This window comes from Paeniglutamicibacter psychrophenolicus, from assembly GCF_030812255.1.
Taxonomy (GTDB): Bacteria; Actinomycetota; Actinomycetes; order Actinomycetales; family Micrococcaceae; genus Paeniglutamicibacter; species Paeniglutamicibacter psychrophenolicus_A.
Genome location: NZ_JAUSSH010000005.1, coordinates 171,334 through 227,120, shown reverse-complemented (window position 1 = coordinate 227,120; position 55,787 = coordinate 171,334). Strand labels below are relative to the sequence as shown.

The 55,787-nt window shown below is 67.5% G+C and carries 56 protein-coding genes and 3 tRNA genes (2 of these 59 only partly in view); 34 read left to right on the top strand and 25 right to left on the bottom strand.

All coding sequences use genetic code 11. The annotated features are described in order from the left end of the window. From J2T21_RS09760 to secG, 7 genes are all read left to right on the top strand, one after another. Positions 1–1,033 carry the 3' portion of a gluconeogenesis factor YvcK family protein gene (locus J2T21_RS09760; protein WP_307580869.1) on the top strand. It extends 8 nt beyond the left edge of the window, so 1,033 of the gene's 1,041 nt are visible here — the last part of the coding sequence; the start codon falls outside the window, past its left edge; its stop codon occupies positions 1,031–1,033. Positions 1,034–1,043: 10 nt separating this feature from the next. Next, the gene (whiA, locus tag J2T21_RS09755; RefSeq protein ID WP_113761088.1) at positions 1,044–2,024 is read left to right on the top strand and encodes a DNA-binding protein WhiA; all 981 of its coding nucleotides are present in this window, start codon (positions 1,044–1,046) and stop codon (positions 2,022–2,024) included. 92 nt (positions 2,025–2,116) lie between these two features. After that, entirely contained in the window at positions 2,117–2,746 is a 630-nt protein-coding gene (locus J2T21_RS09750; RefSeq protein WP_307580812.1) for a superoxide dismutase, read from the top strand. Positions 2,747–2,985: 239 nt separating this feature from the next. Then, a complete protein-coding gene (gap, locus tag J2T21_RS09745; RefSeq protein WP_307580867.1) occupies positions 2,986–3,999 on the top strand; it encodes a type I glyceraldehyde-3-phosphate dehydrogenase in 1,014 nt (337 codons plus the stop codon). 27 nt (positions 4,000–4,026) lie between these two features. Then, on the top strand, positions 4,027–5,259 hold the full coding sequence (locus tag J2T21_RS09740) for a phosphoglycerate kinase (RefSeq protein WP_307580865.1): 1,233 nt from the start codon (positions 4,027–4,029) through the stop codon (positions 5,257–5,259). Next, entirely contained in the window at positions 5,256–6,071 is an 816-nt protein-coding gene (gene tpiA / locus J2T21_RS09735) for a triose-phosphate isomerase (protein WP_307580863.1), read from the top strand. The genes J2T21_RS09740 and tpiA overlap by 4 nt, the downstream gene beginning before the upstream one ends. 28 nt (positions 6,072–6,099) lie before the next feature. Then, positions 6,100–6,351 (top strand): preprotein translocase subunit SecG, encoded by a 252-nt coding sequence (gene secG / locus J2T21_RS09730; protein ID WP_307580861.1) that lies wholly within the window; start codon positions 6,100–6,102, stop codon positions 6,349–6,351. 95 nt (positions 6,352–6,446) lie between these two features. Here the strand turns inward: secG and pgl are convergent, their stop codons facing one another. The 6 genes from pgl to tkt form a co-directional block, all read right to left on the bottom strand. Further along, on the bottom strand, positions 6,447–7,211 hold the full coding sequence (gene pgl / locus J2T21_RS09725) for a 6-phosphogluconolactonase (RefSeq protein ID WP_373457913.1): 765 nt from the start codon (positions 7,209–7,211) through the stop codon (positions 6,447–6,449). Next, positions 7,201–8,142, bottom strand: a complete 942-nt coding sequence (locus tag J2T21_RS09720) for a glucose-6-phosphate dehydrogenase assembly protein OpcA (RefSeq protein WP_307580858.1) — start codon at positions 8,140–8,142, stop codon at positions 7,201–7,203. The genes pgl and J2T21_RS09720 overlap by 11 nt, the downstream gene beginning before the upstream one ends. Beyond that, on the bottom strand, positions 8,139–9,698 hold the full coding sequence (gene zwf, locus J2T21_RS09715; RefSeq protein WP_307580856.1) for a glucose-6-phosphate dehydrogenase: 1,560 nt from the start codon (positions 9,696–9,698) through the stop codon (positions 8,139–8,141). The genes J2T21_RS09720 and zwf overlap by 4 nt, the downstream gene beginning before the upstream one ends. Positions 9,699–9,801: 103 nt before the next feature. Further along, positions 9,802–11,427 (bottom strand): glucose-6-phosphate isomerase, encoded by a 1,626-nt coding sequence (locus tag J2T21_RS09710; RefSeq protein ID WP_307580854.1) that lies wholly within the window; start codon positions 11,425–11,427, stop codon positions 9,802–9,804. Then, entirely contained in the window at positions 11,427–12,539 is a 1,113-nt protein-coding gene (gene tal / locus J2T21_RS09705; RefSeq protein WP_307580852.1) for a transaldolase, read from the bottom strand. Before tal ends, J2T21_RS09710 begins: the two co-directional genes overlap by 1 nt. 27 nt (positions 12,540–12,566) lie before the next feature. Next, positions 12,567–14,678, bottom strand: a complete 2,112-nt coding sequence (gene tkt / locus J2T21_RS09700; RefSeq protein ID WP_307580850.1) for a transketolase — start codon at positions 14,676–14,678, stop codon at positions 12,567–12,569. A 315-nt stretch (positions 14,679–14,993) separates the two neighbouring features. Between tkt and J2T21_RS09695 the strand changes: the two genes are divergently transcribed. Further along, the gene (locus J2T21_RS09695) at positions 14,994–15,977 is read left to right on the top strand and encodes a heme o synthase (protein WP_071216760.1); all 984 of its coding nucleotides are present in this window, start codon (positions 14,994–14,996) and stop codon (positions 15,975–15,977) included. 642 nt (positions 15,978–16,619) lie between these two features. Then, complete coding sequence (locus J2T21_RS09690) at positions 16,620–17,333, top strand: phosphotransferase (protein ID WP_307580848.1); 714 nt, start codon at positions 16,620–16,622, stop codon at positions 17,331–17,333. A gap of 65 nt (positions 17,334–17,398) precedes the next feature. Here the strand turns inward: J2T21_RS09690 and J2T21_RS09685 are convergent, their stop codons facing one another. From J2T21_RS09685 to J2T21_RS09675, 3 genes are read right to left on the bottom strand one after another with little or no spacing between them, the layout of a single operon-like run. Further along, complete coding sequence (locus tag J2T21_RS09685) at positions 17,399–18,331, bottom strand: COX15/CtaA family protein (protein ID WP_307580846.1); 933 nt, start codon at positions 18,329–18,331, stop codon at positions 17,399–17,401. Positions 18,332–18,350: 19 nt separating this feature from the next. Further along, positions 18,351–19,121 carry an ABC transporter permease gene (locus J2T21_RS09680; protein ID WP_307580844.1) on the bottom strand — a complete coding sequence of 257 codons (771 nt, stop codon included), beginning with the start codon at positions 19,119–19,121 and terminating at the stop codon, positions 18,351–18,353. Beyond that, entirely contained in the window at positions 19,111–20,058 is a 948-nt protein-coding gene (locus J2T21_RS09675) for an ABC transporter ATP-binding protein (protein ID WP_307580962.1), read from the bottom strand. The genes J2T21_RS09680 and J2T21_RS09675 overlap by 11 nt, the downstream gene beginning before the upstream one ends. Positions 20,059–20,217: 159 nt before the next feature. Here J2T21_RS09675 and J2T21_RS09670 point away from each other — a divergent pair, with 159 nt between their 5' ends. The 5 genes from J2T21_RS09670 (at position 20,218) to J2T21_RS09650 (ending at position 24,927) form a co-directional block, all read left to right on the top strand. Then, positions 20,218–21,006 carry a helix-turn-helix transcriptional regulator gene (locus tag J2T21_RS09670; RefSeq protein ID WP_373457912.1) on the top strand — a complete coding sequence of 263 codons (789 nt, stop codon included), beginning with the start codon at positions 20,218–20,220 and terminating at the stop codon, positions 21,004–21,006. After that, the gene (sufB, locus tag J2T21_RS09665; protein WP_307580842.1) at positions 21,003–22,463 is read left to right on the top strand and encodes a Fe-S cluster assembly protein SufB; all 1,461 of its coding nucleotides are present in this window, start codon (positions 21,003–21,005) and stop codon (positions 22,461–22,463) included. The genes J2T21_RS09670 and sufB overlap by 4 nt, the downstream gene beginning before the upstream one ends. A gap of 2 nt (positions 22,464–22,465) precedes the next feature. After that, positions 22,466–23,743 carry a Fe-S cluster assembly protein SufD gene (gene sufD, locus J2T21_RS09660; RefSeq protein WP_307580840.1) on the top strand — a complete coding sequence of 426 codons (1,278 nt, stop codon included), beginning with the start codon at positions 22,466–22,468 and terminating at the stop codon, positions 23,741–23,743. A 78-nt stretch (positions 23,744–23,821) separates the two neighbouring features. Then, a complete protein-coding gene (gene sufC / locus J2T21_RS09655; RefSeq protein WP_307580838.1) occupies positions 23,822–24,580 on the top strand; it encodes a Fe-S cluster assembly ATPase SufC in 759 nt (252 codons plus the stop codon). A 2-nt stretch (positions 24,581–24,582) separates the two neighbouring features. Continuing rightward, positions 24,583–24,927: a metal-sulfur cluster assembly factor gene (locus J2T21_RS09650; protein WP_071216770.1), complete on the top strand. Its 345-nt coding sequence runs from the start codon at positions 24,583–24,585 to the stop codon at positions 24,925–24,927. Positions 24,928–25,019: 92 nt separating this feature from the next. Here J2T21_RS09650 and ypfJ read toward each other — a convergent pair whose 3' ends face one another. Both ypfJ and J2T21_RS09640 read right to left on the bottom strand, forming a co-directional pair. Next, entirely contained in the window at positions 25,020–25,934 is a 915-nt protein-coding gene (ypfJ, locus tag J2T21_RS09645; RefSeq protein ID WP_307580835.1) for a KPN_02809 family neutral zinc metallopeptidase, read from the bottom strand. A gap of 83 nt (positions 25,935–26,017) precedes the next feature. Then, positions 26,018–26,674 carry a TetR/AcrR family transcriptional regulator gene (locus tag J2T21_RS09640; RefSeq protein ID WP_307580833.1) on the bottom strand — a complete coding sequence of 219 codons (657 nt, stop codon included), beginning with the start codon at positions 26,672–26,674 and terminating at the stop codon, positions 26,018–26,020. A 55-nt stretch (positions 26,675–26,729) separates the two neighbouring features. Here J2T21_RS09640 and J2T21_RS09635 point away from each other — a divergent pair, with 55 nt between their 5' ends. Both J2T21_RS09635 and J2T21_RS09630 read left to right on the top strand, forming a co-directional pair. After that, positions 26,730–27,182 carry a nuclear transport factor 2 family protein gene (locus J2T21_RS09635; RefSeq protein WP_307580831.1) on the top strand — a complete coding sequence of 151 codons (453 nt, stop codon included), beginning with the start codon at positions 26,730–26,732 and terminating at the stop codon, positions 27,180–27,182. Next, on the top strand, positions 27,179–28,072 hold the full coding sequence (locus tag J2T21_RS09630) for an SDR family oxidoreductase (RefSeq protein ID WP_307580829.1): 894 nt from the start codon (positions 27,179–27,181) through the stop codon (positions 28,070–28,072). The genes J2T21_RS09635 and J2T21_RS09630 overlap by 4 nt, the downstream gene beginning before the upstream one ends. Positions 28,073–28,113: 41 nt before the next feature. On the opposite strand, the gene J2T21_RS09625 is transcribed toward J2T21_RS09630, so the two are convergent. The 5 genes from J2T21_RS09625 to J2T21_RS09605 form a co-directional block, all read right to left on the bottom strand. Beyond that, entirely contained in the window at positions 28,114–28,740 is a 627-nt protein-coding gene (locus J2T21_RS09625) for an energy-coupling factor transporter transmembrane component T family protein (protein ID WP_307580826.1), read from the bottom strand. After that, positions 28,737–29,450: an energy-coupling factor ABC transporter ATP-binding protein gene (locus J2T21_RS09620; protein WP_307580824.1), complete on the bottom strand. Its 714-nt coding sequence runs from the start codon at positions 29,448–29,450 to the stop codon at positions 28,737–28,739. The genes J2T21_RS09625 and J2T21_RS09620 overlap by 4 nt, the downstream gene beginning before the upstream one ends. 57 nt (positions 29,451–29,507) lie before the next feature. Beyond that, positions 29,508–30,122 (bottom strand): biotin transporter BioY, encoded by a 615-nt coding sequence (locus tag J2T21_RS09615; RefSeq protein WP_307580822.1) that lies wholly within the window; start codon positions 30,120–30,122, stop codon positions 29,508–29,510. Between the two features lie 155 nt (positions 30,123–30,277). Next, positions 30,278–31,732 (bottom strand): cardiolipin synthase, encoded by a 1,455-nt coding sequence (gene cls, locus J2T21_RS09610; protein WP_307580820.1) that lies wholly within the window; start codon positions 31,730–31,732, stop codon positions 30,278–30,280. A 19-nt stretch (positions 31,733–31,751) separates the two neighbouring features. Beyond that, the gene (locus tag J2T21_RS09605; protein WP_307580818.1) at positions 31,752–32,786 is read right to left on the bottom strand and encodes an AI-2E family transporter; all 1,035 of its coding nucleotides are present in this window, start codon (positions 32,784–32,786) and stop codon (positions 31,752–31,754) included. Positions 32,787–32,882: 96 nt separating this feature from the next. Here J2T21_RS09605 and soxR point away from each other — a divergent pair, with 96 nt between their 5' ends. The 3 genes from soxR (at position 32,883) to J2T21_RS09590 (ending at position 34,659) form a co-directional block, all read left to right on the top strand. Next, entirely contained in the window at positions 32,883–33,362 is a 480-nt protein-coding gene (gene soxR, locus J2T21_RS09600) for a redox-sensitive transcriptional activator SoxR (protein WP_307580816.1), read from the top strand. Positions 33,363–33,453: 91 nt separating this feature from the next. After that, a complete protein-coding gene (locus J2T21_RS09595) occupies positions 33,454–33,972 on the top strand; it encodes a flavin reductase family protein (protein WP_307580814.1) in 519 nt (172 codons plus the stop codon). A gap of 57 nt (positions 33,973–34,029) precedes the next feature. Continuing rightward, positions 34,030–34,659: a superoxide dismutase gene (locus J2T21_RS09590; protein WP_307580812.1), complete on the top strand. Its 630-nt coding sequence runs from the start codon at positions 34,030–34,032 to the stop codon at positions 34,657–34,659. Positions 34,660–34,773: 114 nt separating this feature from the next. Here J2T21_RS09590 and J2T21_RS09585 read toward each other — a convergent pair whose 3' ends face one another. Together J2T21_RS09585 and J2T21_RS09580 are read right to left on the bottom strand one after the other, a co-directional pair. Next, positions 34,774–36,222: a DUF5129 domain-containing protein gene (locus J2T21_RS09585; RefSeq protein WP_307580810.1), complete on the bottom strand. Its 1,449-nt coding sequence runs from the start codon at positions 36,220–36,222 to the stop codon at positions 34,774–34,776. A gap of 87 nt (positions 36,223–36,309) precedes the next feature. Further along, positions 36,310–37,086 carry a LysE family translocator gene (locus tag J2T21_RS09580; protein ID WP_307580808.1) on the bottom strand — a complete coding sequence of 259 codons (777 nt, stop codon included), beginning with the start codon at positions 37,084–37,086 and terminating at the stop codon, positions 36,310–36,312. 184 nt (positions 37,087–37,270) lie between these two features. Here J2T21_RS09580 and J2T21_RS09575 point away from each other — a divergent pair, with 184 nt between their 5' ends. After that, positions 37,271–37,717: an Lrp/AsnC family transcriptional regulator gene (locus J2T21_RS09575; protein ID WP_307580806.1), complete on the top strand. Its 447-nt coding sequence runs from the start codon at positions 37,271–37,273 to the stop codon at positions 37,715–37,717. A 57-nt stretch (positions 37,718–37,774) separates the two neighbouring features. Next, on the top strand, positions 37,775–38,620 hold the full coding sequence (locus J2T21_RS09570; RefSeq protein ID WP_307580804.1) for an aldo/keto reductase: 846 nt from the start codon (positions 37,775–37,777) through the stop codon (positions 38,618–38,620). Here the strand turns inward: J2T21_RS09570 and J2T21_RS09565 are convergent. Then, positions 38,617–39,729: an MFS transporter gene (locus J2T21_RS09565; protein ID WP_307580802.1), complete on the bottom strand. Its 1,113-nt coding sequence runs from the start codon at positions 39,727–39,729 to the stop codon at positions 38,617–38,619. The genes J2T21_RS09570 and J2T21_RS09565 overlap by 4 nt on opposite strands. A 28-nt stretch (positions 39,730–39,757) precedes the next feature. Between J2T21_RS09565 and J2T21_RS09560 the strand changes: the two genes are divergently transcribed. Both J2T21_RS09560 and J2T21_RS09555 read left to right on the top strand, forming a co-directional pair. Next, positions 39,758–39,964 (top strand): hypothetical protein, encoded by a 207-nt coding sequence (locus tag J2T21_RS09560; RefSeq protein WP_307580800.1) that lies wholly within the window; start codon positions 39,758–39,760, stop codon positions 39,962–39,964. Positions 39,965–40,059: 95 nt separating this feature from the next. Then, positions 40,060–40,135, top strand: a tRNA-Arg gene (locus tag J2T21_RS09555). A gap of 250 nt (positions 40,136–40,385) precedes the next feature. Here the strand turns inward: J2T21_RS09555 and J2T21_RS09550 are convergent. Beyond that, entirely contained in the window at positions 40,386–40,613 is a 228-nt protein-coding gene (locus tag J2T21_RS09550; protein WP_307580798.1) for a hypothetical protein, read from the bottom strand. Positions 40,614–40,920: 307 nt separating this feature from the next. On the opposite strand from J2T21_RS09550, the gene J2T21_RS09545 reads away from it, so the two are divergent. The 3 genes from J2T21_RS09545 to ettA all read left to right on the top strand — a co-directional run bounded on the left by J2T21_RS09545 (position 40,921) and on the right by ettA (position 44,320). Next, the gene (locus tag J2T21_RS09545; RefSeq protein WP_307580796.1) at positions 40,921–41,997 is read left to right on the top strand and encodes a CPBP family intramembrane glutamic endopeptidase; all 1,077 of its coding nucleotides are present in this window, start codon (positions 40,921–40,923) and stop codon (positions 41,995–41,997) included. Continuing rightward, positions 41,994–42,488, top strand: a complete 495-nt coding sequence (locus J2T21_RS09540; protein WP_307580793.1) for a single-stranded DNA-binding protein — start codon at positions 41,994–41,996, stop codon at positions 42,486–42,488. Before J2T21_RS09545 ends, J2T21_RS09540 begins: the two co-directional genes overlap by 4 nt. A 149-nt stretch (positions 42,489–42,637) precedes the next feature. After that, positions 42,638–44,320, top strand: a complete 1,683-nt coding sequence (gene ettA / locus J2T21_RS09535; RefSeq protein ID WP_307580791.1) for an energy-dependent translational throttle protein EttA — start codon at positions 42,638–42,640, stop codon at positions 44,318–44,320. Between the two features lie 129 nt (positions 44,321–44,449). Here ettA and J2T21_RS09530 read toward each other — a convergent pair whose 3' ends face one another. Then, positions 44,450–45,337: an acyl-CoA thioesterase gene (locus J2T21_RS09530; RefSeq protein WP_307580790.1), complete on the bottom strand. Its 888-nt coding sequence runs from the start codon at positions 45,335–45,337 to the stop codon at positions 44,450–44,452. A gap of 165 nt (positions 45,338–45,502) precedes the next feature. Here J2T21_RS09530 and J2T21_RS09525 point away from each other — a divergent pair, with 165 nt between their 5' ends. Next, positions 45,503–46,162 (top strand): hypothetical protein, encoded by a 660-nt coding sequence (locus tag J2T21_RS09525; RefSeq protein ID WP_307580788.1) that lies wholly within the window; start codon positions 45,503–45,505, stop codon positions 46,160–46,162. Between the two features lie 36 nt (positions 46,163–46,198). Here J2T21_RS09525 and J2T21_RS09520 read toward each other — a convergent pair whose 3' ends face one another. The 4 genes from J2T21_RS09520 to pepN all read right to left on the bottom strand — a co-directional run bounded on the left by J2T21_RS09520 (position 46,199) and on the right by pepN (position 50,702). Then, positions 46,199–46,627 (bottom strand): globin, encoded by a 429-nt coding sequence (locus J2T21_RS09520; RefSeq protein ID WP_307580958.1) that lies wholly within the window; start codon positions 46,625–46,627, stop codon positions 46,199–46,201. 277 nt (positions 46,628–46,904) lie between these two features. After that, the gene (locus tag J2T21_RS09515; RefSeq protein ID WP_307580786.1) at positions 46,905–47,597 is read right to left on the bottom strand and encodes a DNA alkylation repair protein; all 693 of its coding nucleotides are present in this window, start codon (positions 47,595–47,597) and stop codon (positions 46,905–46,907) included. 3 nt (positions 47,598–47,600) lie between these two features. After that, positions 47,601–48,074, bottom strand: coding sequence for an OsmC family protein (locus tag J2T21_RS09510; RefSeq protein ID WP_307580784.1), 474 nt, complete (start codon positions 48,072–48,074; stop codon positions 47,601–47,603). A 69-nt stretch (positions 48,075–48,143) separates the two neighbouring features. Further along, positions 48,144–50,702: an aminopeptidase N gene (gene pepN / locus J2T21_RS09505; RefSeq protein ID WP_307580782.1), complete on the bottom strand. Its 2,559-nt coding sequence runs from the start codon at positions 50,700–50,702 to the stop codon at positions 48,144–48,146. 194 nt (positions 50,703–50,896) lie between these two features. On the opposite strand from pepN, the gene J2T21_RS09500 reads away from it, so the two are divergent. The 7 genes from J2T21_RS09500 to tig all read left to right on the top strand — a co-directional run. Next, positions 50,897–51,739 carry an aspartate dehydrogenase domain-containing protein gene (locus J2T21_RS09500; RefSeq protein WP_307580780.1) on the top strand — a complete coding sequence of 281 codons (843 nt, stop codon included), beginning with the start codon at positions 50,897–50,899 and terminating at the stop codon, positions 51,737–51,739. A 99-nt stretch (positions 51,740–51,838) separates the two neighbouring features. Then, positions 51,839–52,879 (top strand): DUF1648 domain-containing protein, encoded by a 1,041-nt coding sequence (locus J2T21_RS09495; protein WP_307580778.1) that lies wholly within the window; start codon positions 51,839–51,841, stop codon positions 52,877–52,879. 69 nt (positions 52,880–52,948) lie between these two features. After that, on the top strand, positions 52,949–53,422 hold the full coding sequence (locus J2T21_RS09490) for a ribose-5-phosphate isomerase (RefSeq protein WP_307580776.1): 474 nt from the start codon (positions 52,949–52,951) through the stop codon (positions 53,420–53,422). A 17-nt stretch (positions 53,423–53,439) separates the two neighbouring features. Further along, on the top strand, positions 53,440–54,408 hold the full coding sequence (locus J2T21_RS09485; protein ID WP_307580774.1) for an Fpg/Nei family DNA glycosylase: 969 nt from the start codon (positions 53,440–53,442) through the stop codon (positions 54,406–54,408). 310 nt (positions 54,409–54,718) lie between these two features. Beyond that, a tRNA-Gly gene (locus J2T21_RS09480) sits at positions 54,719–54,792 on the top strand. A gap of 334 nt (positions 54,793–55,126) precedes the next feature. Next, positions 55,127–55,201 (top strand) — tRNA-Pro (locus J2T21_RS09475). A gap of 81 nt (positions 55,202–55,282) precedes the next feature. Continuing rightward, positions 55,283–55,787, top strand: partial view of a trigger factor gene (gene tig, locus J2T21_RS09470; RefSeq protein ID WP_307580772.1) — the beginning only. 878 nt of this gene lie beyond the right edge of the window; only the first 505 of its 1,383 coding nucleotides appear in the window; the start codon lies at positions 55,283–55,285; its stop codon lies off the right edge, out of view.

Here is a 55,787-nt window from a genome sequence, read left to right as displayed (position 1 = left end):
TTTCACCGGCCCCATCCCCATCCAGCCACCTTCCCGCTCCGCCGGGGAGAACAAGGTCGTGCGCGTGGTCGCGCTCGGCGGCGGCCACGGCCTGTCGGCATCGCTGTCCGCGCTGCGCCGGCTGACCACCGACCTGACCGCCATCGTCACGGTCGCCGACGACGGGGGCTCCTCCGGGCGCCTGCGCGAGGAGCTCGACGTGCTGCCCCCCGGGGACCTGCGCATGGCGCTGGCCGCCCTGTGCGACGACACCGACTGGGGCCGGACCTGGCGCGATGTCATGCAGCACCGCTTCACCTCGAAGCCCGGGTCGAGCGCCGCGCTGGACCAGCACGCCGTGGGCAACCTGCTGATCGTCGCCCTGTGGGAACTGCTCAAGGACCCCGTGGCGGGGCTGCGCTGGGCCGGGGCCCTGCTCGGGGCCCGCGGCCAGGTGCTGCCCATGAGCACCACGCCGCTGACCATCACCGGGGACGTGTTGCAGGAAGACGCCGGCAGCGGGCTGGTGCAGCGCCGGCTCTCCGGCCAGGCGAAGCTCGCCGAGGCCGGCGAAAGCGCCCTGGTCTCCAACGTGCGCCTGGAACCGGCCGACGCCGCGGCCTGCACCGAGGCGCTGGACGCCATCGAGCTGGCCGACTGGGTCGTGCTCGGCCCGGGCTCCTGGTACACCTCGGTGCTGCCGCACCTGCTGCTGCCCGAAATGCGCGAAGGCCTGCAGCAGACCGCGGCGCGCCGGCTGCTGACCATGAACCTTTCCACCGACACCGCCGAGACCGGCGGGATGGACGCCGCCGCGCACCTTGAAGTCATCGCCAAGTACGCCCCGGACCTGCGCCTGGACGCCGTATTGGCAGACCCGGCGACGATTTCGGACCACGAGGCGTTCACCCACGCCGCCGCCCGGCTAGGTGCCCGCACCTTTTTCGGTAAAGTAGGGGTTGGTGCCGGACGAGCAGTCCACGACCCCTTGAGACTTGCCGCCGCATACCACGACGTGTTCACCACGTTCAGCACAGACGAGCCCAGCAGTTAGGAAACAATCCATGGCACTGACGGCTTCCGTCAAGGACGAGCTGTCCCGGCTTGAGATTCGGAGATCCTCCGAGCGCAAGGCAGAAGTATCCACCATGCTGCGATTCTGCGGCGGCCTGCACATCATCTCCGGACGCATCGTCATCGAGGCCGAGGTCGACCTCGCCTCCACCGCCCGGCGGCTTCGTGCCGCCATCGCCGAGGTCTACGGCCACGCCTCCGAAATCATCGTGGTTTCCGGGGGAGGGCTGCGCCGCGGCAACCGCTACGTGGTCCGCGTGGTCCGCGACGGCGAGGCCCTGGCCCGCCAGACCGGCCTGCTCGACGGGCGCGGCCGACCGGTGCGCGGGCTGCCCTCGGTCATCGTCAACGGCTCCACCGCCGACGCCGAGGCCGTGTGGCGCGGCGCCTTCCTCTCACACGGTTCGCTGACCGAGCCCGGGCGTTCCTCGGCACTGGAAATCACCTGCCCCGGCCCCGAGTCCGCACTGGCACTGGTCGGTGCCGCCAGGCGCCTGGGACTTGTCGCCAAGGCCCGCGAGGTCCGCGGCGTGGACCGCGTGGTCATCCGCGACGGGGAGGCCATCGCCCAGCTGCTCACCCGCATGGGTGCCCACGACGCCTTGATGGTCTGGGAAGAGCGCCGCATGCGCAAGGAAGTGCGTGCCACCGCGAACCGGCTGGCCAACTTCGACGACGCGAACCTGCGCCGTTCGGCCCAGGCAGCCGTGGCCGCCGGCGCCAGGGTGGAACGCGCCCTGGAGATCCTGGGCGACGAGGTCCCCGAGCACCTCAAGTACGCCGGCGCGCTGCGCGTGGCGCACAAGCAGGCGTCGCTGGACGAGCTCGGACGCATGGCCGAGCCGCCGATGACCAAGGACGCGATCGCCGGGCGGATCCGCCGCTTGCTGGCCATGGCCGACAAAAGGGCCTCCGAACTGGGAATACCCGGCACCGAGGCCAGCGTTCCACTGGATATGCTCGAACACTGAGCCCAAGGATTTTCCGCTGTTGCGCGGAGATGCAGTAACGAAGAAGAACGCATCCACTTCTTGATGGGTGCCGATGAGAATGAGGAGTCATTTTGGCTATTTATACCTTGCCCGAGCTGCAGTACGACTACGCGGCCCTGGAGCCGAACATCTCGGCGCGGATCATGGAGCTGCACCATTCCAAGCACCACGCGGCGTATGTGGCCGGGGCGAACACGGCCCTGGAGCAGTTGGCCGAGGCGCGGGAGAAGGGCGAGTTCGGGAATATCCCGAAGTTGTCCAAGGACCTGGCGTTCCACCTGGGCGGGCACACCAACCACTCGATCTTCTGGAACAACCTGTCCCCGGAGGGCGGGGACAAGCCCGAGGGGGAGCTGGCCGCGGCGATCGACGACGCCTTTGGCTCGTTCGACGCGTTCCGTGCGCATTTCACGGCTGCGGCGATGAGCCTGCAGGGCTCGGGTTGGGCGTTGCTGGGCTTTGAGGGCCTGGGTGGCCAGCTGGTCATCGAGCAGCTCTACGACCAGCAGGGCAACGTGCCGGTGGCGACGACCCCGTTGCTGATGCTGGACATGTGGGAGCACGCGTTCTACCTGGATTACGTGAATGTGAAGGCCGACTATGTGAAGGCGTTCTGGAACATCGTGAACTGGGCCGATGTCTCGGCGCGTTTCGAGGCGGCCCGCAAGGGTGCCGCGGCGCTGATCGTCCCGGGCAAGTAACAAAACCCCCGTGGAGGCGTAAGCCTCCTCACATCGAACGCCCAAGTGGCGTACGATGGAAACAACGTGTTTTGCGTGTCTTGCGGCATCAGCCGCAAGACACGCATAAACCCGGTCAGCACCCAGCTGACGACACAACGGAGTGTCCAATTTTTCCAAGCCACTCCGTTTCTGTGTCCCAACCCCGGGGCCCTCTTTCCGCGGCAGTGGCAACACCACTCTGTCAAGGAGAAATACACGTGACTACCCGTGTTGGCATTAACGGTTTCGGACGCATTGGCCGCAACTTCCTGCGAGCAGCCCTGGCGAACCGCGCAGACATCGAAGTTGTTGCAGTAAACGACCTCGGATCCATCAACGACCTGGCCATGCTGGTCAAGTACGACTCGATCATGGGCCGCCTGGAAGAAGACGTGAGCGTCGACGGCGCCTACATCGTCGTCGGCAACAAGCGCATCAAGGTCCTCTCGCAGAAGGATCCCGCCCACCTGGGCTGGGGCGAGCTGGGCGTCGACGTCGTCATCGAGTCCACCGGCCTGTTCACCAAGGCCGTCGACGCCGAGAAGCACCTGCAGGCCGGTGCCAAGAAGGTCATCATTTCCGCGCCCGCTTCCAAGGAAGACATCACCATCGTCATGGGTGTCAACCACGAGAAGTACGAGGCCGACAAGCACCACATCATCTCCAACGCCTCCTGCACCACCAACTGCCTGGGCCCGGTCGCCAAGGTCCTCAACGACCAGTTCGGCATCGTCGACGGATTGATGACCACCATCCACGCGTACACCGCGGACCAGCACCTGCAGGATTCCCCGCACAAGAAGGATCCGCGCCGCGCCCGCGCCGCCGCCCTGAACATGATCCCGACCTCCACCGGTGCGGCCAAGGCCATCGGCCTGGTCCTCCCGGAGCTCAAGGGCAAGCTCAACGGCTACGCCATGCGCGTGCCGGTCCCGACCGGGTCGGCCACCGACCTGACCGTGAACCTGGCCCGCGAGGCCTCCGTCGAGGAAATCAACGCCGCGTTCAAGAAGGCCGCCGAAGAGGGCCCGCTCAAGGGCTACCTGAAGTACTCCGAGGACCCGCTGGTCTCCACCGACATCGTCCACGATCCGCACTCCGCGGTCTTCGACGCCGGCCTGACCTCCGTCATCGGCACCACGGCGAAGGTCGTCGCCTGGTACGACAACGAGTGGGCCTACTCCACCCGCCTGGTTGACCTGACCGATTACGTCGGCGCCCGGCTCGGTTAGTCCCCGAGACTCGGATAACCTAGTCACATGACTTCCCACACTCTCGACGAACTGATCGCCGATGGTGTCCTTGGGCGGCGCGTTCTGGTCCGCAGCGACCTGAACGTGCCGCTCGATGGCTTCACCGTCACCGACGATGGGCGTGTACGCGCCTCCATTCCCGTGGTGCAGAAGCTGGCCGAGGCCGGCGCCCGCGTCATTGTCATGGCACATCTGGGCCGCCCCAAGGGCGAACCCGACCCCACATACTCCATCGCCCCGGCGTCCACGCGCCTGGCCGAGCTCTCCGGGCTCGACGTGCGCACCGCAACCGACGTCACGGGTCCTTCCGCGCAGAAGCTTGCCGGCGAACTGGGTGACGGTGCCGTGCTGGTGCTGGAAAACGTGCGCTTCGATGCGCGCGAAACCTCCAAGGACCAGGGCGAGCGCGCGCAGTTCGCCGCCGAACTGGCCGCACTGGCCGGCGAGGGCGGTGCCTACGTGAACGACGCCTTCGGCGCGGTGCACCGCAAGCACGCCTCGGTGTACGACATCGCCGCACTGCTTCCGGCCTACCAGGGCGACCTGGTGGCCACCGAGGTGCGGGTCCTGAAGACCCTCACCGAGGCGCCCAAACGCCCCTACGTAGTCGTGCTGGGCGGATCCAAGGTCTCGGACAAGCTTGCGGTGATCGAGAACCTGCTCGGGAAGGCCGACCACCTGCTGATTGGCGGCGGCATGGCCTTCACCTTCCTCAAGGCCCTGGGCCACGAGGTCGGCGGCTCGCTGCTTGAGGAAGACCAGCTGGAAACCTGCCGCGGCTACCTCTCGCGCGCCAAGGAACTGGGCTGCGACATCGTGCTGCCCACCGACGTGGTTGTCGCCTCGAAGTTCGGGGCCGACGCCGAGCACGAGGTGCGCCCGGCCGACGACATCACCGGCGGGCGCTTCGGCGACACCGGCCTGGGCCTGGACATCGGCCCGGTCTCCGGGGAAACCTTCGCCAGCTACATCACCAGTGCCAACACGGTCTTCTGGAACGGGCCCATGGGCGTCTTCGAGATCCCGGCATTCGCGAACGGCACCCGTGCGGTGGCCGGCGCGCTGGCCGAATCCGAGGCGTTCAGCGTCGTCGGCGGCGGGGATTCCGCCGCCGCGGTGCGCACCCTGGGTTTCCACGACGACGATTTCGGACATATTTCCACCGGCGGCGGTGCCTCCCTCGAGTACCTCGAGGGCAAGGAACTGCCAGGCCTGACTGCCTTGGAGGCGCGTAAGTGACCACTTCGACCAACGGTAAATTCGACCGGAAGCCGCTGATTGCCGGCAACTGGAAGATGAACATGGACCATGTCCAGGGCATCACGCTGCTGCAGAAGCTGGCCTGGACGCTGGCCGACGCCGAGCACGACTTCGAGCGGGTCGAGGTGGCGGTCTTCCCGCCGTTCACCGACCTGCGCGGCGTGCAGACGCTGACCATGGGCGACAACCTCCCGGTGCGCTACGGCGCCCAGGACCTCTCCGCCCACGACTCCGGCGCCTACACCGGGGAAATCTCCGGACAGTTCCTCTCCCGCCTGGGCTGCGGCTACGTGCTGGTGGGGCACAGCGAACGCCGGGCCCTGCACCACGAGTCCGACGAGCTGCTGGCCTCAAAGGTCGTCGCCGCATACCGCCACGGGCTCGTCCCGGTGCTGTGCGTGGGCGAGGGACTGGAGATCCGCCAGGCCGGAACGCACGTCGAGTACACGCTCGAGCAGTTGCGTGGTTCGCTGGCCGGGGTCACCTCCGAGCAGGCGGAAACCCTCGTGGTTGCCTACGAGCCGGTCTGGGCCATCGGCACCGGCGAGGTCGCGGGACCGGAAGACGCGCAGGAGCTGTGCGCCGCCATCCGCACCGAGCTTGCGGTGCTCTTCGGCGACGAGACCGCGGCCTCGGTCCGCGTGCTGTACGGCGGCTCCGTCAAGGCGTCGAATGCCGCGGCAATCCTCGCCCAGCGCGACGTCGACGGCGTGTTGGTGGGCGGGGCCTCGTTGGACGCCGCGGAATTTGCTAACATTGTTAGGTTCGAGCACCACCTGGTGACCGACTAATCGCCATCGAGCGGATTGAAGGGCAATAGTGGACGTCATCAAGTTGGTACTGCAGATTTTGCTGGGCATCACGAGCCTGCTGCTCACCCTGCTCATCCTGCTGCACAAGGGCCGCGGCGGCGGCATGTCCGACATGTTCGGCGGTGGCATGACCACCTCGCTGGGCTCCTCCGGCGTCGCCGAGCGCAACCTCAACCGCGTGACCATCATCCTGGGAGTAATCTGGGCCGCCGTCATCATCGGCCTGGGCCTGGTCATGCGCTTCAGCGTCGAGTCCTAGCCTTCGGCCGCACCGCACCAAGCAGGCAAAAAGCGCGGCCCGCCTCTCCTTCAACGGATGAGGCGGGCCGCGCTTTGGCGTGGGTGGAAAACCGGTCAGACCAGGGCCGCGGCGGCGGCATCCATGAGCCACCAGGTGCCCTGCGTGCCCGACACCCCGGAGGCCGGAACGCGTTCGCGCTCCACCGGCTCCTGGCCCAGGGCCACGCCTGCCGCGGGGGCCTTGTCGGCCCCGGCGACCACGAGCCACACCGCGCGGGCGGTGTTGATGGCCTCGAAGGTAAGGGACACGCGCAGCGGCGGCGGCTTGGGCGAATCCCGCACCCCGATGACGTTTGCACCGGTTGCCGCGGCACCCGCGTGGTCGGGGAACAGCGAGGCCACGTGCGAGTCCGGGCCCATGCCCAGCATCAGCACGTCGAAGACCGGCAGGGAACCGGCGGTTCCCTCGTCGGAGGCCTCCCGCTCCAGCAGGTGCGCGTAGGCGGCGGCCGCCTCCTCCGGGGTCCCGAACTCGTCGGCCGCGCCCATGGCGTACACCCGGCCCCGGTCCAGGCCGTGGGCATCGAGCACGCCCAGCAGCACCTCGGCCTGCACCGCGTTGCGGTCCGGGGAGCCGGCCTCGACGAAGCGCTCGTCCCCCCAGTAGAAGTTCACCCGCGACCAGTCCACCGCGCCCAGCGCGGGGGAGTCGGCGACGGCCTGCAGCGAGGCGATGCCCAGGGTTCCGCCGGTGAGCACGATGGACGCCTCCCCGCGCGCGGCCTGCGCGTCGAGGATCGCGGTGACCAGCCGGGCGGCGACAGCTGCGGCGGTGGCCGGCAGGTCGGGGTGGATGACGACGTGACGCCTAGCGCTCACTGGCACGGATGCTCCTCAGGTTGGTGCGTTTCAGGCCCTCGCGCACGACCTCGCCGAACAGCTCGTCCGGGTCGAGGCGGCGCATCTCCTCGGACAGGCAGTCTGAGACCGAGCGCTGCGGCAGGGAAATCAGCTGGGCCTTCTGGCCCGGCTGGTACAGCTCGGCCACGTCCCCGGGGGGACGGGAAAGCTCGACGTCGCCGGAGGGAAGGGCGAAACGCACCGAGCGGACGCCGGTGCCCTCGGGGGAGGACGCCAGCGTCACCGGGATCCGCAGGCACAGCCGCAGCCAGGCGGCCAGCAGCACCGTGGAGGGGGAATCGACCGCACCGGTGACGGTCACCGCGGTGACCTCGGCCGGGTCCAGCTGGTCCATCACCGCGGCCAGCTGGGCGCGCCACAGCGTCAGCCGGGTCCAGGCCAGATCGGTGTCCCCGGCCCGGTAGGACTCGGCCAGCGCGAAGAGCGCCTTGCGCGGGTTGGCCTCCGCGCCCGAATCGGTGATGCGGCGGTGCGCGATCCTGCCCAGCGGGGTGTGTGCGGCGTCCTTCGGGACCCCGTGCGGCCACCAGGCCACGATCGGGGCGTCGGGCAGCAGCAACCCGGAAACCAGGGATTCGTCCACGTGCGCATCGGGGCCGAAGGTGTGCAGCACGATGACCTCCGCGGCTCCGGCGTCGCCGCCCAGGCGGATCTGCGCGTCCAGCCGGGTCGCCCCGGTGGCCGCGCCCTTGACCACCACCACGATGCGGCAGGGGTGTTCGCGGCTGGCCAGCGAGGCCGCGGAGATCGCGTCCTCCTCGTACCCGGCACGGGTGATCACCAGCAGCGTCAGCACGCGGGAGAGCGCGGCGGATCCGCCGGCCCGGCGCATGGTGACCAGTTCCTTGGAGATCTTCGAGGTGGTGGTGTCTTGCAGCTCGGCAATCATGGGCGGCGCCATGTCCTTCCGTCGCGGGCCATCAATTCGTCGGCCGAGGCCGGGCCCCAGGAGCCTGGGGCGTAGGGTTCGGGCTGGGTCGGCAGCGACGCCCAGTGTTCCTCGAACGGGTCGAGGATGCGCCAGGACTGCTCGACCTCCTCGTGGCGGGGGAACAGCGGCGGCTCGCCGAGCAGCACATCGAGGATCAACCGCTCGTAGGCCTCGGGGGAGGACTCGGTGAACGCGTGCCCGTAGCCGAAGTCCATGGTCACGTCGCGGACCTCCATCTGCGTGCCCGGGACCTTGGAGCCGAAGCGGATGGTCACGCCTTCGTCGGGCTGGACCCGGATGACGATGGCGTTCTGCCCGAACTCGTCGTCCTTGTGGTCGCGGAAGAGCAGGTTGGGGGCGCGCTTGAAGACCACCGCGATCTCGGTGACCCGGCGGCCCAGGCGCTTGCCTGCGCGCAGGTAGAACGGTGCCCCGGCCCAGCGGCGGGTGTTGATTTCCAGCTTGATCGCCGCGTAGGTCTCGGTCTTGGAGGCCGGGTTGAAGCCCTCCTCGTCCAGGAAGCCGGTGACCTTCTCCCCGCCCTGCCAGCCGGAGGTGTACTGGCCGCGGGCGCTGGCCGAATCCAGGTCCTCCGGCAGCCGCACGGCGGTGAGCACCTTTTCCTTTTCGCTGCGCAGGTGGTCCGCGTCGAAGGAGATGGGTTCCTCCATGGCGGTCAGCGCCAGCAGCTGCAACAGGTGGTTCTGGATGACGTCGCGCGCCGCCCCGACCCCGTCGTAGTAGCCGGCGCGGCCGCCGATGCCGATGTCCTCGGCCATGGTGATCTGCACGTGGTCCACGTACTTGGCGTTCCACAGCGGCTCGAAGAGCTGGTTGGCGAAGCGCAGGGCCAGCAGGTTCTGCACCGTCTCCTTGCCCAGGTAGTGGTCGATGCGGAAGACCGCATCGGGCGGGAAGACCGATTCGACGATCTCGTTGAGCTCGCGGGCCGAAGCCAGGTCGTGGCCGAAGGGCTTCTCGATGACGACGCGGGACCAGCCGGCGTCGGGGGAGTCGTCGTGGGCCAGCCCGTGTTTGGAGAGCTGCTGGCAGACGGTCTCGAAGGAGTTCGGCGGGATGGAGAGGTAGAAGGCGTGGTTCTTGGAGGTGCCGCGCGTCGCGGCCAGGTCGTCGAGCGTCTCGCGCAGCCTGGTGAACGCGGCATCGTCGTCGAACCCGCCGGAAATGAACCTGAAGCCGCTGGCCAGCTGCTCCCAGACGGTCTCGTTGAAGGCGGTGCGGGAGTGGTCCCTGACCCAGGCCTTGGCCTCGGCGGCGAACTGCTCCGCGCTCCAGTCCCGGCGCCCGAAGCCGACCACGGCGAAGTTCGGCGGCAGCAGGCCGCGGTTGGCCAGGTCGTAGACCGCGGGCATGAGCTTCTTGCGGGCCAGGTCGCCGGTGATGCCGAAGAACACCAGAGCCGAGGGTCCGGCAATCTTCTCCAGGCGCCGGTCCCGGCGGTCACGCAGCGGATTGGGGTGGTTCAGCGCGGGGCGCGGGGTGGAATCGAGCATCAAAGACGGGCCTTCAACTGTTGGTGGGAAACCGGTGAAACGGTGCACCGGGCGCGCGCGGCGCCCGGTGCACCGGGGTGGGATGCGGGTGGTGGATCAGGCCCTAAGCCAAATCCCGCACCAGCTTATCCAATTGGGCCAATCCCGCTTCCTTGTCCCGCAGGTGCAGGCGCAACACCGGGCGTCCCGCATCGGCCAGCACCGCCGCGTCGCCGGAAGCCTGTGCGGCAATCAGCTCCCCGAAGGTGAAGGGGCGCTCGGGGATCGACAGGTCCATCGCGGAGTCCGCGGTGACCTGCAGGTAGGCACCCACGCGCGGGCCGCCCTTGTGGAACTGCCCGGTGGAGTGCAGGAAGCGCGGGCCCCAGCCGAAGGTCACCGGTCGTCCGGTGGCCGTGGCCAGTGCCGGGCGGATGGCCTCCAGCGCGGTGTCCGCGCGGCGGTCCAGGTAAGCCTGCACCGACAGGTACCCGTTGCCCGGCAGCGCCTCCAACAATGCCGCCAGTGCGCCGGCGACCGAGTCGACGCCGGTGAGCAGCCCGGCGGAACCGCGGACCTCGATCGCGCCCTCGGTGAGCTGCGCGGGGACCGGATCCGGGGTGGAATCCAGCAGCGAGCGGGCGGCGACCTTGGCGGCCTCCACGTCGGGCTGGTCGAACGGGTCGATCTCCAGCAGCCGCCCGGCGACCACCGTGGCGTACTCCCAGAGCAGCATCTGCGCGCCCAGGGCACCGGAGACGGCGACCGAGGCCGCGTTGGCATCGATGTCCCCGTCGGTGAGCAGCCCGGTGTCGGCCACCAGGCGGATCTGCAGGAAGTCAGCCGCGCCGGAAGTGGTTTCCGGCGCCCCGTCCTCCACGACCACCGGCAGCACGCCGGTGCCCAGCTTGCCGGTGGATTCGGCGATGAGCTGTTCGGCCCAGTCGGCGAACCCGACCAGGCCCGAGCCCTCGTCGGCGAAGATCAGCTTGTCGCGCAGCGGCACGGTGCCGGCAAGCGCGGCGCCCAGGGCCAGGGCGATGTTGTCCTCGTCGTCCTCGGCCAGGAACTCCGCGGCGTCGGACGCCTCGTCCAGGAACGCCTCGATGTCCACCCCGGCCAGGCCGGAGGGGACCAGCCCGAAGGCGGTCAGCGCCGAATAGCGCCCGCCCACGGTCGGGTCGGCGTTGAACACCGCGCGGTAGCCGGCCTTGCGGCTGGCCTCATCCATCGGGGAGCCGGGGTCGGTGACCACGATGATCCGGGCGGCGGCGTCAAGCCCGGCGTCGTTGAACGCCTGTTCGAAGACGCGGCGCTGCGAGTCGGTCTCCACGGTGGAACCGGACTTGGAGGACACCACCAGGGCGGTGGTGGCCAGCCGGTCGGTGAGGACGCCGGCAACCATTTCCGGGTCGGTGGAGTCGCAGACGACCAGCTCGACGTCGTTGGTCGCGCAGATGACCTCGGGGGCCAGCGAGGAGCCGCCCATGCCCGCAAGCACGATGCGGTTCACGCCCTCGGCGCGCAGCTCGTCGCGCAGCGCCAGGATGCCGGGCACCAGGGCGCGCGAGCTTTCCGCGGCGTCGACCCAGCCCAGGCGGATCGCGGCCTCGGCGCGGGCCGAGGCGACCCACACCGTGGTGTCCTTGGCGGCGATGCGGCTGGCGACCTCGTCGGCCACCAGCCCCGGCACATGCGCCTCGATGGCCGCTTGCGCGGCACCGGTGGCGATGAAACCCAGGGAGCTCATTAGTTGCCTGCCTTCTTCAGCGAGACGGCGAGGTCGGTGAGCAGCTCGTTCCAGGCGGCCTCGAACTTGTCCAGGCCCTCGACCTCGAGCTTGGCCACGACCTCGTTGTAGCTCACGCCCAGGGCTGCAAGCTCGTCGAGCACGGCGTTGGCCTGCCCGTAGGTCCCGGACACGGCGTCCCCGGTGATCTGGGCGTGGTCGGCGGTGGCTTCCAGGGTCTTTTCCGGCATGGTGTTCACGGTGTTCGGCGCGCACAGCTCGGTGACGTAGAGGGTGTCCGGCAGCGCCGGGTCCTTCACACCGGTGGAGGCCCACAACGGGCGCTGGGCGTGGGCGCCGGCGGCGGCCAGCAGGTTCCAGCGCTCGGAGGTGAAGGACTCCTCGTAGACCTGGTAGGCCAGGCGGGCGTTGGCGACGCCGGCCTTGCCGCGCAGGGCCAGTGCGGTGTCGGTGCCGATGGCGTTCAGGCGCGCATCGACCTCGGTGTCCACGCGGGAGACGAAGAAGGAGGCGACCGAGTGCAGCTTGGAAATATCGTGCCCGTTGGCCTTGGCGGCCTCGAGCCCGGTGAGGAAGGCGTTGATGACCGCGCGGTAGCGCTCCAGGGAGAAGATCAGCGTGACGTTCACCGAGATGCCGGCGGCCAGCGTCTGCGCGATGGCCTCCAGGCCCTCGACGGTTGCCGGGATCTTGATCAGCACGTTCTCGCGGTCGACCATCTCGGACAGGACCTTGGCCTCGGCGATGGTCTCGGCGGTCTTGCGGGCCAGGCGCGGGTCGACCTCGATGGAGACCCGGCCGTCGGCGCCGTTGGAGGCGGCGTGGACGGGTGCGAACAGGTCGCAGGCCGCCGCGACGTCGTCGCTGGTGATCTTGAAGACCGCTTCCTCGGCGTCCATGCCGGCAGCTGCAAGTTCCTTGACCTGTGCGGCGTAGGACTCGCCGTCCTGCAAGGCGGCGTGGAAGATCGAGGGGTTGGTGGTGACCCCGACGACGTTCTTTTCCTTGATCAGTGTTTCCAGCGAACCGGAGGTCAGGCGTTCGCGGGAGAGGTCATCGAGCCAGATCGAGACGCCGGCGTCGGAGAGGGCCTGGGTGTTTGCGTTGCTCACGATGGGAATCCTTTGGGTGTTGTGGTGTTACTTGGCAGCGGAGATGGAATCGAGGGCGGCGGCGGTGACGGCCTCCGCGGTGATCCCGAACTCCGAGAAGAGTCGCTTGTAGTCGGCCGAGGCGCCGTAGTGGTCAAGGGAAATGATGCGTCCGGCATCCCCGACCAGTTCGCGCCAGCCCTGGGCCACTCCTGCCTCGACGGAGACGCGGGCCTTCACGGCCGCGGGCAGCACGGACTCGCGGTAGGCGGCGTCCTGCTTGTTGAACCATTCCAGGCACGGGATGGACACCACGCGGGCGGGCACGCCCTGGGCCTGCAGGGCCTCGCGGGCCTCGACGGCCAGGGATACCTCGGAGCCGGTGGCCAGCAGCAGCACCGCCGGTGCGACGACCTCGCCGTTGGCGGTGGCGTCGGCGAGCACGTAGGCGCCCTTTTCGGTGCCCGATGCGGCGCCGAAGCCCAGGGCGCTGCGGTCGTAGACCGGCAGGTTCTGGCGGGAAAGGATGATGCCGGCCGGGTTGGAGGTGGTTTCCAGGATCTTCTTCCAGGCGAAGGAGACCTCGTTGGCGTCCGCCGGGCGGACCACGTCCAGGTTCGGGATGGCGCGCAGGGATGCGAGCTGCTCGACCGGCTGGTGCGTCGGGCCGTCCTCGCCCAGGCCGATGGAGTCGTGGGTCCAGACGTAGATCGACGGGATTCCCATCAGCGCCGAGAGGCGGATGGCCGGGCGCTGGTAGTCGGAGAAGATCAGGAAGGTGCCCGAGTAGGCGCGCGTCGGGGAGGCCAGGGTGATGCCGTTGACGATGGAGGCCGCGGCGTGCTCGCGGATGCCGAAGTGCAGCACCCGTCCGTACGGGTTGCCCTTCCAGGAGTCGGTGGAACGCGATTCCGGGATGAAGGAGGGCGCGCCCTCGATGGTGGTGTTGTTCGAGCCGGCCAGGTCGGCGGAGCCGCCCCAGAGCTCGGGCAGCACGCCGGCCACGGCGTTGATGGCCTTGCCGGAGGCCGAGCGGGTGGCGACGTCCTTGCCGGGCTCGAACACCGGGAGGTTCTGATCCCAGCCGGCGGGCAGCTGGCCGGATTCCAGGCGTGCCAGCAGTGCGGCGTTCTCCGGGTTGGCGGCGGACCAGGCGTCGAAGCCTTCCTGCCAGGCGGCGCGGCTGGCCGTGCCGCGGGTCTGGACCTCGCGGGCGTGGCCAAGCACGGCTTCGTCGATGGCGAAGGATTCGGCCGGGTCGAAGCCCAGGGCCCGCTTCAGGCCGGCGACCTCGTCGGCGCCGAGCTTGGAGCCGTGGATGCCGCCGGTGTCGGCCTTGGTCGGCGAGGGCCAGCCGATGACGGTGCGCAGGGAAATGATCGAGGGGCGGGAAGTCTCTGCCTTGGCGGCGCGCAGTGCGGCGTCCAGCTCGGCGAGGTCCTCGACGTAGTTCCCGGTCTTGGTCCAGTCCACGCGCTGGGTGTGCCAGCCGTAGGCCTCGTAGCGGCCCAGCACGTTCTCGGTGAACGCGACGTCGGTGTCGTCCTCGATGGAGATGTGGTTCTCGTCGTAGACCACGACGAGGTTGCCCAGTTCCTGGTGGCCGGCCAGCGAGGAGGCCTCGGAGGTGACGCCCTCCTGCAGGTCGCCATCGGAGGCGATGACCCACACGGTGTGGTCGAACGGGGAGGTGCCGGCGGCGGCATCGGCGTCAAGCAGGCCGCGCATGCGGCGCTGGGCGTAGGCGAAGCCCACGGCCGAGGCCAGGCCCTGGCCCAGCGGGCCGGTGGTGATTTCCACGCCTGCGGTGTGGCCGTATTCCGGGTGTCCGGGGGTCTTGGCGCCCCAGGTGCGCAAGGATTCGAGGTCTTCCATCTCCAGGCCGTAGCCGGAGAGGAAGAGCTGGGTGTAGAGGGTCAGCGAGGTGTGGCCGGGGGAGAGCACGAAGCGGTCGCGCCCGATCCAGGACGGGTCGGACGGGTCGTGGCGCAGGTGCTGCTGGAAGATCAGGTAGGCGGCCGGTGCCAGCGAGATCGCCGTTCCGGGGTGCCCGTTCCCCACCTTCTCGACCGCGTCCGCGGCCAGCACGCGGGCGGTGTCGACTGCTCGCTGGTCAAGATCGGTCCAAGCGAATTCGCTGTTGTCTGCTAGTGGCGCCACGTTGTGGGTCCTCCCTGTACGGTGTGCATTTCAAAGTCTGTTGGTTGCGCCGGGGTCCCGCCCCGTAAGCACAACGCCGCCGTCCCATCCAATGGTTCACTGGGCGGATTCGGCGGCGGCGCAACGCTTCCAGCTTAGCGCCATCGAGCCCGAAAGTGCCCGTTTGCGACCGCTTGTTGAGGCATGGCGAAAACATTGCCCGGCTCCGGTACGCCGACGCGGGCCCGCCCGCATTGCACCCCGACCCATTTCTACACGACGTAAAAGGGTATGCTAGAGGGTGATTGTCCTTATTACCCCCGTAGAACTGAGTAAATGTCTGTGAAGACCGTGTCCGTTGACTCCGCAACGAGGGCCCGCGCAGCTCGCCAGCCGAACGAATCGGCCGGCGAATTCGTTTCGCGAAAAGCCAAGGCCTATCTGGCCCTGACCAAGCCACGTGTGGTTGAACTGCTGCTCGTGACCACGTTGCCGACCATGATGTTCGCCGAGCGCGGTTTCCCCTCGATTTCGCTGGTGCTGGCCACGCTGCTCGGCGGTGCCATGGCGGCCGGCGCGTCCGGCTCCTTCAACTGCTACATCGACCGCGACATGGACAAGGTGATGCAGCGCACCAAGGGGCGCCCGCTGGTCACCGGAGAGGTCACCCCGCGCGAGGCGTTGGTCTTCTCCTATGTCCTGGCCATCGCCTCGCTGGCGGTGCTCTGGTTCGGCACCAACCCGCTGACCACGGCCCTGGGCCTGGCCGCGATCCTCTTCTACGTGGTGCTGTACACGCTGATCCTCAAGCGCCGCACCGCGCAGAACATTGTCTGGGGCGGGATCGCCGGCTGCATGCCGGTGCTCATTGCCTGGGCCGCGGTGACCAACAAGGTCGAATGGCCCGCGATCATCCTGTTCCTGATCATCTTCCTGTGGACCCCGCCGCACTACTGGCCGCTGTCGATGAAATACGCGGACGACTACAACGCCGCCCACGTGCCGATGCTCGGTGCGATCTCCACGGCCCGACGCGTCTCGGTGCAGGTCGTGCTGTACGCCTGGGCCACGCTGGTGTGCTCGCTGCTGCTGGTCCCGATGGGCTATGCGGGCATCGTCTACACCGTCATCGCCGGCGTTTCCGGCCTCTGGTTCGTCTACGAGTGCCACGTGCTCTACCGCGAGGCGCAGCGTGACCACGAGCCGGCGGACATGAACAAGAAGGCCATGAAGGTCTTCCACATCTCCATCACCTACCTGACGCTGGTCTTCGTGGCACTGGCCATCGACCCGTTCGTGGGCGGCCCGCTCTTCGGCTGATCCCGCCACATCCTCTTCGCAAGCGGCCCCCCGGTTCATCCGGGGGGCCGCTTTGTTGTCGGTGACCGGTTGCCCCGGGGAGCGCATGCAGGCCCGGAACGCTCGGCGGACCATGCGGATCACGTCGCCGCGCCCTCGTACCCACCGGGTCTCCGGGTGCCGTCGGGACCGAATCCGTTGCGGGAGCATAAGGCCGCGGCGCGCGCGTTCGCCTCGAGCGCCCACAGGCTCGCCGGCTCCTTCCCGAGCGCCGCATCGGGCAACCACTGGCCCGCCCCGGAGCCGTGTGCCGCAGCCAGCAGGCAGATGAACCACAATTCCCTGGTCCGCGGGGCGGGGTGTCCTGGCTCGCCCCGGCACCGGCCAGGCCGACGAGCCGGCCGTCCCGCTCGGCCACCGCACAGCGGTCGCCGAGACGCGGGGCCGTGCAGATCGACCCCCACATCCGGATCCTGCCGGTGCGCGCTTCCTCGCCCCAGGCGGAAGCGGGGAGCACCCCGGCATGGGTTTCGGCCCAGATCTCCAGGTGGAGTTCGGCCAGCGCTGCGGCGTCCCCGGGGCGCGGAGCGCGGATGCGGGTCGGTGTCGTCGAAGCAACTTTACCGACCGGGGGCCGCGGCACCGCGGGTAGTCTTTCGAACCATGCGGACATGGGACAACGGACAGCTTTCGGTCCGGCAAGCGAGGTTCGACCGGGTGTGGCTTGGGGCCCCGGTGCTGCTGGCGGATTTGTCGTGGGGCCAGCTCGACACCAAGGTGCTGCACGTCCGAGCGGGAAACCGCGAGGTCATCGCCAAGGGCGCCGGGGGAGCGAACCACCACATCGGACGCGAGCCCACCGCGCACCGTGGACACACCGGCCGGCTGGTCGCCGCCGGGCCGGCCGGGGAACTGCTGCAGGGATGCCGGGAGGCGGGCATCATGGTCCTGGAATACCGGCCCGGGGTGTTGTTCGAGGGCACCGCGGCCGAGTACTCCCCGGACATCCACGAGCAGGCCGGTGCCGCGTTTCGGCTGCTGCACGGCACCGGGGGCCGCCGGGACGAGGACCACGAGGCCGGTGCCACGGCGCGTGCGCCGCATTGGCTCGACGCGCGGCACCTGGTCGATGCGGCCACCGAGCGGGCGGCCCGCCGCCGGCTTGCCGAGCATGGCGCGCACCCGGTCACGGTGGTGCCCACGCATGGGGACTGGCATCCGCGGAAGTGGCTCAGCGAGAACGGCAAGCTGCGCGTCAACGACTTCGGCCGTTTCGCGTTCCGCCCCGCCGCCACCGACCTGTGCCGGCTGGCCATGCAGCAGTGGGACACGCGGTGGGCGATGCGCGATTCGAGGCGCAGGGCCACCGGATACTGAAAGAGGCCCTGTCACGCTTCCAGCGCGCCAGGGCCTCCCTCAAAGTTGCCGGTGTTCGGTAAAGGTCAGAACGGGAACTTCGCGGTGGTGCGGTCCCAGACGTTGACGGCCGCGGCGGCCAGCAGCGAGGCGCCGAGCATGTGCAGCAGCACCAGGAGGATCGGCAGGCCGGTGAAGTGCTGGACGTAGCCGATGACGCCCTGCAGCACCACCACTCCGGCCATCAGCCACAGCGGGGTGCGCAGCTTCGCATCGGAGCCGTGGCGCAGCGCCAGCACCAGGGCGGCAACCGTGGCAATCACCAGCAGGTAGACCGGGACCACGTGGATGCGGGTGACGATGTACGGGTCGAACATGTGGCGCGGGGCGTCCGCGTCGCCGGCGTGCGGGCCGGTGCCGGTGACGATCGTGCCCAGCACCAGGGCCAGGATGGAGGTGGTGAAGATGGTCCAGGCCAGGAAGCGCTGGGTGGCTCCGGCCGGTTCGCCCAGCGAGGTGGCCCCGCGGCGCAGCGCCCCGGTGCGGTTCACCAGCAGCGCCGCCGCCATGACCAGGGCCGCGGAGACCAGGAAGTGCAGCGAGACGACCCACGGGTTCAGCCTGGACCAGACGGTGATGCCGCCGATGACCGCCTGGGCGGGAATGACCGCCAGCAGTGCGATGGACAGGCGGTAGATGGTCTTGTGGGTGGAGCGCATGCGCCAGATCGACACGATCATGGCCACCGCGATGGCGGCAAGGATGAACGTCAGGGTGCGGTTGCCGAACTCGATCAGCCCGTGGATGCCCTGCTCCGGAACCGGGGTCATCGACCCGGGCACGCAGTTGGGCCACTGCGAGCAGCCCAGCCCCGACTTGGTCAGGCGGACGGCGCCACCGGTGACGATGATGCCGATCTGGGAGGCTAGGGAGGCGATGGCCAGGCGGTGCACCGTGTTGTTCACGGTGGTGGGCAACTTGTCCGTCCAACTGTTGGTGGCGGGGGAGGTGGTGCTCATGGTGTTGTGCTCCAGGATTCTAGTTCCACTTGAACCAGCGGGTTGCGGCGAAACCGGCAATGATTGTCCATGCCAGCAGGATGAGGATCCCGGAGACCGACCCGGTTCCGGTGATCAGGGCCGCCCTGAGGGAATCGCCCAGGGCGGCCGAGGGCAGCAGGTCGACAATCGGCTGCAGGTATGCCGGGGCCCGGGTGCTGGGGAACAGGATGCCCCCGACAGCGGCCAACAGGACCCAGGCCAGGTTGGTGATGGCCAGCGTAGCCTCGGGGCGCACGGTCCCGGCGACCAGCAGGCCGAGGGCCGTGAACGCCGCCGCACCCAGAACCAGCAGCGCGATGGCCCAGCCGATGCCGGCGGGCGCCGGCCGCCACCCCAGCAGCAGCGCGGTGCCGCCGATGACCAAGACCTGGAGGAAAAGGACCACCAGCACGGCCATGACCTTGCCGTAGATCAATCCGGCACGGCCCAGCGGGGTCGTCGAGAGGAAGCGCAGCACCCCGTAGCGGCGGTCGAAGCCGGTGGCGATGCCCTGCCCGGTGAACGCGGTGGACACCACGCACAGGGCCAGCACGCCGGGGGCGGCGGCGTCGATGGGGTTGGCGGCGACATCCTTGAGCAGGTCGGTGAAGACCAGGCCGAGGAGGGCCATCAGCGGCAGCACCACGGCAACGACGAGCTGTTCGCCGTTGCTGATCATGCCCAGGGTCTCGTAGCGCCCCTGCAGCAGGATGCGCCGCAGTGTTCCCTGCGCGTTGGCGGCCGGTGCGGCCTGCATACTAGTTGGCATTGTTTCCCTTGTCGGCAATTTCCAGGAACACGTCTTCAAGCGTGCGCGGTTGCATGGTCAGCGCGTGGGGCAGGACGCCCTCGCGGGTCCACCACGTGGTCAGTTCGGCCAGATCCCCGGGGGAGCGGACGCCATCGAGGCGGTAGTGTCCGGGGGAGGCCTCGGCGAGGGTGAGGTGCTCCGGCAGCGCGGGCAGCATCATGGCCGCCCGGGCGGTGAAGGTCACGGCCTGGGCCGGGGTTTCGTGCGCGGCGTGCGCCGTGAGCTCGGAGACCGTTCCCTGGGCCACGTTGCGCCCGTCGTCGATGATGTAGACGTAGTCGGAAAGCTTCTGCGCGTCTTCCATGAGGTGGGTGGTCAACACGATGCACATGCCGGCCTCGCGCAGTTCGCCGATCAGCTCGAAGACGACCTGGCGCGATTGCGGATCCAGTCCGGCGCTGGGTTCGTCGAGGAAGACCACGTCCGGGTTTCCCGCCAGGGCGGAGGCCAGCGCCACGCGTTGCTTCTGGCCGCCGGAGAGCCGGCGGATGGAGGTGGTGGCGAACTCGTTGATGCCCAGGCGCTCGATGAGGGCGTCGAGGTCGGCGGGCCGCCGGTAGAACGAGGCGACATGGCGCAGCAGCGGGATCGGGCGCAGCGAGGGCGGCAACCCGCCGTCCTGCAGCATGACCCCCACGCGCGAACGCAGTGCGGGGCTGGCGCCGTAGGGATCCTCGCCGAGCAGTCGGACGGTGCCGCCGTTGGGGCGCAGCAGGCCCTGGGCGCACGCCAGGGTCGTTGACTTCCCCGCGCCGTTGGATCCCAGGATGGTGGTCACGCTGCCCGCGTCGGCCTTGAGGCTGATGCCGTGGAGCACCCGCATCATGCGGCCATCCAGGGCGGGGACGGGACCGAAATCTTTGAGCAAGTCCTCAATCACGAGACTTGTAGACACATTGGACACCCGGTTATTCTATGTCAGGTAGAAGACACTGGGGCCAGGGTGTGGCCCCGGTCTCTTTGTCGGCTAACTTTTCTTCGGCCGGGTTCCACCTGCGACGAAGTAAGCAGTGCCTTACTAGACGGATGCACTGGATTAGAGCATGCTTGTGTTGTGTATTCATCGAAAACCGACGTGCCGGCCGGCGACGCCCCGGCACGCATCGTTCCCGCGACAGGGGAAGCCGAAGAACGCACCCGCGACCGAGTCCTGTATTCCGTTTTGGAGGATGGCCCGGTCAGCGCCGCCGAATTGGGCGAGCGCTTGGGCTTTACCCCTGCAGCCGTTCGTCGCCACCTTGATGCGCTCTCCAAGCAAGGGCTCGTCGAGGTCAAGCTCGTGGCCAACCAGCGCACCGGCGCCGGTCGGCCGTCACGCCGCTATGTGCTTTCGCACCGCGGCCAAACCAGGATGGGCAACGACTATCTTGACATCGCCACCGAGGCGCTGACCGAACTCGGTCGTGCCGCCGGCCCCGATGCGGTCAAGGCCTTTGCCGCCCGCCGCTTCGGCGAGATGGAACGGCGCTACCGTCCCATCATGGCCGGCATCGACGGACTCGAGGAGCGCGCCGAGGTGTTGAGCGAAGCGCTCAGCGCGGACGGCTTCGTTGCCTCCACCCGCAAGGTCGGCGCAGATTCGCCGACCGCGACCATGCTCAGCGTCCAGCTGTGCCAGGGGCACTGCCCCATCCAAGAATTGGCCCGGGAATTCCCCGTCTTTTGCGAGATGGAAACCCAGACCTTTTCCCGCCTGCTGGGTGTCGATGTGCGAAGGCTCTCGACACTTGCCAGCGGCGGGCATGTGTGTACGACCCACATACCCGTGGGTCGCAACCAAACTCCTCAGCGAGCTGAGAAGAGAACTCGAATCAAGATCACGAAGCAGGAGAGGCCGCGATGACGGATCAGATTGCACAGGAGTCCACTGACGCCGGCGTGATTACCGAGATCCTGGAGAAGAACCCAGAACTCCATGGAATTGGTAATTACGAATACGGATGGAGTGACAAGAACGACGCGGGTGCCAATGCACGCCGCGGCATCAACGAGGACGTTGTCCGCAACATCTCGGAGCTCAAGAGTGAGCCCCAGTGGATGTTGGACATGCGCCTCAAGGGCCTGAAGTACTTCGATCGCAAGCCCATGCCCACCTGGGGTGCAGACCTCTCGGGCATCGACTTCGACAACATCAAGTACTTCGTGCGTTCCACCGAGAAGCAGGCAACCAGTTGGGATGACCTGCCCGACGACATCAAGAACACGTACGACAAGCTCGGCATCCCCGAGGCAGAAAAGCAGCGCCTGGTTTCCGGTGTCGCCGCCCAGTACGAGTCCGAGGTTGTCTACCACCAGCTCCGCGAGGATCTGGAAAAGCAGGGTGTCATCTTCCTAGATACCGACACCGCGCTGCGCGAGCACGAAGACATCTTCAAGGAGTACTTCGGCACGATCATCCCGGTGGGCGACAACAAGTTTGCCTCGCTGAACACCGCGACCTGGTCCGGCGGCTCCTTCGTCTACGTTCCCAAGGGCGTCCACGTGGACATCCCGCTGCAGGCATACTTCCGTATTAATACGGAAAACATGGGTCAGTTCGAGCGCACCCTGATCATTGCCGATGAGGACTCCTACGTTCACTACATCGAGGGCTGCACCGCCCCGATTTACACCTCGGATTCGCTGCACTCGGCAGTTGTGGAAATCATCGTGAAGAAGGGCGCCCGCGTCCGTTACACCACGATCCAGAACTGGTCGAACAACGTGTACAACCTGGTCACCAAGCGCGCCGTCTGTGAAGAGGGCGCGACCATGGAATGGGTCGACGGCAACATCGGCTCCAAGGTCACCATGAAGTACCCGGCCGTCTACCTGGTCGGCGAGCACGCCAAGGGCGAGACCCTGTCGATCGCCTTCGCCGGTGCCGGACAGCACCAGGACACCGGGTCCAAGATGGTCCACATCGCCCCGAACACCTCCTCGAAGATCGTCTCGAAGTCGGTGGCCCGCAACGGCGGCCGCGCCGCCTACCGCGGCCTGGTCCAGGTCCGCGAGGGCGCCAAGGGTGCACGCAACTCGGTCGAGTGCGACGCGCTGCTGGTTGACCAGATCTCGCGATCCGACACCTACCCGTACATCGACGTCCGCGAGGACGACGTGACCATGGGCCACGAGGCAACCGTCTCACGCGTGTCCGAGGAGCAGCTCTTCTACCTGATGAGCCGCGGCATGACCGAAGAGGAAGCCATGGGCATGATCGTGCGCGGCTTCGTCGAGCCGATCGCCCGCGAGCTTCCGATGGAGTACGCCATGGAACTGAACCGCCTCATTGAACTGCAGATGGAAGGATCCGTCGGTTAATCATGACTGATACCGCAACTCACTTAACGGGCGAAAAGGCCCGCATCGGTGCGCCGAGCATTGCCGGTTTCACCGAAGAGGGCGAAAACCTTTCGCCGTTGAACGCAGCAGCATCCCCGATCGGCGGTGACGCCTCCAAGGCGCACAGCCACGGCGGCGGTGCGGGAATCCCCGATTCCTCGCGTGCCGGTCGCAAGACCAGCTACAACGTCGAGGACTTCCCGGTGCTGACCGGTCGTGAAGAGGACTTCCGCTTCACGCCGCTCAAGCGCATGGGCGGCCTGCACAAGAACGAGCTGACCGGGGTTGCCCCCGCGTTGACCGTCGAAGGCGCCAACGTCTCCACGCTGGAAACCGTTGCCATGACCGACGCGCGCGTCGGTTCGGCCGGCATCCCGGAGGACCGCATCTCGGCCAACGCCTGGAAGCACGCAGCCGAAGCGAAGATCGTCACGATCCCGGCGAACTCCACCGGCGAACAGGTCACCTTGACCTACACCGGAACCTCGCTCGATGCCGCGGCCAGCCACATGGTGGTCATCGCCGAAGCCAACTCCGAGTCCGTGGTGGTCATTGACCACGTCGGGTCCGCGGTACTGGCTCAGAACATCGAATTCGATATCCGCCAAGGCGCCAAGCTGACCGTGATCTCGCTGCAGGCCTGGGCCGAGGATGCCATCCACGCATCCTCCCACCTGGCCAAGGTCGGCAAGGACGCGCACCTGAAGCACATCGCCGTCACCTACGGCGGCAACTTGGTGCGCATGACCCCGTCGGCGCATTTCGAGGGCGAAGGCGGAGAGGTGGAGCTCTTCGGACTCTACTTCGCGGATGCCGGACAGCACCTGGAACACCGCCTGTTCGTGGACCACGCGACCGAGAACTGCAAGTCCAACGTGTTGTACAAGGGTGCCCTGCAGGGCAAGGACGCGCACACAGTGTGGGTCGGCGACGTGCTGATCCGCAAGGAAGCCAAGGGGACCAACTCCTACGAGGCGAACCGCAACCTGGTGCTCACCGAAGGCGCACGCGCCGACTCGGTGCCGAACCTGGAAATCGAGACCGGCCTGATTGACGGTGCCGGACACGCCTCGACCACCGGACGCTTCGACGACGAGCACCTCTTCTACCTGATGAGCCGCGGAATCGACGAGAAGACCGCACGCCGCCTGGTGGTGCGTGGCTTCCTGAACGAAATCGTGCAGCAGATCCGGGTTCCGGAGATCGAGGAACGCCTGGCCGAGACGATCGAGCGCGAGCTCGCCGCCACGGACAACTAATCCAGGTATTCCCCCCCACCAACACCTAAAACTTCGTCGATTCACATCGACTTCACGGAAAGAGAACGGACTCAAGGCATGTCTACTCTGGAAATCAAGGACCTGCACGTCTCCATCGAGACCGAGCAGGGCAACAAGGAAATCCTCAAGGGCGTTTCGCTGGTCATCAAGACCGGCGAAACCCACGCCATCATGGGCCCCAACGGCTCGGGCAAGTCCACGCTGGCCTCGACCATCGCCGGCCACCCGCGCTACATCGTCACCTCCGGCTCGATCACCCTCGACGGTGCCGATGTCCTGGAGATGGGCGTTGACGAGCGCGCACGCGCAGGCATGTTCCTGGCCATGCAGTACCCGGTCGAGGTTCCGGGCGTTTCGATGACCAACTTCCTGCGCACCGCCAAGACCGCCATCGACGGGGTTGCCCCGAAGCTGCGGACCTGGACCAAGGACGTCAAGACGGCCATGGAAGCGCTGAAGATCGATGCCGAGTTCGCCTCGCGCAACGTCAACGAGGGCTTCTCCGGCGGCGAGAAGAAGCGCGTGGAGATCCTGCAGCTGGAACTCTTCAAGCCGAAGTTCGCGATCCTGGACGAAACCGACTCCGGCCTGGATGTCGACGCCCTGAAGGTCGTCTCCGAGGGCGTCAACCGCGCCCAGGAGCAGAACGAGATGGGCACGCTGCTCATCACGCACTACACCCGCATCCTGCGCTACATCAAGCCCGACTTCGTGCACGTCTTCGTTGACGGCAAGATCGCCGAGCAGGGTGGCGCAGAGCTGGCGGACCGCCTCGAGGAAGAGGGCTACGACCGCTTCCTGAACGTTCCGGCCTAGTCATGAGCGTATCCAACGAGACGACCAGCGGGTCCGCCGAGACTGCACTGGAGGACGTCGAAGAGGCGCTCAAGGACGTGATCGACCCCGAGCTCGGTGTCAACATCGTCGACTTGGGCCTGCTCTACGGGCTGAAGTACGCCGATGATGGCGCACTGCTCATCGACATGACCCTGACCACCGCTGCCTGCCCGTTGACCGACGTCATCGAGGAGCAGGTCGGCCAGGCACTGGAATCGGTCGTTGATTCCTACCGCCTGAACTGGGTCTGGATGCCGCCATGGGGTCCCGAGCGGATCACCGACGACGGACGCGACCAGATGCGGGCCCTGGGCTTCAACATCTAGTCCGCACGGACGAACACCACGCGAGGTGCGTTTCCCCTTTCCGGGCGAAGCGCACCTCGCGTGTTTTCCGGGTGCTGCCCCGCCGGGGGAGCCTACGCGCCGGGCTTGTCCAGGTTGCGCGCCGAGAGGGTGTCGCACTGGTTGATGTCCCCGGTGGCGTAGCCCTGCAGGAACCAGGCCTGGCGCTGGGCCGAGGAGCCATGGGTCCAGACCTGGGGGTTCACGCGCCCGGAGGCTGCTTCCTGGATGCGGTCGTCACCCACCGCCGAGGCCGCCGACAGCGCGGACTGCAGGTCGGCCCTGCGGATCGGCTGCATGAAGGTGTTGCCCTCGGCATCCTTCGTGGTGGCGGCGTGGGCCGCCCACATTCCGGCGAAGCAGTCGGCCTGCAGTTCCACGCGCACCGAGCCGGAGGTGGCCCCGGTGCCGCCCTGCTGCGAGGCGGCGAGGGTGCCGATCGTGTTTTGGATGTGGTGCCCGTACTCGTGGGCCACCACGTATTCCTCGGCCAGCGGCCCGCCGTCGGCGCCGTAGTTGGTGCTCAGTTCGGCGAAGAACCCGGTGTCGAAGTAGGCGACGCGGTCCCCGGGGCAGTAGAACGGTCCCACGGCGCTGCTTGCCGTTCCGCAGGCGGTGTCCACCTGCCCGTCAAAGAGCCGCACGCCCGGCCGTTCCACCGCCACGTTGTATTGCGGGAGGTAGTCGAGCCAGAAGCTGTCCAGCGACTGGGTGGTGGCCAGGATCCGGCAGTCGGTGCGCGCGTTGGCGTCGGCCCCGGTCTTGCAGCCTTCGAGGGCCGAGGGCCCGTCCTGCGTGGTTCCCTGCGTGGTTCCCTGCTCGGTGCCGATGCCGAGTTGGGCGAGCATGTCGGGGTTGATGCCGAGCAGCGCGGCGATCAGCACCACGATGATCCCGCCGCCTCCGGCGGCGATCTTCCCTCCGCGGCCGCGGCCGCGCGAGTCCCTGATGCGTCCGGAGTCAAGTTTCGCGTCGTCGTTGAAGCTCATGGTTCATACAATACGGGCGCCGGAAGGGTTTTGGGCGGCGTGTCGCATGCCGGGCCCGTGTCCTGTCCGGATTGCCGCAGCGGTCAGTCTCCGCCCGGAGCCGGGCGCACGAGTGCGCTCGCCATGGACCGCGCCACATAGCGGGCGAAGCGCGCGGTGCTCCAGCCGCGCTGGAGCACCAACAGTTCGTAGAGCTCCGGTGAGCTGTGCAGCCACATGACGTCTACAGCCTCCTCGAGGGCCACATCCCCGCGGAGATACCCGCGTTCCTGCAGGAAGCGGGCATTGTGCTCCATCCGTTGAAGGCGCTCGGCGTTGGATTGCTCCTGGAGCTCCGCCATGCCGGCATCGGTGGCCGCGGCGGAGCGAACCAGCAGCAGGATCGGGGTCAGGGATTCGGCGACCTCTGCGGTGAGCTCTCCCCAGGCGCGCATCAGGGACTGCGCGTCGGCGGCGCTCGTGCGCATGTCATCGGAGCGGTCGAATGCGGCCACGGGGCCGCGGCCCCGCAGCCCGCGTTCGTAGATGGCCCGCACCAGCCCGGGCTTGCCCCCGAAGGACTTGTAGATGGTCTCGACCGAGACCCGTGCGTCCGCGGCGATCCGCGCGATGGTGGTGCCCGGGTATCCGCGGGCCAGAAGCAGCTTCTGCGCAGCGTCGAGGATCGCGTCCCGGGTCTTTTGCGCGGCCGCGCGCCGGGAGGAGGAATCGTAGCCGCGGGAGCTCTTGACTGTGGGCATTTTTGGTTCCATACTTCGTATTAGTTACACCTAACTGTATCAAATTGGAGTTCCAATGGCCGACTCCCCAGCCGCATCCCCTGAGGCGTTGCTGGCCCGTCTGGTGGACGCCGTCAACGCCCACGACCTTGACGCCCTCGTGGCCTGCTTCGCGCCGGGCTACCGCAACCAGACGCCCGCCCACCCCGCCCGCGGCTTCACCGGGGCCGGGCAGGTCCGGAGCAATTGGCAGCGGATGTTCGCCGGGATCCCGGACCTGAAGGCCCGGGTCCTCGACCAATCCATCGACGGCCGGAGTGCCTGGACGGAGTGGGAGATCGGGGGCACCCGCCTCGACGGCGCACCGGTGCTGATGCGCGGGGTCATGATCTTCACCGTCAGCGACGGACTGCTGGCCGGCGTTCGGTTCTACATGGAGCCGGTGGATGAAAGCGGCGACGATGTCAACGCCGCCGTCGAGGAAACAACGGGTGCCGCAGCAACGGCTCCGGAGAGGGATTTGTCATGATTCTGGTCATCGGAGCCACCGGGCAGCTCGGCGGGCTCATTGCGCGGCGGCTTTTGCCCCGCGGCGAAGAGGTGCGGGTGCTGGTGCGCGACCCGGCAGCGCCCGCGGCCCGCGCCCTGGCCGGGGCCGGCGCCCGCCTCGTTCCCGGGGACCTGACGGCCCCCGCATCCCTGCGGGCAGCCTGTGAATCGGTCCGGGGGATCATCACGACCGCGAACTCGATGTCCCGCGGCGGGCCGGACACCATCGACTCGGTCGATCGACACGGCAATGCTAACCTCATCGAGGCCGCGACCGGAGCCGGCGTGGGTCGCTTCGTGTTCATCTCCGCACTCGGCGCCGATCCGCACCATCCGATGCCGCTGCTGCAGGCCAAGGGCGAGACCGAACGGCGCCTGGGGCAAAGCACCATGGACTGGACCGTGCTGCAACCGGACTTCTACATGGACATGCTGCCGATGGCCGTGATCGGTGCCCCGGCACTGTCCGGCGGAACCGTCACGCTGGTGGGAGAGGGCCGGCGGCGGCACTCGATCATCGCAATGAAGGACGTTGCCGACTATGCGGTTGCGGCGTTGCACAGCGATGGCGCCATCGGGAAGGTGCTGCAGCTCGGCGGTCCCGAGGCGGTGTCGTGGCGCGATGTCCTCAGGGCTTTCGAGCGGCATCTCGGGCGGGAAATCCCGGTTGGCTTTGTTGCGCCCGGGCAGCCCATTGACTCGATGCCCGAGATGCTTGCCGGGCTGCTCGCCGCGCTGGAGACCTACGATTCCCCGCTGGACTCCAGCTCGCTTGCCCGGCGCTATTCGGTGGTGCCAACATCGCTTGATGACTTTGTGCGCGGCGTGGTCGAGGCGGCGCGCGAGAGTGAACGGACGCGAACGGCCTGATCCCGCGGGCGGGAACCGAGTGCGTGGTTGCCGGGCCGAGGCTAGTTGCGCTCCATGATGCCGCGGGCGGCCAGGGCGTCGGCGGTGCGCTGGGCGTAGGCCACGGTGTTGATGACCACCGGTGCGGCCAGCGTTGCGGGGTTGCGGCCGATGCCGCGCGCCTTGGCGGCGTCTGAGAGCTCCTGCACCGAGGTGGCGATCGCCGGGATGCTGCGCAGCATCAGCGCCACGGCCAGGGCGATGGTGGCGGGGTTCCCGCCGAGCAGCCGCACCGGGGCCGCCGCGCGCTCCAGCCCGTCGAGCAGGGCCGCCTGGGTGGTGGTCAGCAGCACCAGGCGCCCGCACTGGATCACCGCGAGCATCCCGGACACCAGGGTCAGCGCGAAGAGCGGGGAGTTGATGATCGACTGGTGGATGCCCAGGATCGCGAAGATCCACCACAGCTGGCGCAGCGGGGCCGCCCAGGCGCGCAGCACCCGGGGTCCGGCCAGGGCGAAGAGGCCCAGGCCCAGCGCGAGAGTGCCCAGGCCCACGGCGGGGATGCGCCAAACCAGAACCGCGGTCCCCATCGCCAGCACCACCAGGTACTTGGCGGCCAGCGGCGCCCGGTGCACGATGCTGCGTCCGGGCAGGTAGTGGCCCAGCAGCATCTGGTGCGCGGCGCTCACGAGGCCAGGCTTCCGTGCCGGACCAGCCAGCGGTAGGCGGCCACGGCCTCGTGGGCCGGGCCGTCGAAGGCGATCTTCCCTCCGGCGACCACCAGCGCGCGGTCGGCGGCCGCCGCGAAGTCCAGGTCGTGGGTCGCGTAGATGACCTGCTGGTCCAGGGAGCCCAGCGTTCCCTGGAGCAGTTCATTGTTGGCCAGATCGAGCAGGGTGGTCGGTTCGTCGGCAACCAGGATGTCCTGTCCGGCGGCCAGCACGCTGCACAGCGCCACCAATTGCCGCTCGCCCCCGGAGAGGTCGTAGATGCTGCGCTGGGCCAGGTGCTCCAGGCCCAGCGCAGCCAGTGCATGAAGGGCGGCGGCGGCCCGGGCGTTGCGGTCCCTGTGGCTGGCCTTGAGCGAAAGCTCGACGTCCTCGGAGACGATGGGCATCACCAGCTGCGAGAGCGGGTCGGTGAACAGGAAGCCCACGCGTTGGCGCACGGACTTGGCCTGGCGCACGGTGTCGAAGCCGTGGACCGCGACCGAACCCGTCGAGGGGGACACCAGCCCGTTGAGCATGCGCAGCAGCGTGGATTTCCCCGACCCGTTGGCGCCGATGACGGCGATGCGCCGCTCGGCGAGTTCCAGGGTGCACGGTTCCAGAACGGTGCGCCCCTGTTGCGTAGGGTCGTCGGCGGGCAGGATCAGCCCGGCCTGGTTGAATCGGATCACGCTTAACGGTATTCCCTGCTGGTGGTGTGGATCGAATCCGGCCGCGGGCCGGTGGAGCTAGGCCTGGAAGCGGCGGGCTGCGAAGGCGGGGAAGGCCTTGAAGACGCTCACGGCGATGGCCGCGGCCAGCAAATTCTTCACCACGTCCCCTGGCCAGTAGGCCATGTCCAGGATGAAGGCCTGACCCAGCGGGATCTGGGCGTTCAGGCTCATGCCCAGGATGCCCAGCGGGTGCACGACAAGGATCGAGCCGGCCAGCCCGGCCACGAACAACCAGGCGAAGCGGTGCCTGCGGGCGACTTTGCGCAGCACGAGCGTGGCCAGCGCGCCGGTCACCAGGGCCGCGATCGGGAAGGAGAGCAGGTAGCCGGCGCTCGGGGCCGCCAGCGAGCCCAGGCCGCCGGAGAACTTGGCGAAGATCGGCACCCCGGCCAGCCCCACCACCAGGTAGAGGCCCACGGCCGATCCGCCGCGCTTCGAACCCAGTATCATGGCGGTGAGTGCCACGCCCATGGTCTGCAGGGTGATCGGGACACCCAGGGCACCCACCGGCACGGCCGGAACCAGGGTGAGCACCGCGATGAGCGCGGCGAAGACGGAGACCAGGGCGAGGTCGCGGGCCCCGATCCGGGCGGGGGTCTGCGCCTCGAGGCGCGGGTTGGCGGTGCTCATGTCGGGGGTGTGTTCCTGTCGGTTCGCGAGGGTGGCGGTGCGGTGGGCTGGTGACGCGGATGCGCTACCGACGACATTACTTGAACACCGTTCAAAAGTCTTGATCGCCGTGCACAAAGGTCCTGATCACGGGTCGAGGGCCGCGTCACAAACCGTCACTGCAGCATCGAGGTCAGCCGCGCGAGGTTGTCCAGCGCCCGCTCGCGCAACGGCCGGGCAAGCCATGGCCCAAGCTCAAGCTCCCGCGAGTTTTCGCGGTACCTGTCCTCCACCCGGAGCAGGTCCGCCAGCAGTTCCGGGCCGTGCAGCAGCACCGAGATCTCCATGTTCAACGAGAACGAACGCATGTCCATGTTCGAGGACCCGATGACGGCCACCTCGTCGTCGATGGAGAAGTGCTTGGCGTGCAGCACCTTCGGCGCGCGGTACAGGTAGATCCGCACCCCCGCCCGCAGCAGCGCCTCGTAGTAGGAACGCTGCGCATGGTAGACCATCGCCTGGTCGCCGATCTCCGAGACGAACAGCTCCACCGGTACCCCGCGCGCGGCGGTGGTGAGGATCGCCAGCAGGATCGACTCGTCCGGCACGAAGTAGGGGCTGGTGATGGACACCCGCTTGGTGGCCTGATGGATCATCATGGTGAAGAGCTTGAGGCTGTTGTCGTTCTCGAAGCTCGGGCCGCTGGGCAGCACCTGCGCGTCGATGAGCTCGGTGGCGCCCTCCAGCTCGATGGCGGTGGTGTCCAGTTCCAGCAGCTGGCCGGTCTCGGAGTACCAGTCGGTGATGAACACCGCGTCGAGCTCGCGCACCGCCGGACCCTCGATGCGCATCATCAGCTCGTGCCAGGACATGCCGCGCCGGATGTTCTTGGCCTTGTGGTAGCGCGGCTCGATCAGGTTTATCGAGCCGGTGAAGCCCGTGGAGGAATCGACGACCAGGATCTTGCGGTGGTTGCGCAAATCCGGGCGCTGCCACTGCCCGCGCCAGGGGCGCAGCGGCAGCATGTGGTGCACCTGCGCGCCGATGGATTCCAGGAACGCCGTGGTTTCCTTCCGCCGCGGGTACATCAGCGAGGCCAGGTGGTCCAGCAGCACCCTGACCTCGACCCCGCGCCCGCGCGCCCGGGCCAGGGCCTCGAAGAAGGGCGCCGTCGCCTCGTCGTGCACCCCGATGTAGAACTGCACGTGCACCCGGTGCCGGGCCGCATCGATGGCCAGCGCCATCTGCGTGATCGTTCCGGCATAGTCGTCGTTGAGCGTGATCTCGTTCCCGCCCACCATCGGCAGCGCGCCCAGGGCCTTGTTCAGCTGGGTGGCCGGGGCCAGCCAGGCGGGCCAGTCCGGTTCGTGGCTGGTCAGCCAGGGGCCGCGCGTGCGCTCGAGGATCAGTTCGTTGACTTCGCGTTGCTTGGCCCGGCGGTGTGCCGGCAGGCGGCCGAAGCCGACGAGCAGGAATGCGGCCGCGCCCAGAAAGGGGACGAACACGATCGCCATGACCCAGGCGATGGCCTCGGCCGGCTTGCGGTTGCGCGAGACCAGGATCGTCGCCAACAGGCCCAGGGCAACGTGCCCGGCTCCCAGGGCCAGCGCCCAGATGTCAAGATCGCTCATGCGCGCACCCCCGGGCGGTTCATCGTTCGGCCTGGGCCGGGACGACGACCTTCTTGAGGATCAACAGGATTGCCGCGGAGGCCGGGCAGGCGACCAGCGCGCCGAGCAGCCCCGCCAAGGTCCCGCCGGCCATCGCGCCGATCAGCACCATGGACGCCGGGATGCGGATGGCCTTGCCCACCACGCGCGGGGTCAGCACGTAGGCCTCGACCTGCATGTAGGCGAGCATCACGGCCAGCACCACCAACGCGGTGCCCGGGGAATGGAAAAGCGTGACCACCGTGACGATGGCGGTGCTGATGACCGAGCCCACCAGCGGAATCATCGTGATCGGCAGGGCCAGCACGCCGAGCACCGCGGCAAAGGGCACCTGCAGCACGCTCAGCAACACGAAGGTGAACGTCGCGTTGAGGGCTGCCAGGATAGCCATCCCGCTCAGGTAGCTTCCGACGGAGCCCGCGATCTCCTCGCCAAGCTCCCGCACCCGGTCGCGCCGGGACGCCGGAACCAGGTCGTAAAGGCCGTTCTTGAGCGGCTCGAGGCCGATGACGAAGTACATCGTCAGCATGGTCACGAAGAGTACCCCGAAGACGCCGTTGGCGACCCCGAATCCGGCCTTCAGGGCGCCGTTGCCCACCGCCAGCCACACCGCGGGGTCGGCCACGGTGCGCTGCAGCCAGTCGACGCCGGGAACCAGCGCCCCGCCGAGGGTCCCGTTGAGCTCGATGAACCAGCCCTGGGATTCGACGCCCTCCAGGCTCGAGGGCAACGAGACCAGCAGCTTCCGGCCCTCGGTGACCAACAGCGGGACCACCAGGGCCAGCACCAGGGCGGCAAAGACCAGCAGCACGGCCACCACGCACAGCAGCGCCCTGACGCGGTTCAGGCCCAGTTTCCCAAGCTTCCCGACCACCGGGTCCAGGCCCAAGGCCACAAACAACGCCACAAACACCAGCGTCAGGACATACGTCAGGGAAATCAATGCAGCACCCACCCCGAGCGCGGCAAGTACTCCCAGGGTTACGACAAACCCCGACCGGAAGGTGGGTTTCATGGAGCACGCGCCCTTTCGTTGACTGCCGCCTGTCAATGATCATGCCATCCCGGGCTCCGTGACATGCCAAGGACGCGAAGAAGGCAGAATGGAAACATGGACACGGGTGAGAACACGGCGCAGGACCTCAGCGTGGGGCAGGTGGCGGCCCGCTCCGGTGTCGCGGTCTCGGCCCTGCACTACTACGAGCGGGAGGGGCTGATCTCCTCCTGGCGCACCACCGGGAACCAACGCAGGTTCGACCGCGGTGTGCTGCGGCGCGTTGCAGTGATCCGCGCGGCCCAGCGCGCCGGCATACCGCTGCGCTCCATCGCCGAAATCTTTGCCGGGCTTCCGGCCGACGGAACCCCGCGCAAGGAGGACTGGCAGGCGGTCTCCGCGGCCTGGCGCGAGGACCTGCAGGAGCGGATCCACCAGTTGCAGTCGTTGCGCGACGGACTCGGCGGATGCATCGGCTGCGGCTGCCTGTCGCTGGCCGAATGCGGATTCGTGAACCCCAACGACAAGCTGGCCGACGACCGCGGCGGGGCCCTGTTGTTTCGGGACGACACCAGATTTGACCTCAACCAAATTTGACCTCAACCAAGGTTGAGGTTCTAGCGTGGGGAGCAAAGGACAGCCCGCGGCACCGCCACGGGCCCCGTGATGAGAGGAACCTCCACCCGCCGTGCAGACCCATTTTCCGGCCGCCACCGTTGCTGAGCAATTTCGCCTTGCCTTCGGCAACCATCCCGCCGGCGTTGCCGTGGTGACCGCGGCCGGATCCCGCGGACCGGTCGGCATCACCGCCTCCTCGCTGATCTCCGTGTCGGCCGACCCCGCTTACCTGGCCTTCAACATCGCCCGCAGCTCCGGCGCCGCCGCGGCCATCCTGGAGTCCGGAACCATCGTGGTGCACCTGCTCACCGACCGCAACGCCGATGTCGCGGCGCTGTTCGCCGGTCCCGGGGAGGAACGTTTCGCGAGGCTGGCGGGGTGGGAATACCTGCCCACCGGCGAACCGCTGATCCACGGCCTCGGAGTGGCCATGCGCTGCGAGATCGAGTCGCGGGTCCCCGCCGGCCCCGCAACCATCGTGGTGGCCTCGGTCCTCGAGGTCATGGGCGGGCAATCCCTGGCGGCGCCACTGGTCTACCACCGGCGCGGCTACCACAGCATTGGTGAGCACTCACGCCTCACCGCTTGACCGGCTCCCGGAAAACCGGGCACCGGATCCCCTGAAACAAGAGAATGAGGAGTCATTTTGGCTATTTATACCTTGCCCGAGCTGCAGTACGACTACGCGGCCCTGGAGCCGAACATCTCGGCGCGGATCATGGAGCTGCACCATTCCAAGCACCACGCGGCGTATGTGGCCGGGGCGAACACGGCCCTGGAGCAGTTGGCCGAGGCGCGGGAGAAGGGCGAGTTCGGGAATATCCCGAAGTTGTCCAAGGACCTGGCGTTCCACCTGGGCGGGCACACCAACCACTCGATCTTCTGGAACAACCTGTCCCCGGAGGGCGGGGACAAGCCCGAGGGGGAGCTGGCCGCGGCGATCGACGACGCCTTTGGCTCGTTCGACGCGTTCCGTGCGCATTTCACGGCTGCGGCGATGAGCCTGCAGGGCTCGGGTTGGGCGTTGCTGGGCTTTGAGGGCCTGGGTGGCCAGCTGGTCATCGAGCAGCTCTACGACCAGCAGGGCAACGTGCCGGTGGCGACGACCCCGTTGCTGATGCTGGACATGTGGGAGCACGCGTTCTACCTGGATTACGTGAATGTGAAGGCCGACTATGTGAAGGCGTTCTGGAACATCGTGAACTGGGCCGATGTCTCGGCGCGTTTCGAGGCGGCCCGCAAGGGTGCCGCGGCGCTGATCGTCCCGGGCAAGTAACAAAACCCGAAAAACACGATGGGGAGGGTATCGGCCCGGTCCTTGAACCGAGTCGATGCCCTCCCCTTTCCCGTGCCTCCGCCGGGCCGCGCGGCGCATCGGAGACGTGGCGGATCAGAAATGCGACGAGGAACCGGAACCGGAGAAACTGCCGCCGCTGGAGCCGTATCCGGTGCTGCCGCCCGAGGACGAGCTGGCGCTGCGGCTTTCCTGCACGCTGGAAATCCCGGAGTGGTAGCCGGCGCTGAACCCCACGACCGACCAGAACCTGTTGGCCGGGTACACGGTGCCCAGGATGCTGTGGTTCGAGGAATAGCTGGACCCGCGGGCCTCGGGGGTGCGCATGGCCGCACGCATCAGCTTCTCTTCTTCCTTGTCCTTCGCAAACTTCGCGATCACCGCCTCGGAGTACTCCTTGAGCATCCCGGTGAGCTGCTCGCGGGCTTCGGCGATCTGGTCCAGTGCTTCCTCGGGGCCGATTTGCCTGGACTGCAGGGCAGCACCCCACTTTTCCATTTCACCGGCCGTCATGGTCTTGAAGCGGCTCAGGGCAATGGCTGAGGGTGCCTCGGGTGCGGCATGCTTGCCGATGACCAGCGAATCGATTTCGGCCAGGTCCTCACGCAACGGGGCCAGCTGGCGTTCCCACGCAGCGGCCCAGCCCGAGCCCATGTTCAAGAGCATGTTCGTGTCGGCGATCACGTCGTCCAGGCGGTCCAGGTCGGTCGCCTTGGCCGCGTACTTCTCCATGAACAGCGCGGTTTCCTTGCGTGCGTGCGACTTCGGGTCCATGCCGTTGGCCTTGTTGCCCTGCGCGGCGAGCTCGTTGTAGGCGGCCATGAATCCGCGGTATTTTTCTAGCACCAGGCCGCCGTAGCGCGAGCTGTCATTGATCGTCTTGGCGTTCAACTCGGTGGCCTCGAGGTCCAGGCTGACGTTCGAGTAGCTGGCGTTGCCGATTTCAAGGGCCTTCAGGGAGCGGTTGCGGTAGGTCCTGCGCACATACAGGGTGCTGCCGACGCTGATGCCGCCGACCACCAGGATACCGCCGCTCCAGGCGTAGAGCTTGGGGGACTTGTACCAGGGGCGGTTCATCAATTGCGCGGCGCGTTCGACCCCGGCGATGGTCCCGTCGGTCCACTGGGCCTCCCGGTACAGGTCCTTGGTGGCGTTCTGGATGTCATCGCGCTGGGCGGGGGAGACCTTCCGGTCCTCGCCGAAGTACGTTCCCACCTGCCGGCCGGTGGGATCCAGCGCAAAGACGAACAGCGAGTCGGCCCACTTTTGCCCATCCGCGCTCAACCACTCGGGGTGCTTCTGGCGTGCGAAGCGCAGCACTTCCTCATTGAGGTTCTCGTTGTACTCGCCGTCCCGCGTGTAGATGGCGACCTTGGTCGGCTCGTTGAACGAGATCTTTTTGAGGGCCGGGACCAGTGTGTTCAGATCCAGCGTTCCGGCGGCGTCCTCGATGACGATGTCCATTGCCGGTGCGGCGAGTGCCGCCGGGGCACCGCCGACCAGCAGCAGGGCACCCAGGGCCAGGATGGACAGAAGCTTTCGCATGCGTATGCCGTTCGTCGATTGCAGTCTTCCCCTGAACCCTAACGGGGTTTACCCGATCGATCGATCCTGCATGCGTCCCCGGGTGTGTCAGCCGCCGAACAGGGCCATCAGGATCTGGATGGAAGCGAACAGCATCGGTGCCTGCTCGGCGACCAGCAGCAGCCCGAGGACGATCATGACCAACCCGCTGAACAGGGTGATGAAGCGGGCGGCGGCTGGACGCTGGCGCAACAGTGCCCGGGCTCCCAGCGCCACGCCCGAGTAGACGAAGATCGAGAGCACCATGTGGCTCAGGCCCAGCAGTGCGGTCTGCGCCGGGACGGAGAAGGCCGCCTCCGCATGGATGAACTGGGGGATCAGCGCCAGGTAGAGCAGCAGCGCCTTGGGGTTTGATCCGCTGGTGCCCAGGCCGCGGAGGAATGCCGGCCCGAAGAAGCGTTCACGGGGGTGCGGTGCTGCCGCGGCTTCGACGGCCGAGCGAACCATGGTGTCCGCCCCGCCACTTGAACCGGCCGAGAGCGGTGGAACCACGGAAGTGCCCGGTGGTTCAACGGGCGTGCCGGCTTCGGCGCTGAACCCGGCCCCGCGCCAGGACCTGGCGGTGCTGAAGCCCAGCCAGAGCAGGTAGGCCGCACCGGCCAGCGTGATCCAGGAAAGCAGCCGAGGATTGCTGGCAACCAGCGCCGCCATGCCGGCGACAATCAAGATGGTGTGGAAGACGTAGCCGCTGCACAACCCCGCCACGGCAGAAGAGACCTTGTGGCGGCCGAGGCCCGCGGAGATCGCGTACGCCCAGTCGGCACCGGGGGTCATGGCCAGGGCAAAAGACACCCCGAGGAAGCCAAGGATGGTTTGGATGTCCATGATCGATCTCTTTCCTGCCGTGGATGTACCGGCAAGTTTAGGAAGAAAACGGGGAAATGTGCTTGCGTGTTCTCGCGTCCTTGTGGACGCCTGCGCAAGGATGTAATTGATATGGTTGGTAAAGCGCAAGAATATTGCGTGTCGCTTTCGACTCGTCGAAATATTCTCGATCAGGGGCTGCCACATGGACGGAATTGACCGCGCGATCCTGCGCCGCTTGCAGGGCAACGGGCGCATGACCGCCACCGCCCTGGCGGAGGACGTCGGACTCACCCTGGCCCCCTGCCACCGCAGGCTGCGTGAGCTGGAGAACAGCGGCGTGATCCGCGGCTACCGGGTCGACGTGGACCCGGCGAAGGTCGGACTCGGCTTCGAGGCCCTGGTGTTCGTGACACTCAGGGACCGCTCGACCATGAAGGACTTCGAACACGAGGTTGGAAGGATCGGGCAAATCATCGATGCCCAGCGGCTCTTTGGCGAACCGGACTTCTTGCTGCGGGTGATGGCAGCGGACCTGCCCGCCTACCAGCGCCTTTACGACGACGTGCTCGTGGTTCTACCCGGTGTGGAAAAGCTGACCAGCACCATCGTCATGAAGAACCTCAAGTCCGGCGGCAGGCTGCCGATCTAGGCGGCACCGCCCCGCCGGCCCCTATCGGTAATCCTTTCCGTGCCATAGCATGGCCAAATGTCAGATAACTACGCATCGGTCCCGTTACGTGAACTCAACAATGGCGCCTTCATGCCATCAATCGGCCTTGGAACGTGGCAGCTCGACGACATCCAGGCCGGGGCGGCCGTGGCCCACGCATTGGAGGCCGGCTACCGGCTCATCGACACCGCGGAAAACTACGGAAACGAGGAAGGGATCGGGGAGGGGCTCGGCTCGATGTCGGTTCCCCGCGAGGAACTGTTCATTACCTCAAAGTTCAACGTGCAGTGGCATTCGGTCCAGGGAGTCATGGATGCCTGGGAGAACAGCTGCAAGCGCCTGGGGCTGGAATACCTTGACCTTTTCCTGATCCACTGGCCGAACCCCAAGGAAGGCAACTACGTGCAGGCCTGGGAGGGCCTGGTGAAGCTGCTCAAGCGCGGGCGGGTGCGGGCCATCGGCACCTCGAACTTCACGGTTCCGCAGTTGCAGGAGCTGATCGACGCCACCGGCGTGGTTCCGGACGTCAACCAGATCCAGCACTCCCCGTTTTGGCTTGACGACGACCGGCTGGCGTTCCATGCCGAACACGGGATAGTCACCGAAGCGTGGGCGCCGCTGGGCCGCGGGGAAAACGACTTGCTCGACGCCGCCCCGGTGCTTGCCGCGGCCGCTGCCCACAAGGTCACCCCTGCCCAGGCGGTGCTTCGCTGGCAGATCGAGCGCGGCGCCGTTCCCATTCCCAAGACGACAAGCCCGGTCCGGATGGCCGAGAACCTCGACGTCTTTGCGTTCAACCTCTCAGCGCAGGAGGTACTGGCCATCGACGAATTGGACGGCACGGCGGGAGAGCGCCTGGACCCCATGCGCTTCGGGCACTAGTCGATCCGTTCCGGGGTCGGACGCGGTCCCGGAACGTTCGTGGCCTTCGGCGTGATCAGCAGGGTCAGCAGCAGAATGGCCGCGACCAGGATGAATGCCTTCAGCACCCCGAAATGTTCGCCAAGGAATCCCAGGACAGGCGGCCCGATCAGCATCGAGGAATAGCCGAACACGGCAACGATGCCCACGCGTCGGGGTCCATCGGTGGGGTGCGCTGCCGCAACGCTCATGCCCACGGGGAACCCGAGCGACCCGCCCAGGCCCCACAGCAGGGCCCCGGTGAAGACCGCCCACGGCGCCGGGGCCAGGATGAACAAGACGATGCCGGCGAGACCCAGGATCCCCATGGTCACCAGGACCCGCTTGTGTCCGAGTCGGTCAATAAGAGGGCCGCCGAAAATTCGTCCCGCCGTCATGGCCGCGACGAATGCGCCGAAAACCAGGGCTCCGGTGGCTTCGGTGAATCCGTGGTCGTCCACCGAGGCAATGGTGAGCCAGTCGTTGGCCGTGCCCTCGGCAAACGCCAACCCGGCGACCATGAGGCCGATCAACATCAAGTGCCCGTCGCGGAACAAGGCCATGAGGCGCCGCCACCAGGTGTCGGCGGCGGGACCCGTGGCGGAGCCTTGGGCCGGCGGCGGTTCAAGGCCCGAAACGTTGCGGACGAAGTAGACGCCAAGGCCCATGATCAGGACACCGACGACCGCGAAGTTCCACATCACGTCGATGTCCAGGCGTGAGGCCCCCGCGCCCAGGACGGCGCCGATGATGGTCCCGAAACTGAAGAAGGCATGCATCATCGGCAGCACGGTCTTGCCCAGGGAGCGTTCGACCGCGGCGCCGTCGACATTCATCATCACGTCGGTGGCGCTGAAGACAAAACCGTAGAAGACCAGGATCGCCATGGCGCCCACGGTGCTCCCGAGCACCTCGGTCATGCCGCCCAGTACCGCCAGGGCCGCGCCCATGCTGAGCATTCCGAGCGTGATCCCGCGACGGATTCCGAGCCTCGCCAAGATGCCGGGGGCAAACGCCAAGCCTCCGATCGAACCGATGGCCAGGGAGAAAAGAAGGATGCCGACATCGGAGGTGGAAAGTTCGAGCTGCACCCGAACGGCAGGAAGCCGGGCAACCCAGGTGGCAAACGCGAAGCCGCATAAAAAGAAAATGCCAAAGATGGAGTTGCGCCACGCCGTGTTTGTGGGCAACCGAGTCGCTTCGACGGGTGCTTCGGATTTGCTCGGCAACGGCAGCCTTTCGACGCTAAAGCGGTGGATCTTTGCGGTGGGTGTCAACCTCCCCAAGCATGCGCTGGCTGACATGTTCATCATACGTCCGGAGTAATTGTTTTTCATCGCCCCACGCGGCCCGGCGGCCCGGTATCGCCCCGGGTGAAATGTGAGACCACTAATGGTTTGGGCTATGATTCTTGTGCACTTGCCTCCGTAGCTCAGTGGATAGAGCAACAGCCTTCTAATCTGTCGGTCGCGCGTTCGAATCGCGCCGGGGGCACCACGCAAAAGCGGCACTCACTTGGATATTCCTAGTGAGTGCCGCTTTTGCGTGGTGAGGAAAATGCTGCTTCGAGGGCAGCTTGGGGGCAGTATTCATGCACGACGCCCTCAAACGGTCGGCTTGTCGGGCAGCCGGATCACTGGTTTCTTCATTGGCGGCGCCGTAAAGAATCGAACGCCACCTCGCTCGATGCCGTTCGGGCATCGATTCCCAGGCGTCAGGCCGACGGCGCCTTGGGAATGTGGATTCGTCAGGCGTGGTGGATCCCACCGACCCGGTGGGCACCGTCCCACACCATTTCACGAGGCCCCGGCGCCACAGCATCCGGGGCCCTGGCCAGATAGCGCGCGCGGACCCTGGCTTCGAGATGCAGGTCCTCCGGCATCGATTCAACCACCAGGTCTTCCGGCCAATCCGAAACCGTCATCTCGCGGCCGTCAAAAGGTCCGCCACGCAGCACGACTCTAACCGAGTTCATGAGCGGGCTTCCGCGTCCGTTGGCAGTTCTCGGGTTTCCATGGTTCCATCCTTGATCGCCGTTGCCCACTGTCGCAAGCACTTGCCGTGGTTTCCCCAGCTTCACGTAGCCGGGTCGAATTCGCAATAGCCATCAGGCGCGACCGGGGCGAGGCCCGAATCGGGGCGGTCGCTTCCTGGCGCGGGAAGATCCGCACAAGGAATGATGCCGGGGTCAGGGTGGGCATGGCAGGGTTTAGGGAGACCCATATGGGCCTCACCGGGTCATGGCGAACCCAATCCGCCCACGAGGGAAGGCGTTATCGGACGTGGACCGCAACCAGCGAGCAATCCTGTACTTCACGGCCATCTCCTGCGGGCTGGCGTGGCTGGTGGCCTGGCCGCTGTGGCAGGGCGACGGATTGTTCGACACCAGGTTCGGGGTCGTTGCCCTGGCCATGATGTTCACGCCGGCGGTCGCAGCACTGGCCATGGTCTTCTTCATCGAACGGCCCGCTGCCAAGTTTCGCTCGCTGGGGCTGTGGCCGTTGAAACCCGCCGGCCGCCTGCTGATGTACCTGGTCCTGGCCCTGACCGTCCCGGTGGCACTGATCCTGGCGGCACTTCCCGTCGGGGCTGCGCTGGGGGTCTACCCGGCGGATTTCACCGGTTTCTCCGCCTTCAAGGCGATACTGGCCGCAGCCGGCCAGGGCGAGCTGCCCCTGCCCATCGAAATGCTGGTGGCGCTACAGTTTGTCAACGTGCTGATCGGTGCGCTCATCAACCTGCTTCCTGCCCTGGGCGAGGAACTCGGCTGGCGCGGCTGGCTGCTGCCCAAGCTCATGCCCTACGGCCCGGTGTGGGCGATCGTCGTGTCGGGCATCATCTGGGGCATCTGGCATGCGCCGTTGGTCCTGCTGGGCTACAACTACCCCTTGGCTCCGGGGTGGCTGGGGGTGTTCATGATGATCGGCATGTGCATCCTCGTGGGCGCAGTCTTCGGGTGGTTGCGTCTTCGCTCGGCTTCGGTGTGGCCGGCCGCGCTGGCCCACGGCACCTTCAATGCCGCAGCCGGCTTCTCCATGGTCTTCGCCGCGGCCGGCGCCCCGATCAACACGGTCAACGCGACGATCCTTGGCTGGTCCGGATGGATCGTCCCGCTGCTGCTGGCCATCGTGCTGGTCGCCACCAAGCAGTTCCGCGAGGGGCCCGCAGGCGGGAATCCCGCAGGCGGGAATTCGGTCCGGCGAGTTCTCCGCACAACCACCGGCGGTTGGTTAGCGTCCTGCGGCGTGGCATCTCCACAGCCGGGAACCGGATGGGCAGCACGCCTGGCGGACAGCGCCACACTGGGAGGACGAGGCGGGAACTGCCCGCCAACATCCGAACATTGGAGTGCACCATGACGGACCACATTACGTTGCGCGGTGTGGTGGGAACCGAACCCCGCCAGAGCGGGGAAAGCAGCGGCACGGTCATCGCAAAATTCCGCCTGGTCAGCAACGAACGGCGGCAGGATCCCGACACGGGACAGTGGGCGGACGTCCACAGCAACTGGTACACCGTCTCCTGCTTCAGGGCCATGGCCACCAACCTGCTTGCCAGCATCCACATGGGCGACCACGTGGTGGTCTACGGCAAGATGCAGGTCCGCGAGTACGACCGGAAGGACGGGGCCCGCGGCTTCAGCGTGGACATCGAGGCCATGGCGCTGGGCCACGACGTCCGTTTCGGGGTCAGCCGCTTCGAGCGGATCCGGGGTGCCGGGGGCGAGGACAACGGTGCGCGACGCACCCGTGCCGGCGAGTCGGTCCACGGGCGCGAGGAGTCCAACGACGGGTTCCCGGTGACCGGCTGGCCGGACGCCGAGTCCGTGACCGACACCGAGGCGGCCTGAGGGCCCGGGCAGCAAACTGGCAGGGAATGTGTGGGCGGCCACGGCATCGGATGCCGTGGCCGCCCAATGTGTGCAGGAACATGCCTGCTTGGGGGAATCCGGCCGCTGAAATTGTGAGGAAGTCCGTCCAAGGCACTAGCCTTGTGGGCATGGCGGAATTCATTTACACGATGACCAAGGCTCGCAAGGCCGTTGGCGACAAAGTCATTCTCGACGATGTCAGCATGTCGTTCTATCCAGGTGCAAAAATTGGCGTGGTTGGACCGAACGGTGCCGGCAAGTCCACGATCCTGAAGATCATGGCGGGGTTGGACATACCCTCCAACGGCGAGGCACGCCTCAGCCCGGGATACAGCGTTGGAATCCTGTTGCAGGAACCGCCGCTGAACGAAGAAAAGACCGTTCTGGGCAACGTCCAGGAAGGCGTCGGGGAGATCTATGAAAAGATCACCCGATTCAACGAGATCTCCGAGGAGATGGCCCAGGACGGCGCGGACTTCGACACGCTGCTCGAGGAAATGGGACACCTGCAGGAAGCCATCGACACGGCCGACGCGTGGGATATCGACTCCCAGCTGGAACAGGCCATGGATGCCCTGCAGTGCCCGCCGGGGGACTCGCCGGTGTCCCACCTTTCCGGTGGCGAACGCCGCCGCGTGGCGTTGTGCAAGCTGCTCCTGCAGAAGCCTGACCTGCTGCTCCTCGACGAGCCCACCAACCACTTGGACGCCGAGTCCGTGTCATGGCTCGAACAGCACCTGCAGGCATACCACGGTGCCGTCCTTGCCGTGACCCACGATAGGTACTTCCTGGACCACGTGGCCCAGTGGATTGCCGAGGTCGACCGCGGGCGCCTGATCCCGTACGAGGGCAACTACTCCACGTACCTGGAGAAGAAGCGCGAGCGTCTCGAGGTCCAGGGCAAGAAGGACCAGAAGCTTGCCAAGCGCCTGAGCGAAGAACTCGAATGGGTTCGTTCCAACGCCAAGGGCCGCCAGACCAAGTCGAAGGCGCGTCTGGCCCGGTACGAGGAAATGGCGTCGGAGGCCGAGCGCACCCGCAAGCTGGACTTCGAGGAAATCCAGATCCCGGCAGGGCCGCGACTTGGCTCCCTGGTCATTGAGGCCAAGGACCTGAAGAAGGGCTACGGCGACCGCGTGTTGATCGACAACCTGTCCTTCACCCTGCCGCGCAACGGCATCGTCGGTGTCATCGGCCCCAACGGCGTGGGCAAGTCGACCTTGTTCAAGACCATCGTCGGCATGGAGCCGATCGACGGCGGCGAGCTGAAGATCGGCGACTCGGTCAAGATCTCTTACGTCGACCAGAACCGCGGCGGCATCGACCCGGAGAAGTCCCTGTGGGAAGTTGTTTCCGAGGGGAACGACTACATGTACGTCGGCCAGGTCGAGGTTCCCACGCGCGCCTACGTCTCGGCATTCGGCTTCAAGGGCCCGGACCAGCAGAAGAAGGCAGGTGTGCTCTCCGGTGGTGAGCGCAACCGCCTGAACCTGGCGCTGACCCTCAAGCAGGGCGGCAACTTGCTGCTCCTTGACGAACCGACCAACGACCTCGACGTTGAAACCCTCTCGTCGCTGGAAAACGCTCTGCTCGAATTCCCGGGTTGCGCCGTGGTCGTATCGCACGACCGCTGGTTCCTGGACCGCGTGGCCACCCACATCCTGGCCTACGAGGGCACCGATGAGGATCCGTCGAGCTGGTACTGGTTCGAGGGCAACTTCGATTCCTACGAGGCCAACAAGGTCGAGCGCATGGGCCCGGAGGCTGCCAAGCCGCACCGCGTCACCCACCGCCGCCTGACCCGCGACTAGCAGCCGACGCGCCTTTGGGGCGCTTCGGTTCGGTCCACGACAAAGGCCCGGATCCCGCCGGAATTTCTTCTGGCGGGATCCGGGCCTTCGTTGTTTTTGGCCGGCAGTGTCCGGGGCCGCCCCCCGGGGCTAGTCTTCGTCCTGGGGCAGGCGGATCATGCCTTCCTGGGCGACGGTGGCCACCAGTTCTCCTGCGCGGTTGAAGATCCGCCCGGTGGCCAGCCCCCGCGCACCGGAGGCGCTGGGGGACTCCTGGACGTAGAGCAGCCACTCATCGACGCGGAACGGTCGGTGCCACCACATCGCGTGGTCCAGGCTGGCCACGGACATGCCGGGGGTGATCCAGGTCAACCCGTGGCGGCGCAGCACCGGCTCCAGCAGCGTGTAGTCGCTGGCATAGGCCAGCGCGGCACGGTGCATGGCGTCGTCTTCGGGCATGGCGGAGTTGGTCTTCATCCACACCGCGTTGGTTGCCGGACGGTTGGCCGGGCCCTTGAGGAAGAGCGGCTCGCTGATGTAGCGGATGTCGAAGGGCCTGTCGAACGCGTACTCCTTGGCCACCGGGTGGTCCAGGTCGCCAATCAGCTCGGCGGTGGTGGGCAGCGACTCGGGATCCGGGATGCCCTCGGGCATGGCGTCCTGGTGGTCAAGGCCCTCGGAGTGCGCCTGGAACGAAGCGATCATCGAGAGGATCGGCACGCCGTTCTGGTAGGCGTGCACCCGCCGGGCGGAAAACGAGCGCCCGTCGCGCAGCCGCTGCACCCCGAAGGTGATCGGCAGGCTGGCGTCCCCGGCGCGCAGGAAGTAGCCGTGCATCGAATGGATCGGGCGCTCCTCCGCAATGGTCTTGGAGGCGGCCATCACCGCCTGGCCGAGCACCTGGCCGCCAAAGACGCGGTTCCTGGCCTGCGGCGGGGTGTGGCCGACGAAGATGTCCTCGTCGGTGCGGGCCTCGGGGTCGCCGGAGAGGTCCAGCAGCTCGATCAGCTTCGGGGTCGTGGTGTCTTGGGTACTCACGTGTCTGCTCCTTGGAGGGGAGAAAAATGGATCTGGTAAGACACTATCGCCCCGGTGTTCCGTTCGCCGTATTCGCACCCGCCGCCTCCCCGCGCGGCGGTGTCGTGTGTCTCCGCGGGACTGCGGCAATGGGCCGACACGCACCGGACATGGAAGTATGAAGGCATGGCAAGTGAATTCGTAGTACTCGAGGACCAGGAAACCGTTGCGGACCTGGCCACGTTCCTTTCCCGCGCGCGTTCGATCGAGGACGGCTCGGTGATGATGCAGGCGGCCGGCAACGCCCTGGCCCTGTATGTCCCGGTGCTCTACCCGGAATTCCTGGGCGATTCGGTTCCCACGGTGCTGGGGATGCGCGCCGTGCGGCTCTCGGTCCCGGCCAAGGCGCAGGGCGTCTATGCGCTCTCGGCGCTGACCGAGCGGCTGGCCCGGATGGGGACCGGGTCCCTGGAACTTTCGGTTCCCCCGGCTGAGGTCAACGCGTCGTGGGCGGGCCAGCAGGTCCCGCGCGGCGGCTGGGACGCGGTGGCGACGCTGTCCGACGACACCCTGGTGGCCGAGGCGGTGCGCGGGATGGGCGTGGTGGCCCAGGCCCTGCCCGAAAACGCCGGGCGCCCGGTGCTCAAGACCGTCCGAGCCAGGATCTGGTCCTCGCCCGTCGAAGGGGTGGAAGCGGCGATGCCGCTGGCCATGGCCTTCGGCGCCCACGCACTGGGGTTCCTGCGCGAGGGGGAGAGCTCCACGCTGTTTTCCTCCGGCGCCTGGCTGCGGCTGGGCAGCACCGGAGGCCACGTGGTGGCACGCCAAGGCGGCATCCTGGGCTAGCCGCCCGGATCCCGCGGACCCGCCTGCCCGGCGCGATTACTGGTCGGGCGCGTTCATCAGCGAGTGGGCGGCCCGGTCGAAGTAGTCCCAAAGGGTTGCCTCCTGCAGCGGCGGCAGCTCCAGCGAGTCCACGGCAATGCGCATGTGCTTGAGCCAGGTATCGCGGTTGTGCGAATTGATCGTGTACGGGACGTGGCGCATGCGCAGGCGCGGGTGCCCGCGGCGCTCGGAGTAGGTCTTTGGCCCGCCCCAGTACTGCTCCAGGAACAGCTGCAGGCGCATGGTGGCAGGACGCAGGTCCGTTTCCGGGTACATGGCGCGGAATTCCAGGTCCTGCCCGACCGAGTCGTAGAAGGCCTCGGCCAGCCTGGCGAAGGTCTCCCGCCCGCCGACCTGCGCGTAGAAGGTGCCCTCGTAGGCGGCCGGGTCGTGGTCGTCGTTGGGGGAGAGCTTGCCCTCGGGCAGGGCGTTGCCCAGCGAGGCACCGACCGGGCGCAATTGGCCCGGTTCCTCGCCGAAGGGGCGCAATTGCCCGATGCCCTCGCCGAAGCGGGTGGGCACCGGCAGCAGTGCCGGCTCGGGGGCGGACTCTGGGGCGGGGCGGTTCTCGTTCACGGTTCGGTGTCCTTTCAGTTCCCGGCTGCGGCCCGGGACCCTTTGTGCCCATTATCCCGCGGGCTCAGCGAGGGCCGCACGGCTTTCGCGCAGGGCGTGAGACGCCGGCCCCTGTCGAGGGGACCTACTACACCGCCTGGCCCAGGTGCTTGAGCGCCTCGCGCACCGCCAGCGGGCTCATGTTCTCCCGGTGCGCCCGCACCCAGTCACGCACCCACCCGGGGTCGGTCCTCGCGTATTGCCGCAGCGCCCAGCCCATGGCCTTGCGGATGAAGAACTCCCGGTCGCCCAGGTTGGCGCGCAGCGCCTCGTCGAGCAGCACGGTGTCGGTGTCCGCATGCAGGTGCAGTTGGCAGATCATCGACTGGCGCCGCTTCCACATGTTCGCATCCGTGCTCCAGCGGCGTATCTGCGCGGCCAGCGGTTCCGGGTGGGCGAGCAGCAGTTGCCCCAGGGGCCGGGAGCAGCCATCGACGATGTCCCACCAGGCGCCCTCGAGGATCATGCGCTCATAAAGCGGCAGGAATGCCAGGTCCCCGCGGCAGGCGGCTGCCGCACAGATTTCCTGGGCGGCGTACCAGTGTTCGCGGTGCGTGGCCTGCGACCAGATCCCGGTGGCCAGCTCCAGCCGCTCCGGCGCGCTCGCGGCGCCGAGCAGGCGGACCAGCTCGCGGGTGGTGCGCCGGAGCACGGGGACCGGAACGCCCAGGAACGGCTGCGTGGTCTTCATGTAGGCCTGCGCGCTCGCTGCCCGGCCGGCATCGGCCAGCGGCAGCAGCATCGCGGTCAGCCGGTGAACCGCCGGGGTGCCGGTGTCCACGGTTCAGGCGCCCGGGGCCACCGGGGCGTGGTGCACCGGGAAGTTCACGCTGCGGGCGATGAAGCACACGGCGTTGGCCGCCGAGTGCAGGGAATCGGCCAGCTCCCGCTGGGATTCGTCGGCCAGCCCCACGCGCGGGGCAAGGTTCGCCTCGAGGAATTCCCCGCTGCCGTCGCGGTTCAGCCGCAGCACCCCGGAGGCGGCATCGGTGTACCCGGTGACGACCAGCCCGTGCCGGACCGCCACGTGCAGGTAGGAGAGCATGTGGCACTGGGACAGCGCGGCCAGCAGCAGCTGCTCGGGGTTCCAGCGGTCCTTGTCCCCGTGGAACGTCGGGTCGGCGGTGCCCGGGAGGTCGGGCAGGCCGGCGGCGCGGATCACGTGGTCGCGTCCGTAGCTGCGGTAGCCGGAGGTTCCTTCGCCGCGGTTGCCGGTCCAGGAGATGTCAACGCGATATTCGTGCAGTGCCAGGTTCATGCAACCATTCTCGCCCAACCGGTGGTGCCGGCGCACGCCGGCACCACCCCTTTTCCGCAGGCGGTCCGGCTAGGCGCCGGACACGCGCACGTCGGCCGCCTGCGCGGCCAGGGCGCGGACCACCGATTCGCGGGACTCGATGACCAGCCGGTGCAGCGCCGGGGAATCCTCGCCCAGCCCGGCCAGGAACGCATCGGTCGCGGCCAGCGTGGACGCGCTGGTCTGCGCTGCCGGGTAGAACCCGGTGACGATCTGCTGGGCGATCTCGTAGCTCTTGGACTCCCACACGAGCCGGGCGGAGTCGAAGTACTCGTCCGTGTAGGCGGAGATCAGCGACGCGTCGTGCACGCGGTTGAACCCGGCGATGGCCGCGCGCTGTTCCAGGTTGGACAACTTCCCGGCGATGACCGCATCCCAGGCGGCCCGCTTGGCCGCGTGCGTGGGAATCGCGGCACGCGCCGTGTGGGCGGCCAGCTGCCCGGTGGAGGTGGCATCGAGCGCCAGCTCGGCCTCGATGGCCGGCACGTCGGCGCGGCCCCCGGCGGCCAGCGAGACCACCAGGTCCCAGCGCAGGTCCGCGTCCACCGCCAGCCCCTCGAGCGCGCCGTCGCCCGAGAGCAGGGCGGCGACGGCGTCGAGCTGGGAGTCGGTGTGTGCCAGGTTGGCGAAGGCGCCGGTGAACTGCAGTTGCGCATCCGATCCGGCCTTGGCCTCCCGGGCCAGCTCCCAGAGCTTCTCCGCGGCCGCCAGCCGGGCGGCCGGGGCGTGTTCGCGGGCCACGTAGAAGTCCAGGGCGGTGTTCAGCTGGCGCAGCAGCACCATGATCACGGTGGAGTCGGATTCGTGCCCGATGTTCTTGAGCACCAGCTCGATGTAGTTGCGGGCACCGGTCTCGGCGTCGCGCACCGCATCCCAGGCCGCGGACCACACCAGGGTGCGGGGCAGCGAGTCGGCGAAGTCCTTCAGGTGCTCGGTCGCGGTGTCCAGCGAGGCCGGATCCAGGCGGATCTTCGTGTAGGCCAGGTCGTCGTCGTTGACCAGCACCAGCGCGGGGCGCCGGCGTCCCACCAGCGCGGGCACCGGGGTGGAGGGGCCCGCGACGTCGAGTTCCTCGCGGTGCACCCGCACCAGTGCACCGGATTCGTCCAGGTCGTAGAAGCCCACGGCGAGACGGTGCGGGCGGATCACCGGGTGCTCGGCAACCGCGGTCTGCTCGATGTCGAAGCCGGTGATGGTGCCCGCATCGTCGGTGTCGATGTGCGCGCGCAGCGTGTTGACCCCGGCGGTTTCCAGCCAGAGCTTCGACCACTGCCCCAGGTCGCGTCCGGAAGCGGCCTCCAGCTCGCGCATCAAGTCCGGCAGCTCGGTGTTTTTCCAGGCGTGCTTGGCGAAGTACTCCCGCACCCCGGCCATGAACTGCTCCTGGCCGACCCAGGCGACCAGCTGGCGCAGCACGGAGGCGCCCTTGGCGTAGGTGATGCCGTCGAAGTTCACCAGCACGTCCTCGAGGTCGCGGATCTCGGCGACGATCGGGTGCGTGGAGGGCAGCTGGTCCTGGCGGTAGGCCCAGTTCTTCTCCAGGATGTTGAAGGTGGTCCACGAGGAGGTGAATTGCGTGTTCTGTGCGGCCGCGAGCGTGGACATGAACTCGGCGAAGGACTCGTTGAGCCACAAGTCGTTCCACCAGCGCATGGTGACCAGGTCGCCGAACCACATGTGGGCCAGCTCGTGCAGGATCGTGATGGCGCGGCGCTCGACCATGGCATCGGTGGGCCGGGAGCGGAAGACGTAGGACTCCAGGAACGTCACCGCGCCGGCGTTCTCCATGGCGCCGGCGTTGAACTCGGGCACGAAGAGCTGGTCGTACTTCTCGAACGGGTACGGGGTGCCGAACTGTTCCTCGAAGAACTCGAAGCCCTGGCGGGTGAGGGTGAAGATGTTCTGGGCGTCCAGGTGCTCCATGAGCGAGGCGCGGGCGAAGACGCCCAGCGGGATGACCCGTCCGTCGCTGCTGGTCAGCTCCGAGCGCACGGACCGGTAGGGGCCGGCGATCAGTGCGGTGATGTAGGAGGAGATGCGCGCGGTCGGGGCGAAGGCCCACGTCTTGGCGCCCCGGTGGGCGGGTACCGGTTCCGGGGTGGTGGCGTTGGAGATGACGTCCCAGTGCTCCGGGGCGGTGATCGTGAAGGCGAAGGTCGCCTTCAGGTCGGGCTGTTCGAAGACCGCGAACATGCGGCGGGAGTCGGGCACCTCGAACTGCGAGTAGAGGTAGACCTCGTTGTCGACCGGGTCCACGAAGCGGTGCAGTCCCTCGCCGGTGTTCATGTACAGCGCGTCGGCGTCGATGACCAGGGTGTTTTCTTCCGCAAGGTCCTCCAGGGCGATGCGCACGCCGTCGGACACCGCGGCGGGGTCCAGCTCCACGCCGTTGAGGTTCACCGAGCGCACGGCCGAGGTGACCGCGTCGATGAAGGTGGAGGAACCCGCGGAGGCGGAAAAGCGCACCGTGGTGCGCGAGGAGAAGACGGTGTCGGAGGCGGTGAGGTCCAACTCGACGTCGTAGGAGTGCACGTGGATCAGTTCCGCGCGGATGCGGGCTTCTTCGCGGGTGAGGTTCATTCCTGGCATGGTCTGACGTGCCTTTCGATGGTTGCCGAGCTGAAATCTGTGGGCTGCACCGGGCCCGAAACGGCGCGTGGCGATGCGGCACGGCGTGCCGCAACACCCTCAGAGTGTGAAACAAGCCTTGAACAGTGTGCCCATTCTCTCACCACCACCCCGTCCTCCCGCAAGTGCACGCGGATGCTGGTTGGATGGATGACATGGGAATTGATGTGGTGCTGCTGGGATACGGCGCGATCGGGCAGGCGGTCCACCGGATGCTTGGAGCGCACGACGGCGAGGTGCGGGTGCTCGGGGTGCTGGACCGTGCGTCCCTGGCCGACCCCGATCCGGCGGCACGCACGGCACGAACCACCGGCCCCGACGGGCCCGGATCCGGGCCGCGGGTCCCGGTGCTGGACCTGGCCACCGCCATCGAACGGGCCGACCTGGTCATCGAGTGCGCCTCCCCGGTCGCGGTGCGTGCCCACGGGCCGGCGATCACCGGCGCGGGAACCGACCTGCTGGTGGCCTCGCTGGGGGCGTTGGCCGATGGCCGGCTGCGCGCCGCGCTGGAGGCCGGCCCCGGACGCTGCCACTACTCCACCGGAGCCATCGGCGGACTGGACCTCATCCGCGCCTCGGCCGGCACCATCAACGCCATCGAGCTGCACACCCGCAAGCTGCCCGCGGCGCTGCTGCATCCGGGGCTGCCCGGCACCCTGCGCTCGGCGATCACCCGGGTGGCCGAATCCGGAACCGCGGCGCCCGTCTTCTCCGGCTCGGTGGCCGATGCCGTCAGGGACTTCCCCTCCAACATCAATGTGGCCGCCGCCCTGGGCCTGGCCGCCGGGGACCTGGACCTGGTGGCGGTGGACATCATCGCCGACCCGGCCGCCGCCATGACCCGCCACGAGATCACCGTGCGCGGGGACGGCGGGAACTACCGCTTCGGGATCGAGAACTTCCCGGATCCCGCCAACCCGGCAACCAGCGCGCTGACCGCCCGCTCGATGGTCTCGGGCGTGCTGCGCCTGGCCGGGCGCGGGCCCCACTTCATCTAGCATGCCCGGCACCCGCGCGGCAGGGATGAAACCCGTGCGGTGAACTGGATATGCTCGAGGCAGTCCCACGTCCGCACCACCAAAGGGGAATCCGAACCCATGACCGCATCGCCGAACCCGCCGCCGGCCACGGCCCGCACGCCCAGGCTCTGGGTGCTCTCGCTGTCGACCTTGGGCATCGTGCTGGCGGCCCACCTGGGCAGCTCGCTGCTGTGGCGGTCGAGGCTGCCCGACCCGGTGGCAACGCATTGGGGCGGTTCCGGGGTGGCCGACGGGACCGGCAGCCTCACCACCCACGTGCTGGTTGGCGCCTTCACCCTCATGCTGCTGGGCATCCTCATGCCGGTCTCTGCAGGCAGTCTCACCGGGGCCGCGGGCCGCAGCGGGATCCCGCTGATGGCGGGCCTGGGCAATTGCCTGGTGGTCGGCATCGGAGGGATGTTCCTCTCCGGACTGGTCGGCCAGCTGGACAAACCCGCGGCACTGGGCACCCGGATGGACGGCACGATGCTGGTTGCCGGCATCGTGCTGGGCGTGCTGTGGGGAATCGGCTCCGCACTGCTGGTCCGTTCCGCACTGCCGCCCAGGGCCCCTGCGGAGGGCTCCGCGTCGCCAAGCGCGGCGTCAGCCGCACACGCGTTTGCCCCCGGGACCATGATCGCTTCCACGGTGCGCGGACCGGCCGGGATGCTGGGCCTCATGCCGGTCCTGGCCGTGGGCATGGCAGCGCTTGGAATCACCGCAGGGAGGGACAGCCCGGTCGCCCTCTGGTCCATGGTGCCCGGCATCGCCATCGTGATGGGGGCCGGCGCAACCTGCCTGGCCGGAAAGGTGGTGGCCAACGATGCCGGCATCCGCGTCTACGGCGGCGGGTTCCTCAAGATGCTGCACGTCAAGCCCTCCGACATCGAGCAGGCCGAGGCACGTGAGATCACCCCGGCCGAATTCGGCGGCTGGGGCCTGCGGGTCAGCGGCGCGGGCATCGCCTTCATCATGGGAGCCGGCCCGGGCGTGATCGTGCAGCGCCCGCGCGGGGGAGCACGCATCTACTCGGTGGCCACCATGGCCGACGCCCAGGCGATGGCCGGGCTGCTCAACTCGCTGGCCTCCGGACGGCGCCAGACCGGGTCATCAACTTAGTCCCCGGCCGGGCCCGCCGCTAGGCTGGTTCCTGCATCCCGCCTTCACCACCGCCTAAGGACAAATCACATGCGCGTTCACATTGCCACAGACCACGCAGGCCTCGAGCTCAGCGCCCACCTGATCACCCACCTCGCCGCCAAGGGCTTCGAGATGGTCGACCACGGGCCCACCGCCTACGACGCCGAGGACGACTACCCCTCGTTCTGCATCAACGCGGCCCTGGCCGTGGTCGCCGACCGCGCCACCGGGCTGGACTCGCTGGGCATCGTGCTGGGCGGATCGGGCAACGGCGAACAGATCGCCGCCAACAAGGTCGTCGGCATCCGCGCCGCCCTGGCCTGGAACCTGGACACCGCACGCCTGGCCCGCGAGCACAACGACGCCAACGTGGTGGCTGTGGGCGGCCGCCAGCATTCGCTGGAAGAAGCCACCGAAATCATCGAGGCGTTCCTGGCCGAGCCGTTCTCCAACGTGGAGCGCCACATCCGCCGCATCGGCAAGATCGCCACCTATGAGACCACCGGCGAGGTCGTGGCCTAGCGAAGGCCGCCAGCACCATGCCCGAAGGCCACTCCGTACACCGCCTTGCCCGCCAATTCGACGACGTCTTTGGCGGGCAGGTTTTGGCCGTATCCTCCCCGCAGGGCCGCTTCGCGCCCGCGGCCCGGCTGATCGACGGGGCCAGGCTTGCCACCTCGCACGCCCACGGCAAGCAGCTGTTCCTGGGATTCGAGAACGACCTGGTGCTGCGCGTGCACCTGGGGCTCTACGGGGCCTGGAGCTTCGGGGGAGACGAGCACTTCACCGGGGCCTCCTCCATCGGCGCGCCGCGCAAGGTGGGGGAGACCGAGCAGGGGCCCGACGCGGATGCCGGCCCCTACCAGGGCCCTCCCGAACCCGTGGGCCAGGTCCGCGCCCGGCTGGTCTCCGCCCACGGGTGGGCCGACCTGCGCGGACCCAGTGCCTGCGAGGTGCTCACGCCCCAGGAGGCGGGCAGCGTGCGTGCCAAGCTCGGCCCGGACCCGCTGACGGCCGCGGCCGGGGAATTCGAACTGGCCAAGGGGCGCGGCACCGCCCTCGAACACCAGCGGGCCGCACGCGCTGCGCGCAAGGAATTCGTCTCGCGCCTGGCCGGCAAGAAGACGCCCGTGGGCACCGCGCTGATGGACCAAGCGGTCTTGGCAGGGGTTGGCAACATCTACCGCGCAGAAACCCTCTTTCGCACGCGCCTTGACCCGTTCACGCCCAGCTGCGACATTTCGGCGCGCAAGGCCGGTGTGTTGTGGGACGACATCGTCTCCATCATGGCCGACGGGGTGCGCGACGGGAAGATCATCACCACCCGACCCGAGCACCGCGGACCGGGCCCGGTCTGGCCCCAAAACGCCTACTACACCTACCAGCGCCAGGGCCGCACCTGCCGCTTGTGCACCTCCGCGATCTCCCTGAGCGAGGTCGCCGGACGCAAGCTCTACTGGTGCCCCGGCTGCCAGCGGCGGGCAGGTGCCCGCCCCGGCGGAACCTAGCCGCACCCGTCCGCCGGAAACGGACCGCTCGGCCCGACGGGACCGCCGTGCGCCGGATCCCGACGGCCACCCATCCAGAGGCCCGGTTCCGCATTGCCCAGCGATGCCAGGCGGCAGGCCAAATTCCGCGGGGTTGCGGGGTGCAAGCGCCGCAGCAAATGGCACCTGCCTTGGCGTGATCCACACGCGCGCGGGGTTTGGCAACTTCCGTGATGACAAGGATCGAGTCGTTTGGAGGCATGGATTTGCACGGTGCTGATTTGGGGTGCTAAGGTTTTATCCGTTGCCACCGACAAGGTGTAGCAAATGCGGGGATGTAGCTTAATGGTAAAGCCTCAGTCTTCCAAACTGATTACGCGGGTTCGATTCCCGTCATCCCCTCCAAAGAAGAGTGATTTGATTCCAAGGAATCAGGTCGCTCTTTTCTTTTGTCCAAGCAATGGCATTCCCCGTTTTCCTTTCGACGATTCGCCATGTGACGCACGTCCCTTTCTGGGGGAATCGTCCGCGTTGGGGGGCAAAAGTGTCGGCGCAGTGGGCTAAATGAACCGCCGAATTCCGTGAAAACACGCGGCATTCCTCCTCCCTTGAGCGTGAATTTTGTTTTCCCGCGAATGCTTGTATGGTTATTCCGCGCCGTCGACGAATTCCAAACTTCTGGTTGACGGGCCGATTAGTAGAAACTTGTTTATTCCGCATAGACTGTTTCTGCACTAATCGGGGTGTAGCTCAGCTTGGCTAGAGCGCGCGCTTTGGGAGCGTGAGGTCGCAGGTTCGAATCCTGTCACCCCGACTCTGTATTCAACCCCGTAGCGGATTCCGTTACGGGGTTGAAGTCCAGTCAGACCAAACAACACACCAGGAGTACACCGCTGTGAAGAGCGCCGTCGAAACCCTCACCCCCACCCGGGTCAAGCTCACTGTTGAAGTTCCTTACGAGGAACTGAAGCCGCGCATTGCTGAGGCCTACAAGACCATCGCCAAGCAGATCCAGGTTCCCGGCTTCCGCGCCGGCAAGGTCCCGTCCCGCTTGATTGATCAGCGCGTCGGCCGTGGCTACGTCCTGGAGACTGCCATCAACGAAGGCATGAACACCTACTACCAGTCCGCCGTGACCGAGAACGACATCGTTCCGCTCTCGCGCCCCGAGGTGGAAATCACCGAGACCCCGTCGGCCGAGACCGAAGGCGAAGGCCAGCTGGCCTTCCAGGTAGAGATCGACATCCGCCCGAGCATCGAACTGCCGGAGTACAAGGGCCTGGAAGTCACCGTTGACGCCACCGAAGCCGGCGATGCCGACATCGAGAAGGCACTGGACGACCTGCGCGGCCGCTTCGGCACGCTCAAGGCCGTCGAGCGCCCGGCCGCCGACCAGGATT

Excerpts from the sequence above, each read along its gene's own strand:
- J2T21_RS09690 (WP_307580848.1), top strand. The coding sequence starts at position 16,620 with ATGCGGACATGGGACAACGGACAGCTTTCGGTCCGGCAAGCGAGGTTC.
- J2T21_RS09630 (WP_307580829.1), top strand. The coding sequence starts at position 27,179 with ATGATTCTGGTCATCGGAGCCACCGGGCAGCTCGGCGGGCTCATTGCG.
- J2T21_RS09525 (WP_307580788.1), top strand. The coding sequence starts at position 45,503 with ATGGCAAGTGAATTCGTAGTACTCGAGGACCAGGAAACCGTTGCGGAC.
- J2T21_RS09495 (WP_307580778.1), top strand. The coding sequence starts at position 51,839 with ATGACCGCATCGCCGAACCCGCCGCCGGCCACGGCCCGCACGCCCAGG.
- zwf (WP_307580856.1), bottom strand. The coding sequence starts at position 9,698 with ATGCTCGATTCCACCCCGCGCCCCGCGCTGAACCACCCCAATCCGCTG.
- J2T21_RS09500 (WP_307580780.1), top strand. The coding sequence starts at position 50,897 with ATGGGAATTGATGTGGTGCTGCTGGGATACGGCGCGATCGGGCAGGCG.
- cls (WP_307580820.1), bottom strand. The coding sequence starts at position 31,732 with ATGAGCGATCTTGACATCTGGGCGCTGGCCCTGGGAGCCGGGCACGTT.
- sufC (WP_307580838.1), top strand. The coding sequence starts at position 23,822 with ATGTCTACTCTGGAAATCAAGGACCTGCACGTCTCCATCGAGACCGAG.
- J2T21_RS09685 (WP_307580846.1), bottom strand. The coding sequence starts at position 18,331 with ATGAGCACCACCTCCCCCGCCACCAACAGTTGGACGGACAAGTTGCCC.
- J2T21_RS09485 (WP_307580774.1), top strand. The coding sequence starts at position 53,440 with ATGCCCGAAGGCCACTCCGTACACCGCCTTGCCCGCCAATTCGACGAC.
- J2T21_RS09650 (WP_071216770.1), top strand. The coding sequence starts at position 24,583 with ATGAGCGTATCCAACGAGACGACCAGCGGGTCCGCCGAGACTGCACTG.
- ypfJ (WP_307580835.1), bottom strand. The coding sequence starts at position 25,934 with ATGAGCTTCAACGACGACGCGAAACTTGACTCCGGACGCATCAGGGAC.
- pepN (WP_307580782.1), bottom strand. The coding sequence starts at position 50,702 with ATGCCAGGAATGAACCTCACCCGCGAAGAAGCCCGCATCCGCGCGGAA.
- J2T21_RS09680 (WP_307580844.1), bottom strand. The coding sequence starts at position 19,121 with ATGCCAACTAGTATGCAGGCCGCACCGGCCGCCAACGCGCAGGGAACA.
- sufD (WP_307580840.1), top strand. The coding sequence starts at position 22,466 with ATGACTGATACCGCAACTCACTTAACGGGCGAAAAGGCCCGCATCGGT.
- J2T21_RS09490 (WP_307580776.1), top strand. The coding sequence starts at position 52,949 with ATGCGCGTTCACATTGCCACAGACCACGCAGGCCTCGAGCTCAGCGCC.
- J2T21_RS09550 (WP_307580798.1), bottom strand. The coding sequence starts at position 40,613 with ATGAACTCGGTTAGAGTCGTGCTGCGTGGCGGACCTTTTGACGGCCGC.
- soxR (WP_307580816.1), top strand. The coding sequence starts at position 32,883 with ATGGACACGGGTGAGAACACGGCGCAGGACCTCAGCGTGGGGCAGGTG.
- J2T21_RS09640 (WP_307580833.1), bottom strand. The coding sequence starts at position 26,674 with ATGCCCACAGTCAAGAGCTCCCGCGGCTACGATTCCTCCTCCCGGCGC.
- J2T21_RS09695 (WP_071216760.1), top strand. The coding sequence starts at position 14,994 with ATGTCTGTGAAGACCGTGTCCGTTGACTCCGCAACGAGGGCCCGCGCA.
- J2T21_RS09710 (WP_307580854.1), bottom strand. The coding sequence starts at position 11,427 with ATGAGCTCCCTGGGTTTCATCGCCACCGGTGCCGCGCAAGCGGCCATC.
- J2T21_RS09615 (WP_307580822.1), bottom strand. The coding sequence starts at position 30,122 with ATGAGCACCGCCAACCCGCGCCTCGAGGCGCAGACCCCCGCCCGGATC.
- J2T21_RS09720 (WP_307580858.1), bottom strand. The coding sequence starts at position 8,142 with ATGATTGCCGAGCTGCAAGACACCACCACCTCGAAGATCTCCAAGGAA.
- J2T21_RS09740 (WP_307580865.1), top strand. The coding sequence starts at position 4,027 with ATGACTTCCCACACTCTCGACGAACTGATCGCCGATGGTGTCCTTGGG.
- whiA (WP_113761088.1), top strand. The coding sequence starts at position 1,044 with ATGGCACTGACGGCTTCCGTCAAGGACGAGCTGTCCCGGCTTGAGATT.
- ettA (WP_307580791.1), top strand. The coding sequence starts at position 42,638 with ATGGCGGAATTCATTTACACGATGACCAAGGCTCGCAAGGCCGTTGGC.
- J2T21_RS09585 (WP_307580810.1), bottom strand. The coding sequence starts at position 36,222 with ATGCGAAAGCTTCTGTCCATCCTGGCCCTGGGTGCCCTGCTGCTGGTC.
- J2T21_RS09575 (WP_307580806.1), top strand. The coding sequence starts at position 37,271 with ATGGACGGAATTGACCGCGCGATCCTGCGCCGCTTGCAGGGCAACGGG.
- sufB (WP_307580842.1), top strand. The coding sequence starts at position 21,003 with ATGACGGATCAGATTGCACAGGAGTCCACTGACGCCGGCGTGATTACC.
- J2T21_RS09580 (WP_307580808.1), bottom strand. The coding sequence starts at position 37,086 with ATGGACATCCAAACCATCCTTGGCTTCCTCGGGGTGTCTTTTGCCCTG.
- J2T21_RS09635 (WP_307580831.1), top strand. The coding sequence starts at position 26,730 with ATGGCCGACTCCCCAGCCGCATCCCCTGAGGCGTTGCTGGCCCGTCTG.
- J2T21_RS09540 (WP_307580793.1), top strand. The coding sequence starts at position 41,994 with ATGACGGACCACATTACGTTGCGCGGTGTGGTGGGAACCGAACCCCGC.
- J2T21_RS09510 (WP_307580784.1), bottom strand. The coding sequence starts at position 48,074 with ATGAACCTGGCACTGCACGAATATCGCGTTGACATCTCCTGGACCGGC.
- J2T21_RS09605 (WP_307580818.1), bottom strand. The coding sequence starts at position 32,786 with ATGAAACCCACCTTCCGGTCGGGGTTTGTCGTAACCCTGGGAGTACTT.
- J2T21_RS09570 (WP_307580804.1), top strand. The coding sequence starts at position 37,775 with ATGTCAGATAACTACGCATCGGTCCCGTTACGTGAACTCAACAATGGC.